Origin of the sequence: Streptomyces scopuliridis, assembly GCF_042790125.1 — a bacterium.
Taxonomy (GTDB): Bacteria; Actinomycetota; Actinomycetes; order Streptomycetales; family Streptomycetaceae; genus Streptomyces; species Streptomyces scopuliridis_A.
Genome location: NZ_JBHTZS010000046.1, coordinates 1 through 42,937, shown reverse-complemented (window position 1 = coordinate 42,937; position 42,937 = coordinate 1). Strand labels below are relative to the sequence as shown.

Annotated in this window: 34 protein-coding genes; 18 read left to right on the top strand and 16 right to left on the bottom strand. The window is 71.3% G+C overall.

Features of this window, described 5'->3' with window-relative positions; all coding sequences use genetic code 11:
* Nucleotides 1-173 precede the first annotated feature (173 nt).
* Nucleotides 174-1,046 (bottom strand): hypothetical protein, encoded by an 873-nt coding sequence (locus tag ACFRKB_RS36755; RefSeq protein ID WP_383110957.1) that lies wholly within the window; start codon nt 1,044-1,046, stop codon nt 174-176.
* The gene (locus ACFRKB_RS36750; protein WP_383110956.1) at nt 1,046-2,320 is read right to left on the bottom strand and encodes a VWA domain-containing protein; all 1,275 of its coding nucleotides are present in this window, start codon (nt 2,318-2,320) and stop codon (nt 1,046-1,048) included. The genes ACFRKB_RS36755 and ACFRKB_RS36750 overlap by 1 nt, the downstream gene beginning before the upstream one ends.
* A gap of 103 nt (nt 2,321-2,423) precedes the next feature.
* Between ACFRKB_RS36750 and ACFRKB_RS36745 the strand changes: the two genes are divergently transcribed.
* Nucleotides 2,424-3,653, top strand: coding sequence for a lactonase family protein (locus ACFRKB_RS36745; protein WP_383110955.1), 1,230 nt, complete (start codon nt 2,424-2,426; stop codon nt 3,651-3,653).
* A gap of 43 nt (nt 3,654-3,696) precedes the next feature.
* Here the strand turns inward: ACFRKB_RS36745 and ACFRKB_RS36740 are convergent, their stop codons facing one another.
* Nucleotides 3,697-4,431 carry a GntR family transcriptional regulator gene (locus ACFRKB_RS36740; RefSeq protein WP_383110954.1) on the bottom strand — a complete coding sequence of 245 codons (735 nt, stop codon included), beginning with the start codon at nt 4,429-4,431 and terminating at the stop codon, nt 3,697-3,699.
* Between the two features lie 173 nt (nt 4,432-4,604).
* Between ACFRKB_RS36740 and ACFRKB_RS36735 the strand changes: the two genes are divergently transcribed.
* From ACFRKB_RS36735 to ACFRKB_RS36725, 3 genes are all read left to right on the top strand, one after another.
* Nucleotides 4,605-6,554, top strand: coding sequence for a dihydroxyacetone kinase family protein (locus ACFRKB_RS36735; protein WP_383110953.1), 1,950 nt, complete (start codon nt 4,605-4,607; stop codon nt 6,552-6,554).
* Complete coding sequence (locus ACFRKB_RS36730; RefSeq protein WP_383110952.1) at nt 6,554-6,748, top strand: triose-phosphate isomerase; 195 nt, start codon at nt 6,554-6,556, stop codon at nt 6,746-6,748. Before ACFRKB_RS36735 ends, ACFRKB_RS36730 begins: the two co-directional genes overlap by 1 nt.
* A 67-nt stretch (nt 6,749-6,815) precedes the next feature.
* Nucleotides 6,816-7,841 (top strand): LacI family DNA-binding transcriptional regulator, encoded by a 1,026-nt coding sequence (locus tag ACFRKB_RS36725; RefSeq protein WP_383110951.1) that lies wholly within the window; start codon nt 6,816-6,818, stop codon nt 7,839-7,841.
* Between the two features lie 76 nt (nt 7,842-7,917).
* Here the strand turns inward: ACFRKB_RS36725 and ACFRKB_RS36720 are convergent, their stop codons facing one another.
* The 6 genes from ACFRKB_RS36720 to ACFRKB_RS36695 form a co-directional block, all read right to left on the bottom strand.
* On the bottom strand, nt 7,918-8,364 hold the full coding sequence (locus ACFRKB_RS36720) for an RNHCP domain-containing protein (protein ID WP_383110950.1): 447 nt from the start codon (nt 8,362-8,364) through the stop codon (nt 7,918-7,920).
* Between the two features lie 306 nt (nt 8,365-8,670).
* Nucleotides 8,671-9,825, bottom strand: coding sequence for an XdhC family protein (locus ACFRKB_RS36715; RefSeq protein ID WP_383110949.1), 1,155 nt, complete (start codon nt 9,823-9,825; stop codon nt 8,671-8,673).
* A 79-nt stretch (nt 9,826-9,904) separates the two neighbouring features.
* Nucleotides 9,905-11,365, bottom strand: a complete 1,461-nt coding sequence (locus ACFRKB_RS36710) for an NCS2 family permease (RefSeq protein WP_383110948.1) — start codon at nt 11,363-11,365, stop codon at nt 9,905-9,907.
* A gap of 210 nt (nt 11,366-11,575) precedes the next feature.
* A complete protein-coding gene (pucD, locus tag ACFRKB_RS36705; RefSeq protein WP_383110947.1) occupies nt 11,576-13,993 on the bottom strand; it encodes a xanthine dehydrogenase subunit D in 2,418 nt (805 codons plus the stop codon).
* 2 nt (nt 13,994-13,995) lie between these two features.
* Nucleotides 13,996-14,589: a (2Fe-2S)-binding protein gene (locus ACFRKB_RS36700; RefSeq protein WP_383110946.1), complete on the bottom strand. Its 594-nt coding sequence runs from the start codon at nt 14,587-14,589 to the stop codon at nt 13,996-13,998.
* 2 nt (nt 14,590-14,591) lie between these two features.
* Complete coding sequence (locus ACFRKB_RS36695; protein WP_383110945.1) at nt 14,592-15,494, bottom strand: FAD binding domain-containing protein; 903 nt, start codon at nt 15,492-15,494, stop codon at nt 14,592-14,594.
* 271 nt (nt 15,495-15,765) lie between these two features.
* Between ACFRKB_RS36695 and ACFRKB_RS36690 the strand changes: the two genes are divergently transcribed.
* The 3 genes from ACFRKB_RS36690 to ACFRKB_RS36680 all read left to right on the top strand — a co-directional run bounded on the left by ACFRKB_RS36690 (nt 15,766) and on the right by ACFRKB_RS36680 (nt 19,205).
* Nucleotides 15,766-17,622: a PucR family transcriptional regulator gene (locus tag ACFRKB_RS36690; protein WP_383110944.1), complete on the top strand. Its 1,857-nt coding sequence runs from the start codon at nt 15,766-15,768 to the stop codon at nt 17,620-17,622.
* Between the two features lie 351 nt (nt 17,623-17,973).
* Nucleotides 17,974-18,762 carry a hypothetical protein gene (locus ACFRKB_RS36685; RefSeq protein WP_383110943.1) on the top strand — a complete coding sequence of 263 codons (789 nt, stop codon included), beginning with the start codon at nt 17,974-17,976 and terminating at the stop codon, nt 18,760-18,762.
* A 140-nt stretch (nt 18,763-18,902) separates the two neighbouring features.
* Entirely contained in the window at nt 18,903-19,205 is a 303-nt protein-coding gene (locus ACFRKB_RS36680; protein WP_383110942.1) for a hypothetical protein, read from the top strand.
* Between the two features lie 54 nt (nt 19,206-19,259).
* On the opposite strand, the gene ACFRKB_RS36675 is transcribed toward ACFRKB_RS36680, so the two are convergent.
* Nucleotides 19,260-21,161, bottom strand: coding sequence for an ABC transporter ATP-binding protein (locus tag ACFRKB_RS36675; protein ID WP_383110941.1), 1,902 nt, complete (start codon nt 21,159-21,161; stop codon nt 19,260-19,262).
* Nucleotides 21,158-22,954, bottom strand: coding sequence for an ABC transporter transmembrane domain-containing protein (locus ACFRKB_RS36670; protein ID WP_383110940.1), 1,797 nt, complete (start codon nt 22,952-22,954; stop codon nt 21,158-21,160). Before ACFRKB_RS36670 ends, ACFRKB_RS36675 begins: the two co-directional genes overlap by 4 nt.
* A gap of 563 nt (nt 22,955-23,517) precedes the next feature.
* Between ACFRKB_RS36670 and ACFRKB_RS36665 the strand changes: the two genes are divergently transcribed.
* The 7 genes from ACFRKB_RS36665 to ACFRKB_RS36635 all read left to right on the top strand — a co-directional run bounded on the left by ACFRKB_RS36665 (nt 23,518) and on the right by ACFRKB_RS36635 (nt 29,578).
* Entirely contained in the window at nt 23,518-24,666 is a 1,149-nt protein-coding gene (locus ACFRKB_RS36665; RefSeq protein ID WP_383110939.1) for an ATP-binding protein, read from the top strand.
* Nucleotides 24,663-25,073, top strand: a complete 411-nt coding sequence (locus tag ACFRKB_RS36660; protein WP_365972983.1) for a roadblock/LC7 domain-containing protein — start codon at nt 24,663-24,665, stop codon at nt 25,071-25,073. The genes ACFRKB_RS36665 and ACFRKB_RS36660 overlap by 4 nt, the downstream gene beginning before the upstream one ends.
* Nucleotides 25,070-25,450 carry a DUF742 domain-containing protein gene (locus tag ACFRKB_RS36655; protein WP_383110938.1) on the top strand — a complete coding sequence of 127 codons (381 nt, stop codon included), beginning with the start codon at nt 25,070-25,072 and terminating at the stop codon, nt 25,448-25,450. The genes ACFRKB_RS36660 and ACFRKB_RS36655 overlap by 4 nt, the downstream gene beginning before the upstream one ends.
* Nucleotides 25,425-26,015, top strand: coding sequence for a GTP-binding protein (locus ACFRKB_RS36650; protein WP_365972981.1), 591 nt, complete (start codon nt 25,425-25,427; stop codon nt 26,013-26,015). Before ACFRKB_RS36655 ends, ACFRKB_RS36650 begins: the two co-directional genes overlap by 26 nt.
* 9 nt (nt 26,016-26,024) lie before the next feature.
* Nucleotides 26,025-27,392: a cytochrome P450 gene (locus tag ACFRKB_RS36645; protein WP_383110937.1), complete on the top strand. Its 1,368-nt coding sequence runs from the start codon at nt 26,025-26,027 to the stop codon at nt 27,390-27,392.
* Between the two features lie 221 nt (nt 27,393-27,613).
* On the top strand, nt 27,614-28,747 hold the full coding sequence (locus tag ACFRKB_RS36640) for a cytochrome P450 (protein WP_383110936.1): 1,134 nt from the start codon (nt 27,614-27,616) through the stop codon (nt 28,745-28,747).
* Nucleotides 28,748-28,810: 63 nt separating this feature from the next.
* Nucleotides 28,811-29,578, top strand: coding sequence for an enoyl-CoA hydratase/isomerase family protein (locus ACFRKB_RS36635; protein ID WP_383110935.1), 768 nt, complete (start codon nt 28,811-28,813; stop codon nt 29,576-29,578).
* Between the two features lie 38 nt (nt 29,579-29,616).
* On the opposite strand, the gene ACFRKB_RS36630 is transcribed toward ACFRKB_RS36635, so the two are convergent.
* Nucleotides 29,617-30,387, bottom strand: a complete 771-nt coding sequence (locus ACFRKB_RS36630; protein ID WP_383110934.1) for a GntR family transcriptional regulator — start codon at nt 30,385-30,387, stop codon at nt 29,617-29,619.
* 116 nt (nt 30,388-30,503) lie between these two features.
* Here ACFRKB_RS36630 and ACFRKB_RS36625 point away from each other — a divergent pair, with 116 nt between their 5' ends.
* Nucleotides 30,504-31,352, top strand: a complete 849-nt coding sequence (locus ACFRKB_RS36625; protein ID WP_383110933.1) for a (2Fe-2S)-binding protein — start codon at nt 30,504-30,506, stop codon at nt 31,350-31,352.
* Nucleotides 31,353-31,562: 210 nt separating this feature from the next.
* Nucleotides 31,563-32,621, top strand: a complete 1,059-nt coding sequence (locus tag ACFRKB_RS36620) for a DUF2637 domain-containing protein (RefSeq protein WP_383110932.1) — start codon at nt 31,563-31,565, stop codon at nt 32,619-32,621.
* Between the two features lie 167 nt (nt 32,622-32,788).
* Here ACFRKB_RS36620 and ACFRKB_RS36615 read toward each other — a convergent pair whose 3' ends face one another.
* Nucleotides 32,789-33,181 (bottom strand): ATP-binding protein, encoded by a 393-nt coding sequence (locus ACFRKB_RS36615; protein ID WP_193563969.1) that lies wholly within the window; start codon nt 33,179-33,181, stop codon nt 32,789-32,791.
* A gap of 240 nt (nt 33,182-33,421) precedes the next feature.
* Here ACFRKB_RS36615 and ACFRKB_RS36610 point away from each other — a divergent pair, with 240 nt between their 5' ends.
* The gene (locus ACFRKB_RS36610; RefSeq protein ID WP_383110931.1) at nt 33,422-36,529 is read left to right on the top strand and encodes an alpha-mannosidase; all 3,108 of its coding nucleotides are present in this window, start codon (nt 33,422-33,424) and stop codon (nt 36,527-36,529) included.
* A 75-nt stretch (nt 36,530-36,604) separates the two neighbouring features.
* Here ACFRKB_RS36610 and ACFRKB_RS36605 read toward each other — a convergent pair whose 3' ends face one another.
* Together ACFRKB_RS36605 and ACFRKB_RS36600 are read right to left on the bottom strand one after the other, a co-directional pair.
* On the bottom strand, nt 36,605-38,347 hold the full coding sequence (locus ACFRKB_RS36605) for a pyruvate dehydrogenase (protein WP_383110930.1): 1,743 nt from the start codon (nt 38,345-38,347) through the stop codon (nt 36,605-36,607).
* 111 nt (nt 38,348-38,458) lie between these two features.
* On the bottom strand, nt 38,459-39,946 hold the full coding sequence (locus ACFRKB_RS36600; protein WP_383110929.1) for a protein phosphatase 2C domain-containing protein: 1,488 nt from the start codon (nt 39,944-39,946) through the stop codon (nt 38,459-38,461).
* 328 nt (nt 39,947-40,274) lie between these two features.
* Here ACFRKB_RS36600 and ACFRKB_RS36595 point away from each other — a divergent pair, with 328 nt between their 5' ends.
* Nucleotides 40,275-41,267: a helix-turn-helix domain-containing protein gene (locus ACFRKB_RS36595; protein WP_383110928.1), complete on the top strand. Its 993-nt coding sequence runs from the start codon at nt 40,275-40,277 to the stop codon at nt 41,265-41,267.
* Between the two features lie 9 nt (nt 41,268-41,276).
* On the opposite strand, the gene ACFRKB_RS36590 is transcribed toward ACFRKB_RS36595, so the two are convergent.
* Nucleotides 41,277-42,824: a bifunctional transcriptional activator/DNA repair enzyme AdaA gene (locus ACFRKB_RS36590; protein ID WP_383110958.1), complete on the bottom strand. Its 1,548-nt coding sequence runs from the start codon at nt 42,822-42,824 to the stop codon at nt 41,277-41,279.
* Nucleotides 42,825-42,937 lie beyond the last annotated feature (113 nt).

Below are 42,937 nucleotides of genomic sequence, written 5' to 3'. Positions count from 1 at the left end.
GCTTGTTGGGCCGCGGATTTTTTTGTCAGTTTTCTTGCTCATTTTTTCGGTGGCACCGCGGGGGGGTTTTTCACCCCGGGGGGCGGGTGGGCCGGTTCGGGGGCGGGCGGCCCGGGTCTCCCCGGGCCGCCGTCCGCTCATACCGTGAGCGCCTCGTGTTTCAGGCGTGGGTTTCAGACGCCGTTCGGCCCCACCGGCCGGCGGGACGGGCGCGCGAGGGTGTAGCCGGCGATGCCCGCGAGCGCGCCGAGCACACCGCCCGCCACGGTCCAGATCCAGCGGTCCGTCCACCAGCCGGAGGACCAGCCGCCCTCGGGCTCGACGCCGGAGGCGGCCAGCCGCGCCCCGTCACCCACATCGCTGCCGGTCCCGGTCCCGTCTCCGTCATCGGCCGCCGAGACGGTGGTACGGCCCGGGGTCAGCGGGACGGTCAGCCGACCGCCGACCGCCGAGGCCCCGCCCTTGTCCGGCGTGGCGGCCTCGATCTCCGCCCGTACCGGCAGCCCGAGGTCCACCTCCTGAGCGTTCAGGACGGTCAGCCGTACGTAGTAGCTCCCCGGCAGCGGATCGTTGGACCACGGCTCGGCCCAGGCCCGTACGGTACGCAGCGTGCAGCGCAGCTCGACCGTGCGCGCGTCGGCCGCGAGCGCCTTGGTCTGGGCGCCGTACATGCACGGCTGACGGCGGCGCAGTCCGTCGTAGACGTCCACCTGCCAGGTGGTGGCGCCCTTCCTGGCCGCGGCGGATTCGGGGAGCGTGACCTTGGCGGTGACGGTCGGGCGCTGCCCGGCGTCCGCGGGGAACACCCAGTACAGGTAGTCGCCCGAGGAGCCGTCCGCCGTGGCCCGCTGGCCCGGCCGGAACGCGGTGGCCGTACGGAACGACGTGCCCGCCTCGGTCGGCGCCTCGGCGGTGTCAGCACCGTCGGAGCCGTCGGACGAGCTGCCGGTGGGCGTCGGGGTCTCGTCGGCGACGGCGCTGCCCGCCGTACCGAGAAGCAGCACACCGGCCAGCAGGGAACCCGTGAACATACCGGTGATACGCATCAGTTGCTCCTCCATACGAGACGCAGGCGCGAGAGCCAGCCCCACAGCACTCCGGCGACCAGCCCGGTGAGGGCCAGGGTGCCGAGCAGCCACCAGCCGCGGCCGAGACCGAACGCGGCGAGGTCGGACGGCCGGTCGGGCGAGTCGACCAGATCGACGGTCAGCTCGACCGGCAGGCCGGGGGTGGTCTGCACGGAGGCGGGTGCGGAGAAGGCGTTGCTGACCTGGAGACAGACCGTCTCGGCGGCCGGCTTCAGCTCGTCCTCGTTGTCGAGCGGCGGCTTCGGGTAGCGCAGCCCCGACGAGATCACGTCGGTGCGTCCGTCGCCGGCTTCCGAGCCGCGGACGATCTCCCTGCCGTGTACGGTCACGGCGCGCAGCAGCACGCCGTAGTCCTGGTTGACGGCGCGGTCGGCGGCGACGCTGACGGAGGCGCGCAGTTCCTGGCCGGGCAGCACGTCCACGCGGTACCAGCGGTGCTCGGAGAACTTCTCGCGGTCGCTGTAGAGGCCGGGCTTGATCCGCGGGGCGTCGGCGCAGCGCGCGGCGCCCTCGGTGGCCACCGGGGTGACGACGGGGTCGGCGGCGCGGTCCACCAACTGCGTGACGCGGCGCGAGAGTTCATCGGTGTGCTGGACGGAGGTGAAGGTGCCGCCGGTGGCCTCGGCGATACAGGTCAGCTGCCGGCGGGTCTTCTCGTCGGGGACGAGACCCAGGGTGTCGATGGTGAGATGGATGCCCTTGGCCGCGATCTCACGCGCGACCTCGCAGGGGTCGAGCGGAGCGCAGGTGTCCTCGCCGTCGGTGATGAGGACGATGCGACGGGTGGCGTCGCCGTCACCCTCCAGATCGTCGGCCGCGCCGAGGAGCGCGGGGCCGATGGGTGTCCAGCCGGTGGGGGCGAGTGTGGCGACCGCGGTCTTGGCCTCGGTGCGGTCCAGCGGCCCCACCGGGTAGAGCTGCTTGGTGTCCTTGCAGCCGACCTTGGTGTCCTTGCCGGGGTAGTCGGCCCCGAGGGTGCGGATACCCAGCTCCACTTCCTGCGGAACCGCGTCGAGCACCTCGTTGAACGCTTGTTTCGCCGCCGCCATCCGGGACTGGCCGTCGATGTCGCGGGTCCGCATCGAGCCGCTGACATCGAGGACCAGATCGACCTTCGGGGCCGGTTTCCCGGTAGGTTCGTCGGCGGCGGCAGCGGCGGGAGGGAAGAGCCCTACGGCCAGGGTGGCCACCAGACCGCACACGGCGGCTGCCGGCCATTTACTTATGATCATCGCCGGATGATAGTGAGGATTCCCCCACGGAACCAAACAAGAACTGACGGTCCATCAGGACTCCTGACCGACAGCGTTCTTGCCGACCCCCCGAGGTGACGTCATGCACGGGAAAGCCGAACCGTCCAAGGGATTCACCGGGTCCGCCGGCGGACCGGATCCGCGCCGTCCGAACCGCCGCCGCTTCCTGGGCGTGGGCGCGCTCGCCGCCGCCTCGGTCGTCACGGCGGCGCCCGCTCCGTTCGCCGCCCCCGCCCCCGTCCCCGCCTCCACACGGCCGCGTGCCGCCGCCCGGCCGCTGTTCCTCGGGACGTACACCTCGGCCGAAGGCGGCGGCACCGGCGTCGGCCTGGCGACGTACGACACGGTGACGGGCGTGATCTCGGGCGCCGGTACGGTCACCGGCGTCGAGAACCCCTCGTATCTCGCCGTCCATCCGGACGGCACCACGCTCTACACCGTCAATGAGCAGCAGGACGGCGGCGTCACGGCGATCGCCCTGCCCGGGGCCGGCGGCGGGAGCCCGACCGTGCTGGGTACGCGCTCCACGGGCGGCGCGGGGCCCACCCATCTGTCGGTGCACCCCGGCGGGCGCTGGCTGCTGAGCGCCAACTACACCTCCGGCAGCGTCGCCGTACATCCCATCGGGGCCTCGGGTGCGCTGGGCGAACGTACGGACCTGGTCACGCACTCCGCGCCACCGCCGGGCCCCGGACAGCAGGGGCCGCACGCCCACCAGATCCTCACCACGCCGGACGGTGGCCATGTACTCGCCGTCGATCTGGGCAACGACACCGTCTATACGTACCGCCTCGACACCTCGGCCGGGACACTGGCCCAGGTCTCGTACGCGCGGCTGCGCCCCGGCGCGGGGCCCCGCCATCTCACCTTCCATCCGTCGGGCGCGTTCGCCTATCTGGCCAATGAGCTGGACAACACTGTCGTCGTCTGCGCGTACGACCCCGCGACCGGTGAACTCACCCCCGGCGAACCGCAGTCCACCGGCGCGGGGCAGGCGGGCGGCAACTTCCCGGCCCAACTGGTGGTCACCGGCGACGGGGCCTTCGCCTATCTCGCCAACCGCGGTCACAACAGTCTGACGCGGTACGCCGTCGAGGCGTCCGGCGCGAGGCTGCGGCTGCTGGCCACCGTGCCGGTCGGCGGCGACTTCCCCCGGCAGCTCGCCCTCTCCCCCGCCGGGGACCTGCTGTTCGCCGCCAATCAGCGGTCGAACTCGGTGACGGTCTTCCATGTCGACCCGGACAGCGGCGAACTACGGTCGGCGGGAGCGCCGTTCCGGTCGCCGGTGGCTGTCTGCGTACTTCCGCTCTAGGTCCTCCTACATTACGCGAGCTGTACGCGAGCCAGGTAAAGCATCAGCCGTCGGCGGAAGCGCGCCGCGACGCCGCGGCCAGATGCTCGCGCATGGCGACGAGCGGGCGCTCGGGGTCGCCGGACTCGAACGCGGCGAGGATCGCGGCGTGTTCGTCCACGGCCCGCTCGATATCCGTCGTGCCATGGTCGGCGGCCTGCCGCAGCCGGTGCACACGCACGCTCAGGGACTCGGCGGTTTCGAGCAGGAAGCGGTTGCCGGAGGCCCGGATGATCGTGAGGTGGAACTCCCAGTCCGCCGCGTAGTACTCGCGCAGATCGGAGAAGCCGGCCGGCCGGCCGTCGGCGCCCCGCAACGTCCGTACGCCATGGGCGCGGAGCACATGCCGCGCGTGCGCGGCCCGCAACTCGGGCACCAGGCCGCCGGCCCGGGACACCGCGCGCTCCACCGCCGCGGTCTCCAGGATCGTGCGCATGTCGAACAGCTCCGCGAGCTGTTCGGGAGAGAGCGGCGGGGCGACGCGGTAGCCCTTCAGCGCCACCCGCGAGATCAGACCGGTGTGTTCGAGCTGGACGAGCGCCTCGCGCACCGGGGTCGGCGACACCTCCAGCTCCCGGGCGAGGGAGTCGATACCGAGCGAACTCCCGGGCGGGGTCGAGCCGTCGAGCAGCCTCTCCAGGATCGCGTCGTACACACCGTCGCGGAGGGCCCGGCGAGGCACTACCGGCTTGCGCCCGACGGCCGGGGCGACCACAGCACTGTTCTCGTTCCTGTTCATTTCGCGCGCCATCCTCTGCGTCACAGGCCGGCCGGGTGAGATCGTCGGGTGGCGTCTCCCATCAAATAGATCCTATAGGGCCTATGATCCAAAATCCGGTCCCGGCCACTTCTGACAGACCCGGAGACGACGATGTCCCACACCGCGCAGAACTGGACCGAGGAGGTCCGGTCATGACCGTGCTGACGAACGACCCGCGCGCCTTCGCCGACGAGGCCCTGGCCGGGTTCGCCGCCGCCCACGCCGAGGAGATCCGTACGGTGCACGGCGGCGTCGTCCGCGCCTCGGCCACCCCGCCGGGCCAGGTGGCCGTCGTCATCGGCGGCGGCACCGGCCACTATCCCGCGTTCGCCGGCTGGGTCGGGCCCGGCTTCGCGCACGGCGCGGCCTGCGGCCAGGTCTTCGCCTCCCCCTCCGCCTCGCAGATCTGCTCGGTGGCACGGGCCGCCGACAACGGCGGCGGGGTGATCCTCGGCTTCGGCAACTACGCGGGAGACGTCCTGCACTTCGGGCGCGCGGCCGAACAGCTCCGTGCGGAGGGCATGGACGCCAGGACCCTCGCGGTCACCGACGACATCGCGTCAGGACCTGCCGATGACACCGCGCCGCGCCGGGGCATCGCGGGCGACTTCTCCGTACTGAGGATCCTCGGCGCGGCGGCCGAGGCCGGTCTCGGTATCGACGCGACCGTACGCGCCGGCCGCAGGGCCAACGCCGCCACCCGCTCGCTCGGCCTCGCCTTCGGCGGCTGCTCCCTGCCGGGCGCGGACCGGCCGCTGTTCACCGTCCCCGCCGGGCGGATGAGCGTCGGCCTCGGTATCCACGGCGAGCCCGGTATCGCGGAACTCCCCCTGCCCACCGCCGACCGGGCCGCCGACCTCCTGGTGGACAGGATCCTGGTGGAGCGCGCGGTGGCAGCCGCCGGTGTGGGCGGATCCGGCCGGGTGGCGCTGCTGCTCAACGGCCTGGGCGCGACCAAGTACGAGGAGCTGTACGTCGTGTACCGCCGCGTGGCCGAGCGGCTGGCCGCCGAGGGCCTGGCCGTCGTCGCGCCGGTGGTCGGCGAGCAGATCACCAGCCTCGGGATGGCCGGCCTCTCCCTCACCGTCACGTTCCTGGACGAGGAACTGGAAGCGCTGTGGACGGCTCCGGCCGCAGCGCCCGCCTTCCGCCGAGGCGCCATGGCCCCCCGGCCGCCGCGTACCGACGATCTGACCACCACGCACCGGATGCCACCGGTCGTACCGGGCGGCCCGGTCTCGCGGGCCCTCGGGGCGCGGCTGGCCGAGGCCCTGCTGACGGTGCGCGACACCGTGGTGGCCCATGAGACACGGCTCGGGGACCTCGACGCCGTGGCGGGCGACGGCGACCACGGCATCGGAATGCGGCGCGGGGCCGAGGCCGCCGCGGCTGCCGCACGGGAGGCGGTCGCCCTCGGCGCGGGGGCCGGCACGGTGCTGGCGCACGCCGGAGCGGCCTGGTCGGAACGGGCCGGCGGCACCTCGGGCGCGCTGTGGGGCGCGGCACTGACGTCGTTCGGCGCGGTGCTCGGCGACCACGACGGAGGTAGGGGCGGAGGCGGCGGCGGTGTGGGCGGACACTACGCCGGTGTGGCCCGGCGCCACGGCGGTACGGGCGGACGTGGCAGCCGTACGGCCGGAGGTGGCAGCGGTGCAGCCGGACTCCACGCCGGTACGGGAGGACGTGGCAACGGTACGGCGAGGCGCGACAGCCGTACGGGCGGGCGCGACGCCGCCGACGACGGCGCCCAGCTGACACGTGCCGTACGGGCCGCCGTGGACGCGGTGCTGCGGATCGGCGGAGCGAGGCCCGGCGACAAGACGCTGGTGGACGCCGCCGTACCGTTCGCCGACCGGCTGGAGGCGGCCCTGCCCACGGTCGGGTTCGCCGCCGCGTGGGCGCAGGCCGCGCGGGCCGCGGGCGAGGCCGCCGAGGCGACGGCCATGATCTCCGCGCGCCTGGGCCGGGCCCGTACCCATGGGGTCCGGGGCCTCGGCTCGCCCGACCCGGGGGCCGTCTCGTTCGCCCTGATCGTCGCCGCGCTCACCCCTGGCATCTCCGCCTCCCCCGACTCCCCCGACTCGCCGGAGGAGAAACACTGATGCCGGGAGGCAGGGTCACGGCCGTGCTGTGCGGTGGCTCGGTCACGGTACGGAACGCCGCTGGTCTGCTCGAAGTGCCGTACGTGGACGGCCTGTTCGCCGACTCCGCCGCCTGGGACGCGGACGGTTTCCGCATGCTGCCGGAGACGGCGCGACGCGCGGCGGCGGCAGCGCAGTCGCGGGGCGTAGCGTGAGAGCGGCACCACTCGCCCGGTTCCCGGTGTTCCCGCCGACGGTCCGGGCCCGGACTGGAGGTCGCAGATGGTCACGAAGGGCCGTACGGGCCAGCCCACCCTGGAAGAGGTCGCCGCGCTCGCGGGCGTCGGCCGGGGCACGGTCTCCCGCGTCATCAACAACTCGCCCCGGGTGAAGGACACCACGCGACATCTGGTCGAGCAGGCCATCGACCAGCTCGGCTACATACCCAACCGGGCCGCCCGCGCCCTGGCGGGCAGCCGTACCGACGCCGTGGCCCTGGTGATCCCCGAGACCGAGAAACGCTTCTTCGCCGAGCCGTACTTCTCGGAGATCGTCCACGGCGTGGGCGACGGTCTCGCCGACACCGGTCTCCAGCTCCTGCTCACCCTCGTCCGTACGGAGCAGGAGCGCGACCGCTTCCTCCAGTACGCCCGCGCCCGCCGGATCGACGGCGTCCTCCTGGTCTCCGTCCACGGCAGCGACCCACTGCCCGATCTGCTGGCCGAGATGGAGATGCCGACGGTCCTCAGCGGTCGCAGATCCGGGGACGAATCGGTCTCGTACGTCGACTCCGACAACGTGGGCGGCGCGCGGGCCGCCGTACGCCATCTGTCCTCGTCGGGCCGCCGGGCGATCGCCACCATCACCGGCCCGCTGGACATGTATGTGGCGCAGTGCCGCCTGCGCGGCTACGAGGAAGCGGTACGTGAACACGCCCCCGGCCCCGCCCCCTCCTGGACCGCGCACGGCGACTTCACCGAGGAGAGCGGACGCCGCGCGATGACGGAACTGCTCCGCCTCCATCCGGATCTCGACGCGGTCTTCGCCGCCTCGGACCTGATGGCGGTGGGCGCCCTGCACACCCTGCGCGCGGCGGGCCGCCGGGTCCCGGAGGATGTGGCGGTGGTCGGCTTCGACGACTCCCCCCTCGCCCGCCACACCGACCCTCAACTCACCTCGGTGCGCCAGCCGGTGGAGGAGATGGGGCGCACGATGGCCCGGGTACTGCTGGAGACGATCAACGACTCCTCGGCGGCCTGGCAGCACGTGGTCCTGCGCACGGAACTGGTGCGACGCGCCTCGGGGTGAGCCGGCCTGACGCGACGGCGCCGTTCCGTGCCGTATCCCGTCGGGGACACGGCACGGAACGGCCGACCGTGCGCGCTCAGAGCGAGCCGAGCCGTTCCAGGGGGAACGGTGGCTGGGCCAGCGGGCGTACGGCGAGCCGGGTGAGGGGCAGGACGTTGTCGTCGCCCGCCGTGCGGTTGGCGTGCAGTACGTCGCAGTGGACGCAGCGGTGGACGAGTACCCATTCGCCGTCCCCGCGTACGGAGATGGCGACCGGCTCCATCCGGGCGCCGCAGTCGGCGGCCCGATCGCCCGGGGTGTCGTCGAGGTGACGGCTCCACAGGCAGTTCGGGCAGTGGTTGCGGTGGCTGGTGCCGGCCGCGGTCATCGGTACGTCGAGACCGCAGTGGAGACAGCGGAAGGACTCCGCGCGCGCTTCGGAGCGCGCGCGTCCGGACGTGGCCCGGGACGCGTATCCGGGGGTGTGCCCGGAGGTGTGCCCTGAAGTGTGCCCGGTAGTGTGTCTGGACTTGTTGCGGGACATCGTGAGAACGACTCCTGGTGTGTTGCTCGGACGGTCGGGGATGAACGCCGTCTCGTACCAAGGGAGTTCGCTCCGGTCAGGCGATGCCTGTCGGCCGTGCGTGTCAGCGGCGGTGCCGCGGAGACATCACGGAGAGAGAACTGCCTCGGTCACGAGAACGGTTCCGACCGGCCACAGGCATACAACACCACCCTTTGAACTTCGCACGGTGCTCCCGGTGAGCGCCGCCTCGATGAAACAGGCCGCCGGGCGCCCGCGGCAACCGATTAATCGGACATCCGGAGGTCCGGGCGGCCGACGGGGATCTCAGGCGACCGAACCGATCGCCCGCGTCCTCGGCAGGTCGTGGTGGATCGGGGTGTGCGCGCCCGTCAGCGGGACACCGCTGCCGCCCCGCCGGACGGCGACGATCTCCGCAACGATCGACAGCGCGGTCTCCTCCGGCGTACGGGCCCCGAGGTCAAGTCCTATCGGCGAGTGCAGCAGGGCGAGTTCGCGCTCGGTGACACCGATCTCGCGCAGCCGTCTGTCGCGGTCCTCGTGGGTACGACGGGAGCCCATCGCGCCGACGAAGGCGACGGGAAGCCGGAGGGCCAGTTCCAGCAGGGGCACATCGAACTTGGCGTCATGGGTGAGTACGCAGAGCACCGTACGGCTGTCGACCGCCGTCGACGCCAGATAGCGGTGCGGCCAGTCGACCACGATCTCGTCGGCGTCCGGGAAGCGGTCGCGGGTCGCGAAGACGGGGCGCGCGTCGCAGACGGTCACGTGGTAGCCGAGGAACGCGCCGGCGCGCGCCAGCGCGGCGGCGAAGTCGACGGCACCGAAGACGATCATGCGCGGGGGCGGCACGCTCGACTCGACGAGGAGTGTCAGCGGCTGCTCGCACCGGGATCCCCGCTCCCCCAGCACGACCGTGCCGGTACGGCCCGCGTCCAGCAGGGCGCGGGCCTCGGCCGCCGCCGTACGGTCCAGTTGCGGATGGCCGCCGAGGCCGCCTTCGTACGATCCGTCGGGGCGCACCAGCAGGGCGCGGCCCCGGAGGGTGTCCGGTCCTTCGGTGATCCGCGCGAGCGCGGCCGCCTCCCCTCGGACCGCGGTGGCCAGCGCCGCCGCGACGACCGCCCGCAGGGCACTTCCGGCGGTGTCGGACCGTACCGGCGTCACCAGGATGTCGATGACCCCGCCGCAGGTCAGACCCACGGCGAAGGCGTCCTCGTCGCTGTAGCCGAACCGCTCCAGGACGGTGACGCCGTCCTGGAGGGCCTGTTGGCACAGCTCGTACACGGCCCCCTCCACACAGCCGCCGGAGACCGAGCCGATCGCCGTGCCCGCGCTGTCGACGGCGAGCGCGGCTCCCGGCCGGCGGGGCGCGCTGCCGGTGACCGCCACGACGGTGGCGACGGCGAAGTCACGTCCCTGCTCGACCCACCGGTTCAGCTCTTCGGCGATGTCCAGCATCTCGGTCTCCTCAGGTCGGGTGGTCGGGTGCAGGGTGGTCGGCTGCGCGGTGGTTGCGGCCGGGTCCGGGGAAGCCGGGTCAGGAGACGCCCAGCCAGGATTCGATCGGGTGGAGCGCGTAGAAGACCACGAAGATCACGGTGAGGCCCCACATGAAGGCCCCGATCTCGCGGGCCCTGCCCTGGGCGATCCGGATGGCGACGTACGAGATGACGCCCGCCGCGACCCCGGCGGTGATGGAGTACGTGAACGGCATCAGCACGACGGTCAGGAAGACCGGGATGGCGACGGCGCGGTCGCCCCAGTCCACATGCCGGGCGTTCTGCGTCATCATCGCGCCGATGACGACCAGGGCCGCCGCCGCGACCTCGCCCGGGACGATCTGTGTGAGGGGGGTGAAGAAGAGACAGGCCGCGAAGAGGAGGCCGGTGATGACGGAGGCGAAGCCGGTACGCGCTCCCTCGCCGACGCCCGTCGCGGACTCGACGAAGACGGTCTGGCCCGAGCCGCCCGCCACCCCGCCGATGGCACCGCCCGCGCCGTCGATGAACAGCGCCTTGGACAGGCCCGGCATCCGGCCCTTGTCGTCGGCGAGCTTCGCTTCCGTACCGACGCCGATGATGGTGGCCATCGCGTCGAAGAAGCCCGCGAGTACGAGGGTGAAGACGATCATGCCGACGGTCATCGCGCCGACCTGTCCCCAGCCGCCGAACTCGGCCTTCCCGAAGAGCGAGAAGTCGGGCATGGAGACGGCGCTGCCGGTCAGCTCCGGCGGACCGCTGTTCCATGCCTTGGGGCTGATGCCGCCGGCGGCGTTGAGGACGACGGCGATGAGCGTGCCGATGACGATGCCGATCAGGATGGCGCCGGGCACGTCGCGGGCCTGGAGCATGAAGATCAGCAGCAGCGTGACGCAGAAGATCAGGACGGGCCAGCCGGCGAGTTCCCCGCTGGGACCGAGGGTGACCGGGCCGCCTCCCTGTGAGGCGTGTACGAAGCCCGCTTTCACCAGCCCGATCAGCGCGATGAACATGCCGATGCCCATGGTGATCGCGTGCTTGAGCGCGAGCGGGATGGCGTTCATGATCATTTCCCGTAGGCCGGTGATCACCAGCAGGCAGATCACCACTCCGTACATCACGCACATGCCCATGGCCTGCGGCCACGTCATCACGGGCACGACCTGGCCGGCCACCACACCGGAGACGGAGAGTCCGGCGGCGAGCGCGAGGGGCACCTTTCCCACGAAGCCCATCAGCAGAGTGGTCAGGGCGGCGGCGAAGGCGGTCGCGGTGATCAGGGCCTTCTGACCGAGGGTGTCACCGGCGACGTCCTCGCCGGACAGGATCAGCGGGTTGAGCAGCAGGATGTACGCCATGGCCATGAAGGTCGTGACACCGCCGCGCAGTTCGCGCGCGACGGTCGAGCCGCGAAGGGATATGTGGAAGTACCGGTCGAGCCAGGACCTGCCGGCCGGGGGACGTGAGCCGGTGCCGGCGTCCTCGGCGGTGGTCCTCGGCTCCACTGACGAATGGGTCATGTATGCCTGCTCCCAAGGTTCAAAGGGGCACCCGCACCCGCGAGAAGGGACGGGGACCGCGGGTTTTGGGATGGTGCGTGGGCTGCACGACCCGGGGGACGGCCCGAGACGAATCGACGGCGCGGTCCCGGACGGCGCGAGCGGCGCCGCCCGGGGACCGCTCCTGCTGGAACGGTGTCCGAAGTGAATTGACGGGGTGTCAGATGGATGTCAGGTGCCGGTGAGATGCTCGGGACGTACCGGCGTCCTGTTCAGCTCCAGACCCGTCGCGTTCCTGATGGCCGCCAGGACCGCGGGAGTTGACGAGAGGGTCGGAGCCTCGCCGATGCCGCGCAGACCGTACGGCGCGTGTTCATCGGCCAGTTCGAGTACGTCGACGGGGATCGTCGGCGTATCGAGGATGGTGGGGATCAGATAGTCCGTGAAGGACGGGTTGCGCACCTTCGCGGTCCTGGGGTCGACGATGATCTCCTCCATCACCGCCACGCCCAGGCCCTGAGTGGTGCCGCCCTGGATCTGGCCCAGGACGGAGAGCGGGTTGAGCGCCTTGCCGACGTCCTGGGCGACGGCCAGTTCGATGACCTTGACCAGCCCCAGTTCGGTGTCCACCTCGACGACCGCGCGGTGCGCGGCGAACGAGTACTGGACATGGCCGTTGCCCTGGCCCGTGCGCAGATCGAACGGCTGGGTCGGACGGTGGCGCCACTCCAGCTCCAGATCCACCGCCTCGTCCTCCAGTACGTCCACGAGATCGGCGAGGACCTCGCCGCCGTCGGTGACGACCTTGCCGCCTTCGAGCAGCAGCTCGGCCGTGGCCCAGGCCGGGTGGTACGTACCGAACTTGCGCCGGCCGATCTCCAGGACCTTCTCCCGGACGTTCTCACAGGCGTGCTTCACCGCCCCGCCCGTGACATACGTCTGGCGGGAGGCGGACGTGGACCCCGCCGAGCCGACCTGGGTGTCGGCGGGCTGGATGGTGACCTGCGTGACGCCGAGTTCGGTACGGGCGATCTGGGCGTGTACGGTGACGCCGCCCTGGCCGACCTCCGCCATCGCCGTGTGGACGACGGCGACCGGCATCCCGTTGATCACTTCGAGCCGTACTCGCGCGGTGGAGTAGTCGTCGAAGCCCTCGGAGAAGCCGACGTTCTTGATGCCGACCGCGTAGCCGACACCCCGTACGACCCCTTCGCCGTGGGTGGTGTTGGAGAGCCCGCCGGGCAGCGCCCGTACGTCGGCCGCCTCGCCGGCCACGAGCCACTGCCGCTCGGGCGGGAGCGGTCTGGCCTTGACCCGGCGGAGCAGTTCGGCGACGGGCGCCGGGGAGTCGACGCGCTGTCCGGTCGGCAGCAGCGTGCCCTGCTCCATCGCGTTGAGCTGCCGGAACTCCACCGGATCCATGCCCAGCGCCGCCGCCAGCCTGTCCATCTGCGCCTCGTACGCGAAGCACGCCTGGACGGCGCCGAAGCCGCGCATCGCGCCGCAGGGCGGGTTGTTGGTGTAGAGCGCGATCGCCTCGATGTCGACGTCCTCGACGGCATACGGGCCGACGGAGAGGGAGGAGGCGTTGCCGACGACGGCCGGGGAGGCGGAGGCGTACGCGCCGCCGTCCAGCACGATCCGGCACCTCATGTGGGTGATCTTGCCGTCGCGGGTCGCGCCGTGTTCGTACCAGAGCTTCGCGGGGTGCCGGTGCACATGGCCGAAGAAGGACTCGAACCGGTTGTAGACGATTTTGACCGGCTTGCCGGTGCGCAGCGCCAGCAGACAGGCGTGGATCTGCATGGAGAGGTCTTCCCGGCCGCCGAAGGCGCCGCCGACGCCGGAGAGCGTCATCCGGACCTTGCCCTCGGGCAGACCGAGTACGGGGGCGATCTGACGCAGATCGGAGTGGAGCCACTGGGTGGCGACATACAGATCGACGCCGCCGTCCTCGGCGGGCACCGCGAGGCCGGACTCGGGGCCGAGGAACGCCTGGTCCTGCATGCCGAAGACATAGTCGCCGGAGACGATCACATCGGCGCGAGCCGCGGCGGCGTCGGCGTCGCCTCGGACGATCGGCTGACGGTGGACGATGTTCGGGTGCGGGACATGCCCGATGTGGTGATCGTCGCGGTTCTCGTGGATCAGCGGGGCGCCGGGGGCGGTCGCGGATGCCTCATCGGTGACGACCGGCAGTTCGGCGTAGTCGATCCGTATCTTGGCGGCGGCGCGGCGGGCGGTCTCGGGGTGATCGGCGGCCACAAGGGCGACCGGCTCGCCGTGGTGCCGGACCCTGCCATGGGCGAGGACGGGGGTGTCCTGGATCTCCAGACCGTAGTTCTTGACGGCCGTCGGGAGATCGTCATAGGTCAGTACGGCGTAGACGCCGGGCGTCGCGAGCGCCTCGGCGGTGTCGATCGACCTGATCTCGGCATGCGCCACGGTGGAGCGCAACGTATGACCCCACAACATGTCTTCGTGCCACATGTCGGAGGAGTACGCGAACTCGCCGGTGACCTTGAGTATGCCGTCGGGACGGAGCGTCGACTCGCCTATGCCGCCCTTGGTCTGCGAGCCCTGGCTGATCCTGGTGGGGGCCCCGGTGGGAGTTGTTCCGGGGCCGGTGGGTGAACCAGTCGTGGCCATGCTCAGACCGCCTCTCCCTGACGGGCGGCCGCGAGGCGGACCGCGTCGAGGATCTTCTCGTAGCCGGTACAGCGGCAGAGGTTGCCCGACAGCGCCTCACGGATGTCCGCGTCGCTCGGGGAGGGGTTGTGCTCCAGCATCTCGTCGGCCGCGACCAGCAGGCCCGGGGTGCAGAAGCCGCACTGTACGGCGCCCGCGTCGATGAACGCCTGCTGGACCGGGGAGAGTTCACCGGCCTCGCCGGTCGCCGAGTCCGTTCCCCCGGCCCGCCACCGCTGGGCGCGCTGAAGGCTCGTACCGCACGAACCCGAGGCGCAGCCGTCGCCGGGATGAGCCTCGTCGCGGTGCTTGGCGTAGTCCGCCAGGCCCTCGACGGTGATGACCTCGCGGCCCTCGGCCTGACCGGCCGCCACCAGGCAGGAACAGACCGGGACGCCGTCGAGCCGTACCGTACAGGAGCCGCATTCGCCCTGCTCACAGGCGTTCTTGGAGCCCGGAAGGCCCATCCGCTCACGGAGTACGTAGAGCAGGCTCTCGCCCTCCCAGACATCGTCGGCTTCCTGGCGGCGGCCGTTGACCGTGAAACTGACGCGCATGGTTACGCAGCTCCTTCGAGGGTCCGGCCGGTGCCGCCGGCGTCGGCGCGGTACTGCTCCCAGGTCCAGCCGAGCTGGCGGCGGGCCATGATGCCGACCGCGTGACGGCGGTACCGCGCGGTGCCGCGCACATCGTCGATGGGGTTGCAGGCGCCCGCGACGAGGTCCGCGAACCGCTGGGCGACCGACGGCGTGATGATCTTGCCGCTGTCCCAGAAGCCGCCCTCGTCGAGTGCCGCGTTCAGAAACGTTTCGGCGTCCCGCGCGCGTACGGGGGTGGGCGCCGCCGAGCCGATGCCGGTCCGTACGGTCCTGGTCCCGGGGTGCAGGGCCAGCCCGAACGCGCAGACCGCGATGACCATCGCGTTGCGGGTGCCGACCTTCGAGTACTGCTGCGGTCCGTCCGCCTTCTTGATGTGCACCGACTTGATCAGCTCGTCCGGTGCGAGGGCGTTGCGCTTCACACCGGTGTAGAACGCGTCGATCGGGATACGGCGCGCGCCGCGTACCGATTCGACCTCGACCTCGGCGCCCGCGGCGAGCAGCGCCGGATGCGCGTCCCCGGCCGGGGAGGCGGTGCCGAGGTTGCCCCCGACACCCCCGCGGTTGCGGATCTGCGGCGAGGCGACGGTGTGCGAGGCGAGCGCGAGGCCCGGCAGCTCCGTCCGCAGGTGCTCCATGATGTGTGTGTACGGCACGGAGGCGCCCAACTCGACGTTCTCCTCGCCGACCACCCAGTCGCGCAGCTCGCCGATACGGTTCAGATCGAGCAGGTACTCCGGCCGCCGGTGATCAAAGTTGATCTCGACCATGACGTCCGTGCCTCCCGCGATGGGCACGGCCGTGGGGTGCTCGGCCTTGGCGGCGAGCGCGTCCTCCCAGCTGGCAGGGCGAAGGAAGTCCATATGTGGCTCTCTTCTCGATCGTCTTGTTGATCACTGTCGTGTTGATCAGTGGTGATCGCCGGTGATCGCTGAGCTCCGGGGACGGCCGGTGGCACAAGTACACAAGCAGCGCTTCCGCCTGGTGCAGTCACCGAAACCATGAAGGAATTGGCTGGTCGCCTTCCGAGTCTTGTAGATTCGAACGAAAGGCGAAGGCCCGGTAACCAAAAGGTCTTCGTACCGAAACGCACGGTGCGACAACGGTGCGACATCAGAGATCGGCGGCGACGAGATGCGGCTGCGCGCACTGCTGGAAACCGACGCGCTGGGCCTGCGACTGCTCGGCGGCGAGGAGGAGCTGGACCGGACGGTCCGCGGGGTGATGACCACCGACCTGCGGGACCCGAGCCGCTATCTATCGGGCGGTGAGCTGGTCCTCACCGGCCTCGCCTGGCGGCACTCCCCCGAGGACTCGGAACCGTTCGTACGCATCCTCGTGGGCGCCGGGGTCGCCGGGCTCGCCGCCGGCGAGGCGGAGCTGGGCGCCGTTCCGGAAGACCTGGTGACGGCGTGTGCGCGGCACCGGCTGCCGCTCTTCGCGGTGAACGAGGACGTGGCGTTCGCGACGATCACGGAGTATGTGGTGCGCCAGGTGTCCGGCGAGCGCGCCGGGGATCTGGCGGCGGTCGTCGACCGGCACCGCAGGCTGATGACCTCGGGCCCGGCGGGCGGCGGCCCCGATGTCGTTCTCGATCTCCTCGGCTCCGATCTCGATCTGCGGGCCTGGGTGCTCTCCCCGACCGGCCGGCGGATCGCGGGCCCCGGTGCCCCGCTGTCACCGGCGAGGGCCGCCGCGCTGGCCGGTGAGCATCTTGCGGCCATCCGCGCGGGCCGCCGTAGCCCCTTCCGAACGGCCGTCGACGGGACGGCATACTCCCTCTTTCCCATCCGCAATGTGGGGCGCGGGACCACACCGGCCGCCTTCCGGGATGTGCGCGAGACGGTGCTCTCCGACTGGCTGCTGGCGGTCGAGGCGGACGCCGGCGACTGGCCCGAGGCCCGGCTGGATCTGCTCCAGGGGGTGACGCAGCTGATCGCGGTGGAACGCGACCGGCGCGACGCGGCCCGTACGGTACGGCGCCGGCTCGCCCAGGAAATCCTGGAGCTGGTGCAGACGGGGGCGGCCCCGGCCGAGATCGCCGCCCGGCTGCGGGTGGCCGCTCCGGTACTGCTGCCGGGGCTGAGCACGGCGCCGCACTGGCAGGTCGTGGTGGCCCGGGTGGAGTGGACACAGAACGGCACCGGCACGGGCACGGGCACGGGAACCAACGGCGGCAACGGTACGGGCGGTGGCGCGGGCGGCCCCGGCGCGGCGCTGATCGAGGGCGGCCCGGTGGCCCAGTCGCTGCTGGAGGAGATCCTCGTCGACCCGGCGTGGACCGGGGCGGGCACGGGAGCCGGGCCCGGAGCGGACGCCTCCGACCGGATCGCGGTGGCGTACACGGACGACGAGGCGATCGCGCTGGTACCCCTGCCCGCGGTGTCCGCGGATCCCTCGGCCGCAGCCGTCCCGGACGCGGGCGAGGGCGAGGGTGGGCTCCCCGACGGCGGTGCCGGGGCGGAGAAGCCGCTGGACGTCCCCGCGGCGGCGCCCGGCATCCACGCGGACGCGCTGCTGGCCGCCGTACGGAACCCGCTGTCCGCGGGGCTCGCGGACGACGGGCGGCTGACGCTGGGCGTGAGCGCGCCGGTGCACTCGGCGGAGGGGCTGCGCGGCGCGCTGGAGGAGGCCCGCCACGCCCGTCGGGTGGCGGCGGCCAGACCCGGCCGGGTCTGCGCGGCCGGTCACCATGAACTGGCCTCGCACGTACTGCTGTTGCCGTTCGTCCCGGACGACGTACGGCGGGCCTTCACCGCGCGCCTGCTGGACCCGCTGCACGACTACGACCAGCGCCATCGCGCGGAGCTGATCCCCACGCTGGAGGCGTTTCTCGACTGCGACGGCTCCTGGACACGGTGTGCGGCGCGGCTGCATCTGCATGTCAACACGCTGCGGTACCGGGTGGGCAGGATCGAGCAGTTGACGGGGCGTGATCTGGCGCGTCTGGAGGACAAGCTGGACTTCTTCCTGGCGCTGCGGATGAGGTGAGCCGGCCTGACACGACGGCGCCGGGGCGGCGGGTCACCCGGTGCCAGGGAGACGGGTGGTTGACCGCCATCACCCGGAACGGTCACGAGAAGATCCACTCAAGCCGCGAGGACATCTCCCGGTGCGCCGCCGCGCCTACTCCCGTACTGGTCGCCGCAGGTGACAGCGCTTCCGGCGGTCCCGCGCGCCCCGGCCGGCGGCCCCGGACACCCCTGTCGCCCCCGGCTCACCACCACCGCCGACCGCCACAAGATTGTGAAATTTTTCACCTGACCTATTGGCCCGGCGTGCCGATCCATGCTGAGATGCGTCCACACTCAACAGCACAATGGCGCGCTCGGGGAGGGCAATGTGGCGCATACCGCCATGTCTGGTTCCGGAACCACCTCTGGTGACGACCCTCTCCAGACCGCGGTATGGCGGCTGCGCTCGCGCGGCTGTTGGACCGACGCAGCGGCCCTGCTCGCACCGCACAGCTCCGTCCCCGCCCGGACGCTCCAGCGGGCCGCGCTGCTCGTCGAGCGCTGTCTGTTCACGGGCGGCGGCTGGCCGGAGGCCGAGGACGCGCTCCGCGCGGCGGAGGCCACGGCGCGCGAGGACCACGAACGGGGCGCCGCCGCGTGCGAGCGCGGTCATCTCGCGTACGCGTCGACCGTGCTCGGTGTACGCGACCGGGCGGACGAGGCACGGTCGGCGCTGGGACGGGCGGCCGCCCTGCTGGACCCGACGGCTCCCGGGCGCGCCCTGCTCGACTTCCGGCGCGGTCTGGTCGCCGAACACCTCTCGGACTCCCCGCAGTCGGCCCGCGCCGCGTACCGCCGCGCCCACGCCGCCGCCACGGCGCACGGCGAGACGCTCCTGCTCTCCTTCACCTGGCGCCATCTGGCCGGACTGGCCCTGCGGGAGGGGGAGTTGGCGGAGGCGCGGCACGGTTTCGGCGAGTCCTTGCGTATCCGCGAGGAGTTGGGCTACCTGGTGGGCACGGCCCCGGCCCTCGCGGCCCTGGCGGACGCGGAACCGGAACCGGAGGCGACCCGTCTCCGCGCGGAGGCCGGCCGCCTGTTCAGACTGCTGGGCGGCGTCCCCACCTGGCTCGCGGACCAGCTCGCTCCTCCGGCGTCACCGGCCCCGGCGGTCTGATCGGGCCATCGGCCGCCCCACGAACGGGTGAGGGAGGGACGTTTCCGCGGCGGCCGTACGAGTGATGGGGCGCATGGACGCGTAACGAGGTGGCGAGGCTGCCCCCGCTCCACCTCCGCCCCCCACAGAAAGAGGTTCCCGTGAAGAGTCCCGGAAGGACCCTCGTCACCGCCGCTGCCGCCGCCGTTCTCTGGGCCGGTTTCCCGCTCAGCGCCCAGGCGGCCGAGGGGCTTCTCTTCTATACGTCGGAGTACGGCCCGATCGTCCTCGAAAACCCCGCGGACGGCCTGTGCTACAGCGTCGGAAACGCGCGTGACCCGCAGAACTCCACCGACCGTGTCGCGACCGTCTACAGCGAGAAGCGGTGCGGAGGCAACGCCACCCGGCTCAAACCCGGCGAGGAGGGGTTCCTCTCCTTCGCTTCGGTGAGGTTCAGCCGCTGAGAGCCGGAACCTCCGGGATCGCCCGGGTCGGTTCATCATGGACCGGACGGTTCATCATGGACCGGACGGTGCCGTCGGGGCGTCGCCGTGCCATGAGTGCCACAGCCCGGCGTACGCGCCGCCCTCGCTCACCAGCGCCTCGTGTGTGCCGAGTTCCGTCAGCAGACCGTCGTCCATCACGGCCACCCGGTCCGCGTCGCGCGCCGTGTGCAGCCGGTGCGCGATGGCGATGACGGTACGGCCTTCGAGTACGGCGGCCAGCGCCCGTTCCGCGTGGCGGGCGGTCGCCGGGTCCAGGAGTGCGGTCGCCTCGTCGAGGATGACCGTATGAGGGTCGGCCAACACCACTCTCGCCAGGGCGAGTTGCTGCGACCGCGCGCCGTCGATGGCGATCTCGCCGGAGACGTCCCCCGGGGTACCGGGCATGCCGGCGCCCAGTTCCGTGTCCAGGCCGTCCGGAAGGTCGTCGACCCAGTCCGCGCCGACGGCGTGGAGCGCCGCGCGTATCCGCTCGTCCGTGGCGTCGGGCGCGGCGATCAGCAGGTTGTCGCGCACACTGTCGATGAAGACATGGTGTTCCTGGGTCACCAGCACCACCTGACGGCGTAGTTCGCCGGGGTCGAGTGCGGCGATCGGTACGCCGCCGACCGTCACCGAACCGCTGCGCGGGCGGTCGATGCCCGCGAGCAGGCGCCCCAGGGTGGACTTGCCGGCACCGGAGCGGCCGACGACGGCGAGGCGTTCGCCGGGCCGTACGGTCAGATCGACTCCGCGCAGGACATCGCGACCGCCGTCGTACGCGAACCGCACCCCGGTGATCTCGATCAGGTCGCTCTCCGGGGCAGGTCCGGCCGGCCGGCGTGCCGGCGGGGCGTCCGAGTCGGCGTAGGTGTCCACGTCGGCGTCGGCGTAGGTGTCCACGTCGGTGTCGGCGTAGGTGTCCGCGTCGGTGTCGGTGCCGGCCAGGCCCTCGATCCTGGCGAAGGAGGCCCCGCTGCTCTGGAGTTGCTCCACCCACTGAAGGATCGTGTCCAGCGGCTGGTCCAACTGCCGCAGATACAGCGCGCAGGCGACCACCGTGCCGAGACTCACCATGCCGTTGCCGGTCAGCGCGCCGCCGACCAGCAGGACCGCCACGACGGGCACCACGTACCCGATGTCCACGGACGGAAAGAGCACACTGCGCAGGAACAGCGTCCGCTCGCGCGTCCGCAGGCACTCCTCGATCGCTTCCTCGGAGGCGGCGACGCGGCGCTCCTGGAGTCCGAAGGCCTCGACGGTACGGGAGGCCGAGGCGGTGGACGAAAGGATCTCCGCCAGCGCGGAGTTGGCCTCGCCCTCCGCCAGATAGCCGGCGTGCGCGCGGCGCAGATACCAGCGGGTGGCGATCCGGATGCCGAGCAGTCCGAGCAGCCCGCAGGCGCCGAGCAGCGGGTCGAGGACGAAGACCGCGCCGAGGATGAACAGGACCTGTATCCCCGCGATGAACACATCGGGTCCGGCGTCGCGCAGGGCGGTGCCCACGGCGGTGACATCGGTGGTGCCGCGGGTGGTCAGATCCCCCGTGCCGGCGCGTTCGACGGTCGAGGCGGGCAGCGCGAGCGCCCTGCCGACGAGCCGTTCGCGGATACGGGCGGAGGTCCGCTCCCCGAAGCGATGGCCGATGAGGCGTGCGTACCGCGCGAGCAGGAGCTGCGCCAGCGCGCACACCAGGATGACGAGCGCGTACCGGTCGACGTCAGCCACCCCGCCACCGGCCCGTACGGTGTTGATGATGCGGCCGAGCAGCCAGGGGCCGACCAGTCCGGCCGCCGCCGCCAGCGCGTTGAGGATGATCGCGGCCGCGAAGGCGCGGCCGTCCTGGCGGATCAGCCCGATCGCCGCGCGCCGGATGCGGGAGGGCTCGGCGACGGGCAGTTGGTGGGCGGGAGGCGCGGATTTCCGGCCGGTACTCATCGGGCGGGCTCCTCCTCGTACGGACCCGGCTCGTTCGTACGGCTTCCGTCCGCACCGCGTCCCTGAGCGCCGGGTTCGTCCTCCGCGCCGCGCGAGACAAGGGCCCGGTAGCCGGCCCGGTCGCGGATCAGCTCCCGATGAGGGCCCGTGGCGACCACGCGCCCGTCCACCAGATAGTGCACCGTGTCCGCGCGCTCCAGCATCAGCGGCGAGGTGGTGGTGACGAGGGTGGTGCGGCCGGCCCTGGCGGTGCGCAGCCGGGTGGCGAGCGCGGCCTCGGTGTGCGCGTCGACCGCCGAGGTGGGGTCGACGGCGATCAGCACCTCGGGATCGGCGAGCAGCGCCCGGATCAGCCGTACGCGCTGACGCTGGCCGCCGGAGAGATCGCGGCCGCCCGCGAGGATCCGCGAGTCGAGGCCGTGCCGCCGGCCGGCCACGATGTCCTGCGCGACGGCGGCCCGTACGGCCTCGGCGATGGCTTCCCCGTCCCGGTCGCGGCGGCCTTCGACGGCCTCGCGCAGGGTCCCGGCGAAGAGGTCGGCCTCGTTGTCCGCGACGAGGACGCGCTCGCGGATCCGGGGCAGCGCGATCGCGTCGAGACGTACGCCGCCCCATGTCGCGTCCGAGGGGACGAACCGGCCCAGCCGGTCGGCCACCCGCGCGGCCTCCGAGGGCCGGGCGCAGACGAGCGCGGTCAGTGTGCCGGGCGCCACGGAGACCCCGGAGGCCGGATCGCTCAGCGTGGCGGGGGACGGGGGGCCGTCCTCCAGAGCCGGTTCCTTCTGCTGTTCCGCGTCCACGAATTCGGGTTCCAGATCCAGGAAGCGGATGACCCGGCGCGCGCAGACCAGGCCGCGGCTCAGGTCGTACCCGCCCTCGATGAAGAACGCCACGGGCACGACGAGGACCGCGACATACCCGTACACGGCCACCAGCTCACCCACGGTGATGTCCCCTCGCGCGGCCATCCGGGCGGCGAGCCAGGTCACGGCGGCCAGGAACAGCGCCGGGAGTCCCAGGCCGAGGGCGTCGATCCAGCTGGTGACGGCTCCGACCCGGTACCCCTCTTCCCTGAGCCGCGCCGAGTCGCGCCGGTAGCGCCCGGCGTACACGTCCTTGCCGCCGAGCCCGCTCAGCACGCGCAGCCCGCCGACGATGTCGACGAAGCGCGCGGCGAGGGCGCCCTGCCGCTCCCGGTACGTCGTCTCCACCCGCTGCAACCGGCCGAGCAGCGGGCCGACCAGCACCGCGAGCAGTGGCACACCCAGCAGCACGACGGCGGCGAGGAGCGCGGAGACGGACAACAGGAGCGCGGCCACGACGAGATACGCGACCACCGCGCCGACCCCGGGGCCGGTGATCGTCAGCGTGCTGCTCATGGCCCGGACATCGGCCATGCCGATCGTGACGATCTCTCCCGCCGTCACGCGGCGGGGCAGTGCGGCGCCCAGCCGGGTCGCCTGGCGGACCACGACCCGCACCGTACGGAAGGCGGCGTCGTGCCGGATCCTGGTCATCGTCCGGTGCCGCATCATGCCGACCCAGGCGTTCGCCACCCCGACCCCGAACAGCGCCCCGACCCAGCCGAGGAACGCCGCCCCGTTCCCCGGTTCCAGGCCGTCGTCGATCGCGCGCGAGAGCAGATACGGCGGCAGGGTCAGCCCGATCATCCAGATGCTGCCCCAGGTCGCCCCGGCGGCCACCCGCCCCCGCTGGCTTGTCACGAGCCACCACAGGTACCGCGCGGCGCCGCGCCGGTCCGGAATGCCTGGATCTACGTACGAGTCCCCCATCCTTCGCACCCTAGACGAGCGGCAGGAGCGCCTCCGAAGCGCGTCTCCCGGAGTCCGGGACCCAGGGCCGGGCGTCGCGAACGCCCGCCGCCGCGCGTACCGTTACGGCCTCCGCACGACCTCACCACCGGCTCACCACGAATGCGCCGGGTTGACGCCTCCGGTACACCCCGACCGGAAGAGCAAAAGGAACACATCACCCGCAATCCGGGCAATAATTCCGGCCCGTAGCGTCTCCCGATGGACGGGGAAGGATCACCAACAACCCCAAAAGGGGAGCCTTGCTGAATTTCCGTCAGATGCCAAAAACAGAACAGAACGACATGGACGTCACCCCATCGCGTGGTGATAAGATCGCCAAGCTTGCCAAGCGGTGCCAAACCCGCTATGGCATAAAGGAAAAGTCAGCGCATCGGCCCAGAATTCCGCCACCCCGGGGGAGAACTATGCCATCAGCCGGGCCTTCAAGGCAGTCCGGCAGGCTAGTATGCGCCGACCCATCCCCGTAATCAGTGACCGCGATATGTCTGTGAACGCGAGATCACTCGAACGTAGAGAGTCTTATGACGCAATACTTCCAGGATCCAGCGCTTTGGGGTCTGATCGCTGGTACTCCTGTAGCCGCGACCGCGATCATTCGCGGAAGAAAATCGATCGCCGAGCTACGGAAGGAGAAGCAGGAGCTCAAGGCTCATTACGCCACCCTTGAGGACCATTACGCGGAGGCCGTGGAAGAGGCCAAGGACAGGGCGGAAGAAGCCACCAAGACCGCGCTGAAGTCCGCCATGCGGACACTCCAGGGTCTCGCCAGTGAACAGCAGCTGGCCATCACCAAACTTCAGGACAAGTACGGCGAACTCCAGATTCTCCAGGACCTCCTGGACATCGACCACATGAATTCGCAGTTCGCCCGGCGTGCGCAGTCCATCGCCGTGCTCTGCGACGGCTGGCTCGGCCGGCAGCGCGACGCGGCCTCGCTGTACGACGTGGTCCGCAGCGCGAAGGGCCGTATCCGCCACTTCACCCGGGTCGAGATCCGGGCCCAGAGTAATTTCGCCATTGTCAGCCGGGCCGTCGAGCCGGTCGCGCTCACTCTCGCCGAACTGCTGGACAACGCCACCAGTTACTCGGCGCCGGAAACAGTGATCGAGATCAACATCCGGCCCGTGCCCAAGGGCGTCTGCATCATCGTCGATGACGCCGGTGTCGGCATGAACGAGGAAGAGAAGGCCAGGGCGGCCAAGCTCCTGTCGAGCGAACGCTCCCCCGGCGTCTCCGGTCTCGGCAATCCGCCGCAGTTCGGCTTCACCGTGATCGGCGTGCTCGCCGCTCGCTACGGCTTCACCGTGTCCGTGGATTCCACGTCGCCCTACGGCGGTGTGCGCGCGGTGGTGCTGCTCCCCGACGAGCTCCTCACCGCCATGCCAGAGCCGGCGCCCGAGCCCAAGCCCGAGCCGAAGGAGTTCCCCGCTGTGGCCGCGTCCTCCCCGATGCCGCCCGAGGAGAATCCGGTGGCTCCCCCGACCACATTCGGCGGGCTCCCGAAACGCCGCCGGAGAGGCGCGATATCCATCGTGCCGACGTCCGACGCTTCGGAAGCCCCGGCTCGCTCCAGCGAACAAGCCGCTTCCGTCATGGGCGCGTTCCAGCGGGGTACGCAGTCGGGCCGCCGTTCCACCAACGCAAGCAGCGAAGGGCATGAGACTCAGTGAATTACGACCTGTCATGGATGCTTGACAGTGCCCTTGAAGTGCCCGAAGCACGGCACGCGATCCTTGTCTCGGCCGATGGCCTGCTCATGGCCCGCTCGAAAGATGTCGGCAAGGATCACGCCGACACCGTCGCCGCGGCGATGAGCGGTATGCAGTCGCTGAGCCGTACGGTCGCCGACTTCTGCGGCGGGCCGCCGAGCAATCGGCCGCAGTGGCGTCAGACGCTGGTCGAGTTCGACCACGGCTGGGTCTTTCTCATCTCCGCCGGCGAGGGCGCCTATCTCGCCGTTTCCGCGTCGCCCGAGGTCGACATGGCCGAGATCACCTTCCGTATGCAGCAGCTCGTCGGCCAGCTCGGCAAATCCCTGACCAGTCCCCCTCGCGAGATTGCTGATACCAAGGCATGACCACATCAGATGAGCCGGATCAGGAACCAGTAGCCCCGCAATTAGTGCGACCGTATGTCATCACCAACGGCCGCAACCTGCTCGGTGACCACGAGTTCTCCTTGATCACTCTGGTCACGGCGGCCGAGGACATACCCAGAACGGGGACTCTCGATCCTGAGAAGCGCCGTCTGCTGGAGCTGTGTTCGGGAGGCTATCTCTCGGTCGCCGAAATAGTCGGACACTCTCATCTTCCCGTGGGTGTCGTCAAAATCCTGCTGTCCGACCTCACGGAGGAGGGGTATCTCTTCACACGCGCCCCCATACCTGCCGCGAAACTCGTCGACCGGCAAATACTTGAGGAGGTGCTGAATGGCCTTCAAGCCCGCTTTGGATGACGGTGTCTATCTGCGCGAATCAGTGCAGACCGCTGCGAAGATCCTGGTGGTCGGGCATTTCGCCGTGGGCAAGACGACATTCATCGGGACCATGTCCGAGATCCCGCCGCTGCGTACCGAAGAACTGATGACGCAGGCCGGCGAGGGAATCGACGACCTCAAGGGCACGACCGGCAAGACCACGACGACGGTGGCCATGGACTTCGGCCGCCTCACACTCAGCGACAGGCTGGTCCTCTACCTCTTCGGCACACCCGGACAGCAGCGCTTCGTCCAGGTGTGGGAAGACATGTCCCGAGGCGCCCTCGGGGCCTTGGTGCTGGTGGATCCCGAGCGCCTCGAAGAGTCCTTCCCCGTGATGGACCTCGTCGAACACTACGGAATTCCCTACACCATAGCGGTAAATCGATTCGACCCCACATCGACCCATGAGGACGAGGAAATCCGGGAGGCACTCGACCTGCTCCCCGAGACGCCCCTCGTCAACTGTGACGCGCGGGACCAGCGGTCATCAGCGAACGCGCTCATCGTCCTCGTCCGTTACCTCCAGTCACGCCTTCGCTAGGAGCTCGGCATGCAATCTCATTCGGAATTCCAGGCCCCGCCACCTGGCTGCCCGGCGCACAACAGCGGTTTGCGCGTGCCTCTGCACGGTCCCGAATTCGCTGCCGACCCGGACGCCTTCTACGAGCACATGCGGCAGTACGGCCCCGCCGCGCCGGTGGAGTTGGCCCCCGGTGTGGAGGCCTCGCTCGTCACGGACTACGCGGCGGCGCTCCATGTGCTGCAGAACCCCGAGGCGTTCGCCCGGGACTCGCGCCGCTGGCGCGCGCTGAACGAGGGCCGGGTGCCCCTCGACAGCCCCGTGCTGCCCATGATGATGTACCGGCCGAACCCGATGTTCACCGACGGCGCCGAGCACTTGAGGCTCCGTCTGGCCGTGACGGAGAGTCTGGCCAGGATCGACACGCACCGGGTGACCCGGCATGTCGAGCGCGTCGCGGCGTATCTCATCAGTCAGTTCAGCGGCCGCGGCAAGGCCGATCTGATCGGCGACTACGCGCAGGTGCTGCCGCTGCTGGTGTTCAACGACCTCTTCGGCTGCCCGGCCGAGATCGGTGACCGGCTGGTCTTCGGGTTCTCCGGCATCTTCGACGGCATCGACGCGGAGAAGGCGAACGAGGTCCTGTTCGAGTCGCTGAACGAACTGGTCGCGCTCAAGCGGGCCCAGCCCGGCGAGGACGTCACGTCCTGGCTGATGCAGCATCCGGTCCGGCTCACCGACGAGGAGATGATCCATCAGCTCCTGCTCCTCATCGGGGCGGGCACGGAGCCGCTGTCGAATCTCATCGCCAACTCGCTGCGGGTGCTGCTCTCCGACGACAAGTACGCCGACGGACCGCACTCGTCCGGCCTGCTGGTCGAGGACGCCATCAACGACGTGCTGTGGAACAGCACCCCCATCGCCAACTACGCGGCGCACTACCCGCTGTACGACGTCGATCTCAACGGCAGCAAGCTGGACGCCGGTGACCCCGTACTCATCAGCTTCGCCGCCGCCAACACCGACCCGAGCCTGTCCGTGAGCCGTCAGACGCTCAGCAAGCGGGCGCATCTGGCCTGGGGCGCCGGCCCGCACGCCTGCCCGGCGAAGGACCCGGCGCTGCTCATCTCCGTACTGGCCATCGAGAAGCTGCTCAACGGCCTGCCGGACATCGAGCTCGCGGTGCCGGCGGAGACGCTGCTCTCCCGGCCCGGTCCGTTCCACCGGGCGCTGAGCGCGCTTCCGGCCCGTTTCACCCCGGTACGGAAAGAGAAGTCGGAATCCGTCCCGTATCCGGCGAACAACGCGCGTCCCGCCGCACACGCCCCCGCGCAGCACCGGGGGAAGCAGCAGAAGGGTAGCTTCTGGAGCGGATTCCTCGCCTGGTGGAAGGTGTGAGATCCGCAACAAAGCGGGGTCATTTACCTTCGCATGAACGTTCAACCGCAGGGGTAGACAGGGTGGGCGAATCTTACGTGATCCCCTGAAAAGGAGTCGCCGTGGAGCCCTCCCTGACTACCTCGTCCGTAGATCGACGCGCCGTAGTCTCGATATTTTCCCGTCTGCGCACATCCAGTGGCCAGTCAAATCCATTGCCGCTCTACGCAGAACTCAGAGCGATGGGAGATATCATCCCCGCTCCCTGGGGCGGGCATCTGGTGACCTCCTACAACCTCTGTGACCAGGTACTACGGAACAAGACCTGGCAGGTTCCCGACAGCGAGTGGCGCGCCAGGCAGGGCGCGGCAACCCGCTGGAACGCCTCCTCTTCGCGGGAAATGGGAAAGACTCTGCCCGCACTGAATCCGCCGCACCACACGCGGGTGCGGCGGTCGGTCGGGAACACCTTCGACCGTAAGTCTCTGGCGAATTCCAAGGGTTCGGTCGAGAAGGCCACGGAACAATTGCTCGACCGGCTCACCGAGAAATTGCGGAGCGGTCGGGCCGATTTCAGTTCGCTGGTCAGCGATGAATTGCCCATCATGACGATCGGCGAATGGCTCGGCCTGCCGCCGTCCGATTACCACCGGCTCCGTTCACTCACCCGCGATCAGGTGTTCTCGCAGGAATTGCTGCCGACGCCGAGTCAGCTCGCGCTGTCGGACGCCGCCACCGCTGAATTGCGCGAATATTTCACGGCCCTGGTACGCGAACGCCGCCGCGCGCCGGGCGACGATCCGGTCTCGGAGTGGCTGCGGACCTGGGACGCTCTCGAAGCCGACCGGGAGACGGCCGACGAGGCCGTCTACTTCCTCTCGTTCCTCTTCCTCCTGGCCGCGCCGGAGACGACGGCGACGCTCCTCTCCCACATGGTGTGGCTCCTGCTGAAGCACCCGCGCCAGCTGAGCTGGCTGCGCACGCATCCCGAGCACATACCGGGCGCCGTCGAGGAGGTGCTCCGCTACGACTCGCCGAACCATGTGGTCAGCAGGGTCGCCGGCGAGGACACCACCCTGGGCGGCGCGTATGTCCAGCGTGACCAGATGGTGCATCTCATGGTCGGCGTCGCCAACCACGACCCGGAGCAGCACACCGAGCCGGAGCTCTTCGACGTACGGCGCAAGGCCGCGCACCTCAGCTTCAGCGGCGGGATCCACTACTGCATCGGCGCGCCGCTGGCCCGGCTGGAGGCGACGACCCTGCTCGCGTCCCTGCTGAGGCGGCTGCCCGATCTCCGTCTCGACGGGGATCCCGTCTGGGCACCCCGCGTGGGCTTCCGGCGGATTACGGAACTCCCGGTGACCAGGGCCTGACCTGCTGTCAGGGCCATAAAGGGACGTAGCACAGTGGGAACTGACGCCAATTCAGGGAAGCTTGTGATGGAAGAGTTCAAGGCACTCCGGGTCATTCAGGAAGGGCCCGTGCTGCGGGTGGAGCTGAACTCCCCCGAGACCGGCAATGCCGTGTCGGGGACGCTTCTGGACGAACTGCTCTCCGTACTGGGCGCCCTTCAGGACGACCCCGGAATCCGGGTGTTGATCCTCTCCGGCGCGGGAAAAGACTTCTGCCTCGGCGGCGACCGCGCGGAATTCGCCGAATTCCTGGCCGCGGACCCCAGCGGGGCGAGCCTTCGCGTCCTGGGCAGGAAAGCACGCCGGGTCTGCGACGCGCTCGCGACGGCCGATGTGGTCACCATCGCCCGGCTGCACGGCGGTGTCATAGGCGCGGGGCTCGCTCTCGCCGTGTTCTGCGATCTGAGGGCAGGGGCGGGCGACTGCCGTTTCCGTATGCCCGAACTCGCTCTGGGTATGCCTCCGGCCTGGGGAGGAGCCCTGCCGCGGCTGATGCAGGAGGCGGGCGCGGCCAGGGTCCGCGAGCTGCTGCTGACCGGTGACAATTTCGACGCGGCGACGGCGGTGGAGCTGTCCGTCCTGCACAAGGCCGTCCCGGTGGAAGAACTCGACGACGCTGTCCAGCAGTGGGTGAGGCCGATGGTCCGCAGGTCCCCGGCGGCGCTGCGGACCGCCAAGGTGATGCTGAACGCGTACGGGGGCGCGAACCGTCTCGCGGACACAACCCTCCTCGACCCGGAGCTGATGACCTCGGCGCTGACAGCGGCGGCGGCTGCCACCCGCTATCGCTGACGCCCGCGGACCGGTGGCGCCGGCGAATCAGAGCGGATTCAGCCGGCCGCGCCCGTGAAGTGCTCCCGTATCAGCGACTGCACCACCGGCAGGTCCCGCGCCATCAACGCGTCCAGCAGCGCCGAGTGTTCTGCCGCGTCCGCGACCAGATCGGCACGGCGTACGGCCGGGGCGCTGACCAGCGGCCACTGCGAGCGGCGGTGCAAATCGTCAGCCACCATGACCAGTTGCCGGTTGCCCGAGAGAGCGAGCAGCGCGCGGTGGAAGGCACGGTCGCTCTCCGCGTACGCCGCGCGGTCCCCGACAGCGGCGGCGGCGCCGGTCGCCTCCGCCAACGGGGCCAGTTCCGCCCATTGTTCAGCGGACACGGTACGGGCCAGCCGCAGCATCACCGGCACTTCGAGCAGGGCGCGCACCTCGGCCAGCTCGGCCAGTTCACGGGCGCTGCGCTCGATGACGCGGAAGCCGCGGTTGAGCACGACCTCGACGGCACCCTCCAGCACGAGCCGTTGCATGGCCTCGCGCACCGGAGTGGCGGAGACACCGAAGCGCTCGCCGAGCACAGGGGCGGAGTAGACCTCACCGGGCGCCAGCTCACCGCTGACGAGCGCGGTACGCAGGGCGTCGAGGATCTGTCCGCGTACGGAATGACGGCGTACCGGCGGCTCACCGTGCGTGTGCTCGCCGCGCACCTGCTCCGGCACCCGCCGGGACCCGGGGGCCGCCGCCTCGGACGTTCCCGACGCCCCGGACGTCTCCGGCGCGTACGGCCGCGGCACGGCGGCGTCGCGCGCTCTGCCCTGTTCCACTCGGGTCCACCTCCTTCGCAGTGCACGATAGGCCGACCGGACCGCAGTTCAAACCCCGATCACGTCGGGTAAGGTAAGGCTTACCTGCAAACGATCCCGATTCGGTGGTCCCCTGCATGACCCTGCCCACGCTGCTGCCCGGCCTCCTCGCCTCGCCCGTGACGGACGCGTACGCCCGTCTCGCCGAGGTGTTCCCCGCGCTGCGCATCGACCAGCTCACCGGGAGTGAGCGGCCTCCGGCCGATGGCGGCTGGGTGAGCGCGGCGGATCTGGCCGCCGGGGGCGCGGCCCTCGACGCGTTCCTCGCCTGGGACGAGGCGCGGGTGCGGCGGGACTACGGGCAGGAGGCGCGCCCCGATGTGGTCGCCGGCTTCGCCTTCCACCGGTACGCCTGGCCGGCCTGTCTGCTGATGACCGTGCCCTGGTTCCTGCACCGCAGGGTGCCCCGGCTGCCCGTCGAGGCCGTCTCCTTCCAGCGGGCGCTGGGCCGGATGACCGTACGGATCGATGAGTTCGCCTGTCTGCCGGACGACCCCGCCGCGACACGGCCCGGCGCCCGCGTCGTCCCGGACGAGGAGGCCCTGCGCGCCGAGGTACGGGCGGCCGTCGCCGATCATCTCGCACCGGTCCTCGACGGCTTCGCCCCGCGGATGCGGCGCGGCCGGCGGGCGCTGTGGGGGATGGCGACCGACGAGATCGTCGAGGGCCTCTGGTACATCGCCCATCTGCTGGGCGAGGAGCGCCACGCGATGGCGGAGCTGGAGCGGCTGATGCCGGGCACGACCGCGCCGTATGTCGGTACGGCGGGTTTCCGTGAGCTGACCGGACCGGACGGCGAATCTTTGCCGACCCGTGACCGGGCCAGTTGCTGCCTTTTCTACACGCTGCGGCCCGAGGACACCTGTGTCACCTGTCCTCGTACCTGCGACAACGACCGGGTTCGTAAGCTCGCCGTGGGCGCCTGACCCCACGTCACCCTCGGTCTCACGCCACCCGCAGGGGTGATATTAATCGAACATGACAGCCACCTGCCGAACGGCGGTGTCAGCCGTTTGTGCCTCTTCACGTGCTGCTCCGCCTCGTTGGTGTTCTCTTGTCCCGAAACCCCCTGAGCGTCACCGCACTTACGCCAAAATGGCGTCCCAAACGCCCTACTGCGATGCAAGGAACACCGCATGCGACTGACAGACATATCGCTGAACTGGCTGCTTCCCGGCGTCGTCCTGCTCGTCGGAGTCCTGGTGGCGGCGGCGGTGTTCGCGCGCGGCAAGCGCGCGGCTGACAAGGCCGCACCCGTCGAGGATTCCTGGGAACGCAGCGAGGAGCGCCGCAGAAGGAAGGAAGCGATCTACGGCATCGCCTCCTACGCACTCCTCTTCTGCTGCGCGGCGGTCGCCGCCGCGCTCTCGTTCAAGGGCCTGGTCGGCTTCGGCCAGGAGAACCTCGGTCTCAGCGGCGGCTGGGAGTATCTCGTCCCGTTCGGTCTCGACGGCGCGGCGATGTTCTGCTCCGTGCTCGCGGTGCGCGAGGCCAGCCACGGCGACGCGGCCCTCGGCTCGCGGCTGCTGGTGTGGACGTTCGCCGGTGCCGCCGCCTGGTTCAACTGGGTGCACGCGCCCACGGGCCTCGGCCACGAAGGCGCCCCGCAGTTCTTCTCCGGCATGTCCCTCTCGGCCGCGGTCCTGTTCGACCGCGCGCTGAAGCAGACCCGCCGTGCGGCGCTGCGCGAGCAGGGTCTCGTCCCCCGTCCGCTGCCGCAGATCCGGATCGTGCGATGGCTGCGGGCACCCCGTGAGACCTTCGGCGCCTGGTCGCTGATGCTGCTCGAAGGCGTCCGTACGCTGGACGAGGCGGTCGACGAGGTACGCGAGGACCGTCGCCAGAAGGAGCACAACCGGCACCGTCGGCGGGAGCAGGAGAAGCTGGACCGCGCGCAGATCAAGGCGCTCAACCGTCAGCACCGGGCTTGGGGCCGGGCGCGTGGCGGCCGTCAGGTGGCCCTTCCCGCGGTGAACTCGGGTTCGGGCTCGCCGCCGGCCGTCGAAGCCGCCGCGGAGCCTGCCATAGTGGAGCCCGGCCAGCTCAACCAGCACTCCCGGCTCTCCCTTCAGCCCGTGAAGGCCAGTGAGCCCCCTCGTACGGTGGACCTGACCGCGGAGGACGACACCATGGCGCTGCCCAGGCTCGACTCCCTGGAGCGCAAACTCAAGGATCTGGAGAAGCAGTTCGGCTGACGCGGGCCGCTCGGCCGACGCGCTCGATCGGGCTGACGCGCTTGGTCGGACTGGCGCGCACGGCCGGGCCGACGCGACCTCGGGGGAACAGCACTCGGACCGGTGTGACGGACTGCCGTCGCGCCGGTCCGCTGTTCTCTCCGGCCCCGCGCCGTCCTTCACCGCCCTTACGCCGCCTCGCCGTTGAGCTCGAACCAGACCACCTTGCCCACCGGCCTCGCCCGTATCCCCCAGTCGTCCGCGAGGCTCCTGACCAGCGCGAGCCCCCTGCCGTGCGTGGCGTCGTCGGGCACCGGCCGCTCCGGCGCGGGCGGCGTCGGCACACCCGCGACGAAGTCCCGTACCTCCACGCGCAGCCGGGAGTCCGCGATGGTCGCCGTGACCACGGCACCGTCGTCCGTGTGCACCAGCGCGTTCGTGACCAGCTCGCTGATCAGCAGCTCCGCCACCGCCGCCGAGTCCCTCTCCTGCCAATGGCGCAGCATCTCCCGTAGCGCGTGGCGTACTTCGGGGACGGCCGCGAGATCGGCGCCCCCCACTCTGCGCCGCAGACCTCTCATCACTCTGTCCCCCCGCTCATGACGTCCCTCTCCCCGCTGCTCCGGACCGGCCCCACGCTCGAATGTGTACAGGAGATGCATTCCCCACCCGGAATGGACCACTCATGGTGTTCATCACCTGATCGCCGCAGTAGGGGCAGACGGCGCGCGACGGGAGCACGACGGGTGCGCGAGGACTGCCCGGGGAAGTGAGGGGGGAGTGAAACCGCGCGAGCCGATCCCGAGGAGCGAGGAGCACCGATGCACGACGACCGATCCCTGGTGGAAGGGCGACTGGAGCGGGCGCTGCGCCAGTTCATCCGTCCCGCGCAGTACGCGGCCCGGGAGCCGCTCTCGCTCTCCGTCTGGCACGCGCCGGGCGAGCCGGTGCCGGTGGGGCAGGCGCTCCAGGGCTCCTACGAGCCGTTCACGACGGGTACGGAGTGGGGCTCGCCCTGGTCCACCAGCTGGTTCCGGCTGGAGGGCGTGGTCCCCGAGTCCTGGGACGGGCGGGCCGTCGAGGTGGTCATCGACCCGGGATTCACCGGTGAGGGGCCCGGCTTCCAGGCCGAGGGGCTGGTGTACGACGCCGCGGGCGTGCCGCTCAAGGGCATCCATCCGCGCAACCGGCACATCCCCGTCGCCGCGCCCGCGGCCGGCGGCGAGCCCGTCCAGCTGCTGCTGGAGGCGGCCGCCAACCCGGCCGTCCTGCATGACTTCGAGCCGACGCTCCTCGGTGACGTACCGACCGCGGGCGACCGTCCCCTCTACCGCTTCGCCGCCGCCGACCTGGCCGTTCTGGACGAGGAGGTCTGGCATCTGATCCTCGATGTCGAGGTGCTCACGGAGCTGATGCGCGAGCTGCCCACGGACCGCTCACGGCGCCATGAGATCCTGCGCGCCCTGGAGTCCATGCTCGACGCGCTCGATCTGCACGATGTGGCGGGCACGGCCGCCGCCGCGCGAGGTGAGCTGACGGAGGCGCTCTCCCGGCCCGCGTCCCCGAGTGCCCACCGGATCTCGGCGGCGGGGCACGCCCATATCGACTCGGCCTGGCTGTGGCCGCTGCGCGAGACCGTACGGAAGGCGTCGCGGACCTTCGCCAATGTCACGGCGCTCGCCGCCGACTACCCGGAGCTGGTCTTCGCCTGCTCGCAGGCGCAGCAGTACGCCTGGGTGCGGGACCACCAGCCGCACATCTGGGAGCGGATCAAGCAGAGTGTGGCGGACGGGACCTGGGCGCCGGTGGGCTCCATGTGGGTGGAGTCGGACGCCAATATGCCCGGCGGTGAGGCGCTGGCCCGGCAGATCGTGCACGGCAAGCGCTTCTTCCTGGAGGAGCTGGGCGTCGAGACGGAGGAGATCTGGCTGCCCGACTCCTTCGGATACACGGCGGCCTTCCCGCAGTTGGCGAAGCTCGCCGGGGTGAAGTGGTTCCTCACCCAGAAGCTCTCCTGGAACCAGTCCAACAAGATGCCGCACCACTCCTTCTGGTGGGAGGGCATCGACGGCACGCGCGTCTTCACCCACTTCCCGCCGGTCGACACCTACAACTCGCAGTTCCATGGCTCCGAACTGGCCCACGCGGAGCGGAACTTCGCCGAGAAGGGGCGGGCGTCCCGGTCGCTGGTGCCGTTCGGCTGGGGTGACGGCGGTGGCGGCCCCACCCGCGAGATGATGGAGCGGGCACGGCGGCTGAAGTCCCTGGAGGGCTCGCCGCGGGTCGAGATCGAGCACCCGGCGGCCTTCTTCGCGGCGGCCGAGGAGGAGTACGGCGACAAGGCCCCGGTCTGGTCGGGCGAGTTGTATCTGGAGCTGCACCGCGCCACGTACACCACCCAGGCCAAGACCAAGCAGGGCAACCGGCGCGCCGAACATCTGCTGCGGGAGGCCGAGTTGTGGGCGACGGCGGCGGCGCTGCACGCGGGTGGCCGCGCCGCTCCGTACGCGTATCCGTACGAGGAGCTGGACCGGATCTGGAAGACGGTGCTGCTGCACCAGTTCCATGACATCCTGCCGGGCTCGTCGATCGCCTGGGTGCACCGCGAGGCGCGCGCGACCTATGCGGCGGTACGGGACGAGCTGACGGGCCTCATCGGGGACGCCCTGGCGGCGCTGGGCGGCGACAACAGCGCGGTGGGGGTGTGGAACGCGGCCCCGTTCGCCCGGCGCGATGTCATCGCGGCCCGCGCCTCGGACGTGGCGGAGGGCGTGCTGACCCAGCCGCTGTCCGACGGGGAGGTACTCGCCCCGGCCCTGGTCAGGGCGGTGGCGCCGGGCACGTTCACCCCGCTCGCGCCGGCCCCCGTGACGGCCGTGTCGGCGAACGGTGGCTTCACGCTGCGCAATCAGCAGCTGGAGGTGGTCATCGACGCGGACGGCCTGCTGGCCTCCGTACGCGATCTCGTCGCGGGCCGCGAGGTGCTGGCGCCCGGCGGCCGGGGCAATCTGCTGCAACTGCACCCCGACCACCCCAATCAGTGGGACGCCTGGGACATCGACCGGCACTACCGGCGCCGGCACACCGATCTGACCGACGCGGACTCCGTCGAGCTGATCGAGGAGGGGCCGCTGAGGGCGGCGGTACGGGTGGTGCGGACGTTCGGGGCGTCCCGGATCACGCAGGAGATCCGGCTCACCGCCGACACCCGGCGCGTCGACATCGTCACCGAGGTCGACTGGCAGGAGTCGGAGAAGGTCCTCAAGGCCGCGTTCCCGCTCGACGTACACGCCGAACGGTCCACCGCCGAGGTGCAGTTCGGCCATGTGCACCGGGCGACGCACGACAACACCGGCTGGGACGCCGCCCGGTTCGAGATCTGCGCGCACCGCTGGCTGCGGGTCGCGGAGCCCGGCTACGGCGTCGCGGTGCTCAACGACTCGACCTACGGACACGATGTGACCCGGGCGCCGCACGCGGACGGGCTCGGCACGACCGTACGGCTGACGCTGCTGCGCGCCCCGCACAGCCCGGACCCGGAGACCGATCTGGGCACGCACCGCTTCCGCTACGCCCTGCTGCCCGGCGGGACGGTGGAGGAGACCGTACGGGAGGGTCTGGCGCTCAATCTGCCGCTGCGCGTGGCACCGGCGCCGGAGCAGCTGCCGCTGGTGAACGTCGACCACCCGGCGGTGACCGTGGAGGCGGTCAAGCTCGCCGAGGACCGGAGCGGGGATGTGATCGTACGGCTCTACGAGTCGGCCGGCGGCCGGGCCGAGGCGACGCTGCGGGTCGGCTTCCCGGTAATCGGCGCGCGGGTGACGGATCTGCTGGAACGGCCGCTGCACGACGCGGAGACGGACGAGGAGGGGCTGCGGCTGCGGCTGCGGCCGTTCCAGATCCTGACGCTGCGGCTCACGCCCGCGTAGAGCGCGTCGGCGAGTGAGACACAGGGGGCGCGCCCGCGCAGGGCGCGCCCCCGAGGCGTACCGAGCCGCGAGAGATCAGGGCCGGGGCATGTTCCGGAGGTTGGAGCGTGCCATCTGGACCATGCGGCCCACTCCCCCGTCCAGGACGATCTTGCTGGCCGAGAGCGCGAAGCCCGTCACCATGTCGGCGCTGATCTTCGGTGGGATGGACAGCGCGTTCGGGTCGGTGACGACATCGACCAGCGCCGGGCCCTTGTGCTTGAAGGCGTCCTTGAGCGCGCCCGCGAGCTGCCGGGGCTTCTCCACCCGTTCCCCGTAGGCGCCGGCGGCGCGGGCGATGGCGGCGAAGTCCGGGTTGTGGTTGGTCGTGCCGTACGACGGGAGCCCGGCCACCATCATCTCCAGCTCCACCATGCCCAGCGAGGAGTTGTTGAACAGAACGATCTTCACCGGCAGGTCGTACTGGACGAGGGTGAGGAAGTCGCCCATCAGCATGGAGAATCCGCCGTCCCCGGACATCGAGACGACCTGCCGCTTCCGGTCGGTGAACTGCGCTCCGATGGCCTGCGGCAGCGCGTTCGCCATCGAGCCGTGGCTGAACGAGCCGATGACACGGCGCCGTCCGTTCGGCGTGAGGTAGCGGGCCGCCCAGACATTGCACATGCCGGTGTCGACGGTGAACACGGCGTCCGCGTCGGCGACTTCGTCCAGCACGGAGGCGACGTACTCGGGGTGGATCGGGACATGCTTCTCGACCTTGCGGGTGTACGCCTTGACCACGCCCTCCAGCGCGTCGGCGTGCTTCTTCAGCATCTTGTCGAGGAACGAGCGATCCGTCTTGACCCGTACGCGCGGCGTCAGACAGGTCAGGGTCTCGCGGACATCCCCCCAGACGGCGAGGTCCAGCTTCGAGCGGCGGCCGAGGCGTTCCGGCCTGATGTCGACCTGGACGATCTTGACATGGTCCGGCAGGAAGGCGTTGTACGGGAAGTCCGTGCCGAGCAGGATCAGCAGATCGCACTGGTTGGTGGCCTCGTAGGCGGCGCCGTAGCCGAGCAGTCCGCTCATCCCGACGTCGTACGGATTGTCGTACTGGATCCACTCCTTGCCCCGTAGGGCGTGCCCGACAGGGGACTTGACGCGCTCGGCGAACTCCATCACCTGGGCATGCGCGCCGGCCGTGCCGCTGCCGCAGAAGAGGGTGATCCGGTCCGCCTCGTCGATCATGCGGGCGAGCGTGTCGATCTCCGCGTCGCCGGGGCGTACGGACGGCCGGGAGGTGACGAGCGCGTGCTCCTCCGCCTTGTCGGGGGCGGGCGCGGAGGCGATGTCGCCGGGCAGGGTGACCACGCTGACGCCGCTCTGTCCGATGGCGTGCTGGATCGCCGTCTGGACCAGGCGCGGCATCTGTTTCGGGCTGGAGATCATCTCGTTGTAGTGGCTGCACTCGCGGAACAGCAGATCCGGGTGGGTCTCCTGGAAGTAGCCGAGGCCGATCTCGCTGGACGGGATGTGGGAGGCGAGGGCGAGGACGGGCGCCATGGAGCGGTGGGCGTCGTAGAGGCCGTTGATGAGATGCAGATTGCCGGGGCCGCAGGAGCCGGCGCAGGCCGCCAGCCTGCCGGTGATCTGGGCCTCGGCGCCGGCCGCGAAGGCGGCGGTCTCCTCGTGCCTGACCTGGATCCAGTCGATCGCGCGGGTACGGCGGATGGCGTCGACCACGGGGTTGAGGCTGTCCCCGACGACTCCGTACAGCCGCTGGACGCCGGCCTTGACGAGGAGGTCGACGAACTGTTCCGCCACGCTCTGCTTGGCCATGGATGCGCACCCTTTCCGGTGGACCGCCGGGGCCCCGCCGGTGAGGGCCCGCTCCGTCCGGACGTACTCGTCCGGCCCTGTCCGGTGTCCATCAACCCATGCCGGGCGCGGTTACGCCTCCCAGACGCCGACCGCCGTGCGGTCGTCGGCGTAACCCTTCACCCTCAGTCCGGTGTCCGCGAGGAATCCGGCGAGACCCGGTGGGGCGGCCGGGCCCCACCGGTCGGCCAGTTCACGGGCGAGCGCGGGCTCGCCGCGCAGCGGTTCCGACAGCCCGGTGCTGCACAGCAGGAGGGTGTCGCCGGGCCGGGCGACCGAGGCGCGGAACCGGAACGGCTCGGGCGGCGGCGGAGGCGGCTCTTCGGCGTACGGGGACGGGGCGTGCGGGGAGGTGCCGTGCGGCGAGGTGGCATACGGGGACGGGGGTTTCGTGATCGCCAGATCCATCGTCAGCCGGTCGCCCCCGGGCGTCTCGGCGGGCGGGGAACCGAAACCGGTCACGGGCGGGCCGGTGGACGCGGCGGGCTCGGCGAGGGGCGGCTCCAGGTCCTGCCACGCGCCGTCCCTGAGCCGGAAGAGGCCGCCGTCGCCGACCCCGAAGAACACGCGCGTGCGGCAGTCGGGATCGGCGGAGAGCAGCAGACAGCGCAGGCCGGCGGTGTACTGCCCCGGGGGCAGCCCCAGTTCGGCGGCGCGGGCCCGGAGCCTGCCGAACACCCGGTCGGTCAGCCGGTGCAGCCCGGACTTGAGGTCGCCCCTGCGGCCCGCCCGTATGTCCGCGGAGAGGCCCCCGTGACTGCGCCCGACGGCGCCGCCGATCCACCGGCACACCTCCGCCGCGGCGCGAGGGGGTCCTTCGGCGGCGCGGGCGCCACTGGCGACGGCGACGAGGACGAGCGCGTCGGCGCCGTCCCCGAAGCGGGCGGTCAGCAGGGCGTCGCGGCGTGGTTCGCCGCGGTAGCGCGCGGAGTCGCCCCGCACGGACATGGCGCGCAGGGTGTACGTCCCGTAGCGCGCGCCGTCGAGGACGGTGTCGGCGACGATCTCGTCCAGCCGGTCGGCGTGCGCGGCGGGCAGGGCGGCGGGCTCGGGATCGTACGTGGGCGGCCTGTCGCCCACGTGGGTGACGCGGACAGACGGGACAGACGAGACAGACGGGGCGGGCGTGGCGGGCGGACCGGGCGTGGCGGCGGGCTCACGGGGCGTGGGGCTTACGGGAGTTGGCCGCCGCGGGTCCGGAGGCCGGGGCGAGGGCGTCGGCGGAGACGGGGGCGGGGGCGGGGGCGACTCTGCGGTGGCGCCCGGCAGCGGTATCGCGTCGCCGGGCTCGTACGGAACGGCCGGCTCCCATGGCTCCCACGGCTCCCCGGCGACGGGGCTCTGCGACCGGGGCTGCTCCGGAGCCACGGCGTCCGCCACCCGGCCCATGGCGTCCGGCGCCGAGTCCACCCCCGCGCCCGCCACCGCGTCCGCCGCCGAGTCGAAGCGGTCGTCGAGCGTGTCACCCGCCGCCGGGTCGGGTCCGGTGTCCGGCGTGGACTCGTCGTACAGCCGGGCCCACCAGTCGCCGCCGGCCGGCCTCTCCCCCTGCTGGCTCATGACCCTATTGTCGACCGCGCCGGGGGCGCGAAAACGGGGCGCCGGGAAAAAGAGCGAGAGAAACACGGAGTCCGCCGGGCGACCCCACCCCCCACGGGAAGGACGCCCGGCGGACATTCACAGATTCGAGCAGAGCCGGTCACGCATACCCACGGGGAATATGACCGGGTCTGTTGCAGCTGTGATGGCGCCACCTTGGCAGACAGACGGCCTGTACAGGGATGATGGGTGCGGCGGGTTTACGCCGTGGCCGGTTTCCGCCACGGCGCCGTGGCGGAAAAGTGCGGCCGGGGAGGCCGCGCGGGTGTCCAGGGAGGGGTTGGCAGGGATGCTGGGAGCGATAGGTCTCGACGAGAGACAGGAGTCCGCGTACCGCGCGCTGGTGGCGATCGGCGCGGCGGAAGTGGCGGATCTGGCCCATCGGCTCGCACTCCCCGAGCCGGACACCGAACGGGCCCTGCGCCGGCTGGAGCGGCAGGGCCTGGCCGCGCAGTCCTCGTCCCGTACCGGACGGTGGGTCGCCGCGCCGCCCGCCGTCGCGCTCGGCGCGCTCCTCACCCAGCACCGCCATGAGCTGGAACAGGCCGAACTGGCCGCCGTACTGCTCGCGGAGGAGTACCGCGCGGAGGCCACCGAGCCGGCGGTGCACGATCTGATCGAGGTGGTGACGGGCGCGAGCGCCGTGGCCCACCGGTTCCGCCAGTTGCAGCTGGGCGCCAGTGAGGAGGTCTGTGCCCTGGTCACCGGCCGGCCGGTGGTCGTGACCGGGATGGAGAACGAGGCCGAGGAGCGGGCGGCCGCGCGCGGGGTCGCGTACCGGGTGGTGCTCGAACGCGAGGTGCTCTCGCTGCCCGCCGGCATCACCGAACTCTCCGCCGCGCTCGGCCGCGACGAGCAGGTCCGGGTGACCGAGCGGGTGCCGACGAAGCTGGTGGTGGCGGACCGCGCCCTGGCCATGGTGCCGCTGACGGGCCGTGAGGCCGGACCGGCGGCCCTGGTCGTGCACGCCAGCGGACTGCTGGAGTCGCTGATGGAGCTGTTCGAGGTGGTGTGGCGCGAGGCGTTGCCGCTCAGGCTCGGCGCGGACGGCGCGGTCACGGAGCTGGGCCTGCCCGGCCCTGACGCCACCGATCTGGAGATCCTGTCCCTGCTGCTCGCCGGCATGACGGACGCGAGCGTGGCCAAACAGCTGGATCTGGGGCTGCGCACCGTACAGCGCCGGGTGAAGGGGCTGATGGAGCTGACCGGGGTGACGACCCGTCTCCAGCTGGGCTGGCACGCCTACGAGAGGGGCTGGGTGGCACGCGGCCACCGGCCCTGAGCCCGGCCGTCACACGGAGTCCGGGCCGGGGTGGACGAGGCCGGGGTGAACGGTGCCGGGGTGGACGGTGTCGTGCACGCGGTGACCGGTGTCCTCCGCGCGGAGACGCAGATGCCGCGTCGCGTAGGACCGCCACGGCCGCCACGCCTCGTCGTCCCCCTCCCCCTCGGGCGCCACATCGGGATCGCCCAGCGCCCGCATCCGGATCAGCGCCGCCGTACCGCGGGTCACTCCGGGCACGGTCAGCAGGGCCCGTTCGGCCTCGTCGCGGTCCGCTCCCGGGTCGAGCCGTACGGTGCCGTCGGCGAGCGCGGCGGCGAGCGGGCCCGCCACCGGGTCGTCGCGCAGCGCCGCCGGCTCGGGGAACAGCCGGTCGAGCCGGCCGCAGGGGCGGTCCACGGGCTCGCCGTACCGCTCGACGAGCCGCCCGGCCGCCGCGTGGCCGACGAGCGCGCGCAGCGCGTACTCCTCCGGTTCGGCGGCGCCCGGCGAGCGCAGCCCCGGCCGGGCCGCGACGAGCGGGGCGAGCCGCGGGTCGGCGCCGAGGCGCTCGTCCACGGCGTACGGATCGGCGTCGAGGTCGAAGAGCCGGCGCAGCCGCTGTACGGCGGTGGTGAGGTCGCGCAGCTCGGTGAGGTGGATCCGCGCCTCCAGCCAGCCGCTCCGGGCGCGTGCGTCGCGTGGGTCGCCGGCCGGCCGGGCCTCGTCCACGGAGACGAAGCCGGGGCCGTGCGGCAGCCGTAGCGTACGGCGGTAGGTGCGGGCGCCGGGTGCGCCGGTCACCTCTTCCGTGTGCGGGAGCGCTTCCCGGGCGAGGAGGTCGAAGACCTCGCGCGCGGCGTACGGGCCTCGGTGGGCGAGCCGCAGGGGGATGCCGGTGAGACGCGGCAGGTCGGTACGGCATGCCGCGTCCGGGGAGAGCGCCGGGGCCGGATCCGGGGCCCTCGTGAGGGTGCGGGTGCCCGCCCCGGCCACGGCTCGCGCCCCGGTACCCGTCCCCGTCCCCGACTCGGCGCGCAGCGCGCTGGGGGTACGGGCGTAGATCTGCCGGATCGTGTCGTTGAACTGGCGCACGCTCGCGAAGCCGGCCGCGAACGCGATCTCCGTGACCGGCAGCCCGGTCGTCTGGAGCAACACCCGCGCCGTGTGCGCCCGCTGGGCACGGGCGAGGGCGACGGGCCCGGCGCCCAGCTCGGCGGTGAGCTGGCGCTGCACCTGCCGGGCGCTGTAGCCGAGGCGCCCGGCCAGCCCCGGCACCCCTTCCCGGTCCACGATCCCGTCACCGATCATCCGCATCGCGCGGCCGACGACATCGGCGCGTACGTTCCACTCCGCGGAGCCGGGCACGGCGTCCGGCCTGCACCGGCGGCAGGCACGGAAGCCGTGGCCCTGGGCGGCGGCCGCGGTCGGGTAGAACCGTACGTTCTTCCGCTTCGGGGTCACGGCGGGGCAGCTCGGCCGACAGTAGATCCCGGTCGTCTCGACGGCGAAGAAGAACGCGCCGTCGAACCGCGCGTCGCGGCTGGCGACCGCCTCGTATCTCGTCTCCTCGTCCATCACGGTTTCCAGTGTGCGACGGCCGGCCCCACCGGACTGGCGGATTTCGGACGCCGCATTCCGGGCGCCCCGCGGCCCCGGGGCGTACGGGCGCCGGGCGTACGGCCGTACGC

Coding starts and splice junctions, on each gene's coding strand:
- ACFRKB_RS36720 (WP_383110950.1), bottom strand. CDS start 8,364: ATGTCCCGCAACAAGTCCAGACACACTACCGGGCACACTTCAGGGCAC.
- ACFRKB_RS36710 (WP_383110948.1), bottom strand. CDS start 11,365: ATGACCCATTCGTCAGTGGAGCCGAGGACCACCGCCGAGGACGCCGGC.
- pucD (WP_383110947.1), bottom strand. CDS start 13,993: ATGGCCACGACTGGTTCACCCACCGGCCCCGGAACAACTCCCACCGGG.
- ACFRKB_RS36610 (WP_383110931.1), top strand. CDS start 33,422: ATGCACGACGACCGATCCCTGGTGGAAGGGCGACTGGAGCGGGCGCTG.
- ACFRKB_RS36595 (WP_383110928.1), top strand. CDS start 40,275: ATGCTGGGAGCGATAGGTCTCGACGAGAGACAGGAGTCCGCGTACCGC.
- ACFRKB_RS36600 (WP_383110929.1), bottom strand. CDS start 39,946: ATGAGCCAGCAGGGGGAGAGGCCGGCCGGCGGCGACTGGTGGGCCCGG.
- ACFRKB_RS36745 (WP_383110955.1), top strand. CDS start 2,424: ATGCACGGGAAAGCCGAACCGTCCAAGGGATTCACCGGGTCCGCCGGC.
- ACFRKB_RS36750 (WP_383110956.1), bottom strand. CDS start 2,320: ATGATCATAAGTAAATGGCCGGCAGCCGCCGTGTGCGGTCTGGTGGCC.
- ACFRKB_RS36730 (WP_383110952.1), top strand. CDS start 6,554: ATGCCGGGAGGCAGGGTCACGGCCGTGCTGTGCGGTGGCTCGGTCACG.
- ACFRKB_RS36665 (WP_383110939.1), top strand. CDS start 23,518: ATGACGCAATACTTCCAGGATCCAGCGCTTTGGGGTCTGATCGCTGGT.
- ACFRKB_RS36670 (WP_383110940.1), bottom strand. CDS start 22,954: ATGGGGGACTCGTACGTAGATCCAGGCATTCCGGACCGGCGCGGCGCC.
- ACFRKB_RS36735 (WP_383110953.1), top strand. CDS start 4,605: ATGACCGTGCTGACGAACGACCCGCGCGCCTTCGCCGACGAGGCCCTG.
- ACFRKB_RS36645 (WP_383110937.1), top strand. CDS start 26,025: ATGCAATCTCATTCGGAATTCCAGGCCCCGCCACCTGGCTGCCCGGCG.
- ACFRKB_RS36715 (WP_383110949.1), bottom strand. CDS start 9,825: ATGCTGGACATCGCCGAAGAGCTGAACCGGTGGGTCGAGCAGGGACGT.
- ACFRKB_RS36725 (WP_383110951.1), top strand. CDS start 6,816: ATGGTCACGAAGGGCCGTACGGGCCAGCCCACCCTGGAAGAGGTCGCC.
- ACFRKB_RS36655 (WP_383110938.1), top strand. CDS start 25,070: ATGACCACATCAGATGAGCCGGATCAGGAACCAGTAGCCCCGCAATTA.
- ACFRKB_RS36605 (WP_383110930.1), bottom strand. CDS start 38,347: ATGGCCAAGCAGAGCGTGGCGGAACAGTTCGTCGACCTCCTCGTCAAG.
- ACFRKB_RS36590 (WP_383110958.1), bottom strand. CDS start 42,824: ATGGACGAGGAGACGAGATACGAGGCGGTCGCCAGCCGCGACGCGCGG.
- ACFRKB_RS36620 (WP_383110932.1), top strand. CDS start 31,563: ATGCGACTGACAGACATATCGCTGAACTGGCTGCTTCCCGGCGTCGTC.
- ACFRKB_RS36615 (WP_193563969.1), bottom strand. CDS start 33,181: ATGAGAGGTCTGCGGCGCAGAGTGGGGGGCGCCGATCTCGCGGCCGTC.
- ACFRKB_RS36740 (WP_383110954.1), bottom strand. CDS start 4,431: ATGAACAGGAACGAGAACAGTGCTGTGGTCGCCCCGGCCGTCGGGCGC.
- ACFRKB_RS36625 (WP_383110933.1), top strand. CDS start 30,504: ATGACCCTGCCCACGCTGCTGCCCGGCCTCCTCGCCTCGCCCGTGACG.
- ACFRKB_RS36650 (WP_365972981.1), top strand. CDS start 25,425: ATGGCCTTCAAGCCCGCTTTGGATGACGGTGTCTATCTGCGCGAATCA.
- ACFRKB_RS36755 (WP_383110957.1), bottom strand. CDS start 1,046: ATGCGTATCACCGGTATGTTCACGGGTTCCCTGCTGGCCGGTGTGCTG.
- ACFRKB_RS36690 (WP_383110944.1), top strand. CDS start 15,766: ATGCGGCTGCGCGCACTGCTGGAAACCGACGCGCTGGGCCTGCGACTG.
- ACFRKB_RS36700 (WP_383110946.1), bottom strand. CDS start 14,589: ATGCGCGTCAGTTTCACGGTCAACGGCCGCCGCCAGGAAGCCGACGAT.
- ACFRKB_RS36675 (WP_383110941.1), bottom strand. CDS start 21,161: ATGAGTACCGGCCGGAAATCCGCGCCTCCCGCCCACCAACTGCCCGTC.
- ACFRKB_RS36695 (WP_383110945.1), bottom strand. CDS start 15,494: ATGGACTTCCTTCGCCCTGCCAGCTGGGAGGACGCGCTCGCCGCCAAG.
- ACFRKB_RS36640 (WP_383110936.1), top strand. CDS start 27,614: ATGGGAGATATCATCCCCGCTCCCTGGGGCGGGCATCTGGTGACCTCC.